This is a genomic window from Paenibacillus sp. JT22N12, assembly GCF_056269365.1.
Genome location: NZ_JBWDNU010000023.1, coordinates 1 through 50958, shown reverse-complemented (window position 1 = coordinate 50958; position 50958 = coordinate 1). Strand labels below are relative to the sequence as shown.

The following is a 50958-nucleotide window of genomic DNA, read 5'->3' as shown; positions in this document are numbered from 1 at the left end:
TCCCAAAATCTAAGGGACGGTTATTTGCCATTCCCTTTTACCAGTATAACATCCCTCGTTTGGCTCATTAATAATTAAATATTGACAACCTATTAGCTGGTATAGCGTAATCATCTAATTTCTATAACAAAAACGGATGATGTATCACCTTTTGAAAAATCTGCTGATATGCCGTATTTATAAATTCCTTTTTCTTTTGGAGCATCGAAAGAGCCATCTTGCAAAGGAATTTGTGTTGATATTCCATCAACATATTGCTGAATGATTAAGCTATTAGGTGCTGTTTTATATTCGAATGAAATTTTAATGTCTTCTTTAGGACTTACAGTAGTAGGAGTAACCCCTTGTAACATTGTTTCTACATCTGCATAATCTGCACATCCTAAATTGCCCCAACAATATGTACTTTGGATAACTGGAATTTGTGTTTGTCCCGAAGTAACATTGGGAAGAGGTGGAGATTTTTTTATAGTTTTAATGCCAATGCTTCTAGCGTATCCTCCAAATCTTGTATTCTCTACAATGTATCCTGCAAAAGGAGTGAAATAAAGGAACACTGCCAGTAAACCTAAAAATCCAGTAAAAGCAATTATTAATGTTCTTTTGCGACGCATCCCAAGCCTCCTTTGACCTACAAATCTCATATATAGACGGATAATTTCGAAATTAGTTACAACATCTCAATTGAAAACGTAATTAATCTATCCTGCCAGTTAGTTGAGCGAAAGCAACCGTGTGACCGGCTGCCTTCGCATATCGGTATTGAGTTAACGTACCCGTTTAGCTGAACAAATTGTAGTCGGTCGTCCCTGACTGCCTTCAATATGCGATGCGATTCCCTTCCTTACGTCGGGAATGAGATCAAGTTCTTGTCATTTGGTTTTGACAAGAACTTTATTTCATAAATGAAAAAAGACGCGATTTTCGCGCCTTTAATGGGATAAAGTTCTTGTCACGCGACAGGTAATAATAATATCATGAACGTCTATTTAGATTGTCCAGTTTTAGATTTTCTGGGTATTTGTATTGTATTGGGCACTAGTTCTTGTCACCCGACAACAGTGAATGACGAAGTTAATATACAACAAAATGCAGATTGCCGGAGTTTAGGCAGTCTGCATTTTGTCTTACACTACATCGCTATTACACTAGTTATTCAATCAGCATGACTTTTGCCTGGTTCTCTTTTTAGCTTTGTGTGTTTACTTGGGAAACGCGGTTGCTTTCCTTCGCCTAAGCCTTTCGCAGGCGTTGAATCGTCTGTCTCGCCGGAAGGATATTGGCTAGCAGGCCGAGCAGCACAGTTCCAGCCAGCAAGCTACTGTAGGTCCTAACGTCGATCGTCCAGTGCCATTCTCCGTCTTGTGCCAGACCTAGAATACCCAAGATTGCATGCATGATGATGCACCCAATCAGCACTCCAAGAATCGTTACGACGAGCGATTCCCACCTCAGCATGCGACGGATTTGTCCAAACGTCGCGCCGGCTAAGCGCAGATCGGCAAACTCGCTTGCCCGAGAGCTCGTCGCAATCGCAAATGTGTTGAATATTGAGATCGCCATGAAGAGAATTGAAATGCTTACCAAAAGATCGAACGCGGCTTGTTGGTTGCTGACTGCGTGCGCGGCGTCCTCCTGGCTAAGGACACCTACCATCGGCCACTGTTGACGCAGTCCAACGAGATCGTCTGAGGTAAGAGCGCCGACCGATCCGAGGGCACTCTGCACGTACATGGCACCTGCCATGCCGTTCCGGCCATGTGCTTCGGCCAACTTCCCCGGTAGCAGCAAATCGCCGAGACCGCGGGATAGCCCGTACACAGCGGCGATACGAAGTTCCACCTGTGTGCCGTCCGACAACCACATCTCGATTTTATCGCCTATTCCCCATTGCTGCGACTGTGCCAATTCTGCGCTTACGGCGACTGCATCGTCGGCTATTACGTTCAACTCGCCCGACTGTACACCGAGTTCTAACGTAGGGCTCGACCCGCCTTCGGAAGTTATGCCTTGCGCTTGATATTTCTTAAGTTTTCCTCCTGCTTCCTGGATCATGACGGACACAGGAATTGTTGCCGTGACGGCAACTACACCGGGCAAGGCACGAATATCAGACATCATGGAGATCGGTAATCCAGGCGTTCCCTGGGCGACGATTTCATAATCAGCCCCCAAGCGGGCCTGCCGTTGGTCAGTTGAAATGTCATCGAATAGTTTGCTTGACAGAAGCATCGTCCCATTCATCGCGACCAAAAGCGCCAGCGGTAGCGCGATGCCAGCTATGCGGTCCGCGCGTATGCTTGTGTTGGAAGCGGCGAGATCGCCAGTCACACCTCCGGCCTTTCGAATCAGCAAGCCGATCAAGCCGCCTATCGTTTTCACCAGCAGAGGTCCCAGCAGTGTCGCAGCGATCAAGAACAGCATGCAGGCGATGAATGCCATGCCAATCCCAGTCCCGTCTCCTCCGCCAAGCGGTCCAAAGAGGAGAACCGCCAGCCCGCCCGCAACAAAGATGAGACCCAACGCCAGCTTGATCGGGCTGAACGCATGCTTGTAGTCAACCGTCTCCCGCAGTGCTTGTGTGGGCATGATCTGGGCGCTTCTTCGCGCCGCGAGCCAGGCCGCTGTCTGCGTGAGGAGCAGACCCGCCACCACGGCGGCAATGAAGGGCAGCAGACTGAAGCGAACCTCAAACTGCGCGGGAATAACTCCAAGTCCAAGGAGGCGCTCCTTCAAGAATAGGCTAAGCCACCATCCGACTGGGCTCCCGACGACAGAGGCCATTACCGCCACAATCAATGTCTCCAAACCTAACATCTTACGCAGCTGACTCGGTGTGGCGCCAATCGTCCGTAGAAGTGCCAACTCACGGAGTCGTTGTCTTACGGAGAAAGCGACAGTCCCTGCGATGACGAATATGGCGGCGAACACCGTAACGGCTCCCGTTATACCAAGCAACGAGACCGCACCTACATAGCTGGGCTGCCCCATCGGAGATTCAGCCTTGCTGCGGGCTCCCCCCATGTAGACCAACGCTCCGCCCGCATTATTTTGCAATGTTTCTGCAAGAGCAGAACGGTCTGCACCAGGTTCCGCCAACACACCAATCGCTGATGGCGTTGCGCTGGCAAGTCTCGCGACATCTTCAGTGGAGAAGAAGAGATTTCCTAGAGCCGGTTGTTCGGCTGGTTTCTGCGGCGCCGCGATTCCGGATAGATGGAAAAACTCCACTCCTTGGCTCGTCGCGATTCGAATTTCCTCGTTCAATGCCGCTCCGGCCTTGTCGGCCAAGTCCTCATCCAGTACAACTTCGCCATGGGAAGGCGCGTGGCCCTCTAGCAAGACATATGGCGTCAAGATTGCCGAACTCCACCCGTGCCCCAAGGTTGTCGGGCCATTCCTCCCATGCACCGGTTTGCCTGTTAGGTCGATCGGTTGTGCGTAGAAGGACCAATCCGGAATGACTTCCTTCACACCCGAAATCTTGCCGATATGCTCTGCCAGATTGGCGGGCAGCGCTGGCGCGCCTTCCTTCAACCTCTTGCTTTTCGTCTTCAGTTTGTGCTTGTCACCTTTTTCTAATTGAATCGTCACATTCCGGTCTGCCGTGATCACCGCATCCGCGCCCGCGAAACGGTTCGCGTCTGAATGACCCCGAAGCGCCGACTCCATCAGCAGCCCGCTCGACGCGATGATCGCGATTGCGAGCGTGGCCGCAACGAAAGTACCGACGAAGATTCCTTTGCGCGCGCGGAGCGCCGCCCATGCCAAACTCACCGTCATCTCGCATTCAACTCCATCATTTGATCGGCGATCTGTCGGGCAGAAGGTGAGACGAGCATGTCTGCCAGTTTTCCATCAGCTAAGAAAACGACCCGGTCCGCCCAAGCTGCAGCCGCGGCGTCGTGCGTGACCATGATTACCGTCCTCCCATACTGATCGACAACATCGCGCATCAATTGCAGGATCTCGATCCCGGTTTTCAGATCCAGCGCCCCGGTCGGTTCATCCCCAAACAAGACGTCCGGTCGTCCTGCCAATGCCCTGGCTATAGCGACCCGTTGTTGCTGGCCACCGGATAGCTGTCCTGGCAAGGCCTGTTCCTTGCCCTTCAATCCGACTTGTTCCAAAACTTCGCTTGCCCATTTCTTGTCTGGTCGAACGCCGGCCAGCCGTTGCGGCAGCAGTATGTTCTGCCACACTGAGAGCGATTGAATCAAATTGAAGGATTGAAAGACGAAGCCCACTTGCCGACGCCGCATTTCAGTTAACTGGGGTTCTCGCAACCCGCTCACTTCCGTTTCGCCGATCGTCACGCTCCCCGAGGTCGGCTTATCCAGCCCGGCGGCGCAGTGCAGAAGTGTCGATTTCCCCGAACCGGACGGCCCCATCACAGCCGTGAACGTTCCTTTCGCGAAACTTAAGGTCACCCCTTGAAGGGCTTGAACACCTGCCCTGCCCGGATATGTCTTCGATACAGCATCCAAATGAACGGCTGGCCGATCTCCACGCACCGCCGTAGGTCTTGCCATTTCCGCTTGATTCTTCATTTCCATTCCTCTCTTCCTCATTTTAAAACCGCTCGCGGTCATTTAATAAGTGCGTTTATATGTGAGTCCCCATCCGCCTGCAATCAGTACGATAGAAATCGCTGCGTTCAAGCCGAATCCCTGCCAGACAGAATCGTTCATTAGCAGAATTGATAGTCCGTTCGCGACATAGCCGCGCATCGATTCGGTGGACAGACTAACCGGGATTGCGGTGATCAGGACGCCCCAGGCAATCCAACCCGAGTAATGACGCATGCCGGAGAACAGAAAATGGAGCAGCGAAGCTAGCATCATATATGCGCCGAATTGATAGAGGAAACTCCCCCAGTAGCTGAAGCGATTCCAATGAAAGACTTCCAGAATGTTATACATAGCATAATAATTCCGAAGCACGTGAATCTCCAATTGTAGCCATGCCACATTGAGTATTGATAATACCAAGGCGAGCGCCACGTAGAAAGCCAATAGTCCTCTATAGTATTCGACTCTAGTTGATCCGAGATTTAAAATTTTGCGAAAAATGGTCGTAGGAAGAACTGAAGCGGCGAACAATAGAAAAGCGATGACGATGTTGCCTGCCGATGCAGTCGTGCTCGTGCCCGTTCCGGCCGTAATTCCAACGATCACGTTCACTAGTATTGATAGGATGCACACGCCAATGATTGCATACCCATAGATTCGCAAACTAATCAAACTGGCTCTTGTCTGAGCCCAATATTTATTCATCCTGATCGCCCCCCATCACCAAATAGGCGAATAATTTTTGAAGCGAAAGTTCGTCGAAAACAACGCCCTGCCGGATGCCTTCCTTTTTCTCTTTCTCGTCGATCGTATCGAAGACAGCTACTAATGCTCCGTTTCCGTACTTCTCTTTGTAGATCACCCTCTTGCCGTTCGTCAATTGTTCGAGCGCTTCTAAGTTCCCCCGAAGCAAGTACGACCGGCTGCGAATCGAATCGATTTCTTCGTTCAGCAGGATGATTCCGGCATCCAAAATGTAGATTCTCTCGACGACACTGGCGATTTCGTCAATGAGATGCGTAGATAGGAAGATTGTCCGTGGTTGTTCGGTGAAATCTTCCAGTAGGATGCGATAGAACTTCTCTCGCATCAGCACGTCCAGTCCGAGCACGGGTTCATCGTACACGGTGAGGGACGCGCGGCTGGCCAAGCCAATGATGTTACCGACTAGCGATTCCATGCCTTTCGATAGTTGACGCATCTTCTTATCCGCGTCTAGACGGAACACCTTGATTAGCTCTCTGGTGAAATCCCAGTCCCAATTTTCGTAATAAGCGGAAGCGATCTCGAGCGTCTCCATCACACGCGCGCCTCCGAAGTAAGCCTTCTTTTCCTTTACGTAACAAATCTGCTTAGGCTTCTCCCCTGGTTTTATACTTCGGCCCTCCACTTCAACCGTGCCGGCATCAGGACGAATGCCTCCGCCGATCATATTGAGCAGTGTCGTTTTGCCGGCACCGTTGCGGCCGAGTAGACCGTAAATGACGTTCTCATCCAGCCGAAGATCTATGCCGCGTACGGCCTTCGTTCTGCCATAGCCCTTCGCTAATCCAACACATTCCAGTATGGTAGTCAAAGCAAGTTCATCCCTTTCGCTCTTGCCGAATCATGGCAATAAGTTCGTCCGTGGTCATACCGAGTTTCTCTGACTCGTCCAGCAGTCTAAGCAGAAAGTCTTCGCGGAAACGTGAGATTCGCTTGCGAATGATCTTCTCTTTCGCTCCTTTAGCCACGAACATGCCGAGCCCTCTCTTCTTGTACAGAATCAATTCGTTGACGAGTAAATTAATTCCCTTAACGACCGTTGCAGGATTCACTTCGAACGTCCGCACGATCTGACTGACCGAGATCACCTGATCTTCTTCTTGGTACAAGCCCGTAATAATATCGTTCTCGATCATCTCGGCAACTTGTTGAAAGATGGGTTGCCCGCTGTCGAAATTCATATCCACCTCATCACCTTCCGATGCTATCTCTTTCTCGGAGTATTATAGTATGTCATTCATGTAACATACTATAATACCAACATAGCAAAATTGTCAATTGTTTCTTCTTGGTGTTCTGATTTTCTTTTTATACCTCGATCCTGTATGGCTCCGTTAACTGTTGGAATTGGGTTCTTGTCGCTTGACATGATTTGTCGAATTTAAGAATATGTACCCGTTAACAACACAGCGAGGCTGCCGATCAATTTGTCCGATACACTCGTCATGATTAAGCTTTAACAGCATTAGGTAAGCAACAGCTTTTCCCTGCTCTACACGAAGCGTACCAGTTTCCAAAGCACTCCGCGCACCATCTAACCAACCAAGTTCATGTCATTGCAAGTTGACAAGAACTTGCTTACATTACAAAAAAGTTTGCAATTTATACGGACTTCAATATTATTATGTTCTTGACACCTAGCAGTTATTTACATTATAAGTTGGTCCTTCTAATGAAAAAAGGCTGCCTTATTCTCGGCAGCCTAACGTTTCTTTTGTGAGTTCTTACTGAACCTCCACAAATGTCTGCTGAAATTCCAGCAGACATTTGTGCTATAAAATGAATTCTTGGAACACTGGCGACCGCAACATGCCGTTGCGAGCGACAATCTCACCGATGTCAAACCATACCCTGAGAAAAAAAGAATAAGCAAAAAGAAAATTGTAGAACAACTAGGCAAGCACGAAGAAACCATCAACCTAGTCCTCGAACTTGGTCCCAAGGCGATTGCCCCGTTCAAAAAGTACCATCCATTAAAAATTACAATTTCATACACGAATCCTTATCAAGCCACGGCCATATTAAAAACTTTCATCAATGTTCATCATCCGGATGAATTGGCCGAAATAACAAATTGGCTACTTTTCTTAGGTTGAGATATCAAGGTCAGGGAAATACCAAAAGAGGTTGTAGAAGGATTACAGAAGAGAGTGGATGTTTTAGGGAACGAGTAATTGACCGTAACTACCGCCTGTAACGGATTTGACCCGTGTCACCGGTATGCAAAAGGGCGGAATTAATAATCATTTTGAGAATAAGGATCACCTTGCCCTAGAAGCGTTTGAACATGCTGCATCGGTATTGAGGGCTTGTTACGTGAATGCGATGGCTAACAAAAAGACGGCTTTTGAAAAGCTGGCTGCCTTCATTTCGGTTTATCAAAATGCTTATGACAACCCCCCGATTGCAGGCGGCTGTCCCGTTCTAAACACAGCCATCGAAAGTGATGACGCCCATCCGGCATTAAAGGAAAAGGCGCAAATGGCGATGGGCGATTTTTTGGAATTAATCCGTTCTCTTCTTCGGTTGGGTATCGAGCAAGGCTAGATTAAAGAAGAGTTAGAGGTGCAAGAATTAGCCATCTATATTACCTCAGTTATTGAGGGCTGAGTCATGCTGAGTAGACTTTACGAAGACAATGCACATGTCCGTTCAAACATAAATCGGTTGCTTTGAGAGATTGAAAGGTACCGAACGGGAAATTGAATCACCGCAGGACCTTATTCAAGTTGTATTATTTTTGTATTAAGATTACGAACACCTTAGTAGAGAAAGACAAATCACTCCCGCCTGCCTTCTAATTGCTAATGTCCGGATTATAACATTTCCGCATAACTGCCCGTTAACGTAGTGAAGCTGCCGTTCTTGCCGGCAGCTTCATCAACTATTTATTGAGCTATCGTACCCGTTAGTTGAACAAGTTCTCGCTATGTCCCCACCTTGACCCAAAAGCCGGTCAGTAACAGTTTCTTGATTCAGCAGCTGATTCACTCTTTGATCCAGCCTACCAGCCCATCCTTGTTCTCAGATTGGAGATGTGGGCTGTATGATGACGTCCGTGCCAGGCATAGATCCCAAGGTTTACATCTAATCGGATGATACCAGAGTCAGGATGAGTAAAGGTACGCTCCCACTGTGTGTCCAGCAATGACAACAGTAATAATCCCCAGCGCGCATGGAGCTGATCCAGCAGCCCTAAAGATAAAGAAATATCCGCTAAGCGGCTATCGTCAAGCTCTGCCCAACGTGCTTCATCATAAGGTTTAATAGTCGGCCCAACTTCAGTCAACGCAAGCTTGAAACGAATCAGACTATTCAAATGACTGTCAGCCAAATGATGCACTACTTGTCGAACGGTCCAGCCCTGCGGCCGATATGGTGTATCCAGTTGCTTCTCATCAAGCCCCTCGATCGCTTGACGGATCTGCAAGGGCAACACTTCGATTTCTTCGATCCAGCGAAGACGCTGCTCCTTGGAAACCACACCGCTCCATTCAAATTTACCAATCGGAAATTTCAAGGCTTTCATTTTCAGTTCTGTCAATTCTAATCTCCCCTTATCATTAATACGAGTGTTAATTTACAAACCACTCTACGGTTCATTTAGATAAAGACAAAAAAGGCAGGCCTACGTTAATCACACTACCTCTGTACTATCTGTTACAATACGCGGCTGCTGGCAACCGCGTATTGGTTTTTTATTATGCTATCGTACCCGTTAGTTGAGCGGTTGGACGGGAACCACGATTCATTTAGAACTTTATCTTCATCGTTTCTCAATCCATATAAAGCAATAATAAGACCAAGTAAAAATAAAATGACACCAAGCCATAAAGAAGTTGCACCGACCATTTGATAGCCAAACTCACTATTTTTAATTGCCCCGTATCCTGAGTAAATACTAGCGGTTATCATACGTATCCCATAGAGTATAGTTGCGCAAAGACAAAGTGCTGAACCTAAAATTACTTTCTTCATAAGCTGCCCCCTAATAAAATTTTTCAATACATTGTCCTTCAACTCTCCTGCCAGTTAGTTGAGAAAGGCATCCGACCACTTAGGGCGGATGCTTTGAGCAATTACTTATTAAACTATCGTACCCGATAGCTTAATGCGAAACCTTATTTTTTTCCCAGTCTTCTAGTAAAGCCCAAGTAATTTCAGGCTCACTCCCGACTGACTTCATAGTTCCCACAAAAATCTCTGATGAATTTTTGTTCTCGGAAAAATGTTTAAAAATGTATTTCGTGGTTGCTGTCACATTCAATTCGTCAGCCAATTTTACATCAATCCACGACAGTTTACCTTCTTCACTTTCGCTCACAGTCATGTGCTTTACATTTGAAAAGTATACATATTGGATTCTTATCTCCGTTTCCTTAATACGTAAAATTATGTATTTAAGCATCAATCCTGTCAGGTCAGCACTTGTCAGTCCCGTCTCTTCTTCAACTTCCCTCAAACACGCTTCTTTTGGGGTATTCATTTCATGTTGCTCTAAGTGCCCCCCAATTGGTACAACCATCCCCGAAACAAAACTATTATTTTTTGGCTTTTCCATTAATAACACTTTTTCTTCATGAAAGAGAAAAGCGACCGACATTTGCCTTAGGGTAATCATGAATTCTCCTCCAAATCCGACTAAACGTTTTCCCTGATCCAAGAACGTAACTTTTCAGCGTATAAAGGACGTTCATCTGGATCAGTCTGATAACCCTTCGTTAGATAAAGTTGATCGTTTTCATACCTTGGATAAACATGAAGATGGTAATGCCAAACGTCTTGATTGCCAGCAGGCTCATTATGTTGCCGCGTGGAAATCCCATCACAACCATATGTACTTTTCATGGAAAATGCTGTTAGTTGAGCTGCGCGGTGTATTTCAGCGGCATACTCCACAGGGAGTTCGTATATGTTCTCAAAGTGTTTATTGGGAACAACAAGAACATGTCCCTTATTATTTTCCCACCATTTGCTCGCGATAAATGTTGTTACATATTCATTCTGGTAGATGATATCTCTTTGTTTTGTTCCCTTGTTTGGTCGCTCGATTCCCGAAACAACACGACAAAATGGACATTCGTACCCTTCAGGCTTATGTGAATAAGCTTTCAATTTCCATTCAATCCCTTCATATTTTTTCGCCAGATTATTAGACGTGAATAACCTTAGGTTCGTTGCGTTAAACTGCCAGTTAGCGTAAAGAAAAAGGAGCAGCTGCGGCTGGAAAACTGCTCCAATATGCGCTGAACTAACGTACCCGTTAGCGTAATCATGGAGGGGCTGTAGGTCTCTGACATCCCATTGTTATTCGGTCAACACGCGCATCAAAGCTTTCGCCGGGGGTAGTCCAAACTCTTCATCCCCTCGAGCCAGAAGAACCAAACTATTGATGATCATTAGATACCAGGAAAGCAGTTCCCGGGGATTCCCTGCCGAAAACTCACCAGCTTCCTGCCCTTTCACGAAAATCGGCAGAAGCTGCTCGATTAAAGCATTTCCGGAATGTAGCTTCAAAATCTGCGAAGCCTTCTCCGGAATATTCTCTGTCTGACGCGCCTGCTGAATGAACATAAAGGCGTATTTGTTGTTCTCGTCCAGCATGTCTCGGGTCAATGCGCTAACCTGTTCGTAAGGTGTGCCTGGCAACAGATGAATGGATTGAATCGCTTCGCTCGCTTCATCCATCAATTCCATCACGAGTTCGGTGAACAATTCGTCCTTGGAAGAGAAATAGCGATAGATCAATCCTTCGCTAATCCCGGCTTCTGCAGCGATCAAGCTCGTTTTGGTGCCACTGAAGCTGTGACGGGCGAATAGCTTAAGCGCCGATTGCTTGATCTGCTCCCGGCGGTCATCGCGAATTTTTTCCAGCTGTCGCTTGTTTAAAGGTGACAAAGGTCTCATACTCCGTTCTTTTAGAGAATTTTGCTTTTTAATTATAGCTCAAAGTTCAAGATTGCACCTGACGGCAGATCCTATGATGTGACTGCCATCGGACGCACCCGCTTGTTCAATTCATTGAGAAATTGTTCCGGACGAGAGAAGCATGCGAGGTGGCCAGCATTTCGAATGAGCGCAAATTCTTTATGAGGAGCTTCGATTTCTTCGAAAAACGCTTTTGCCGCAGCAACCGGGGTGATGATATCGGAGTCCCCTTGAAAAATAAAGAAAGGCAATTCAAACCTTTTCCCGAGCTTGCCGTGATCGAAGGTAACCATCTCCCGGAACAAGTGCTCAAGCGAGAAACTCATCCCTTTGAAAACATCAATAATATCCCGGAAATTGTGATCCGGAGAGGCGAGTAGAGCTGGCAGGACAAGGTCCATAACAAAGTTTGGAACATTCTGCGGGACCTTTACAATAAAACGATTTCGTTTATCAAAATCTGGAAGTGCCCAACGGGAAGGATCTGACCCCATCCGTTCCAACAAGTGGACGCCTTTTTCCATTCCCGCGGCACGCATGGCCTCCAAGGCAAGGTTTTGTGCAAGGTGTTTAGGGTCTGGTGCATTCTGATCCGTTCCAACATAAGCATGAAACAAGTCGGGGCAGCGTGCCGCCATTAGGATAGCCGGCAGGCTCCCGGCGGAACTTCCGATGAGAACCACTTTGTCCTGACCGAGCTCTCGACACACATGCTCTGCAACTTCGATCCCGTCTTCAGCGATCCGTTCGAAAGAAATCGTTCCGCAGCCGTTTTTTCCGTTGCGGCGGAGCGTCTTGCCTGCGCCTCGCTGATCCCAATGAACAATTGTATAGTATTTCTCCCAAGGGCGCAGAATGGGGTGAAAAATTGAGTACGTCGATCCGGGCCCTCCGTGAACGAACAGTAGAACGGGATTGTCACGCGTTTCACCGCGAATCGTCACCCATTGATCGATGCCCCCGATTTTCATATAATAACCTTCGGCGATGCCGTTCGGCGATTGCATACGGAGGATGCGGGCATTCTTGCGTTGGTTTCTTTTTCTCATCAGCAAATCAGGCAGAATATTAGTCTTGGCCATGATGGACACCCCTTATTTTATGAGTGAGTTATTTACTCATCCAAAAATAACATCTTTTTTAGAACCTGTCAAACGATATTACTATTACGGTAATCTGCCCGTTAGTTGAGTGAAGGACTGTCACGTGGTAACCCCTTCAGTGTTCAACTATCGTACCCGTTAGTTTAATCCCATGAGTATTTGTTTTGCATAAGAATCCCAGTCTGCTTCGTCTGTGTTTATCTCTAAGGTGGGAATTAACGATTGTTTCGCACACTTGCGAAGTATTTCCTGATCCTCGAAGAACTTCTGACATGCCTCCATTACCGTGAGGTGGTTTTCCATCACATATGATTTCCAAGCTTCGCCACGACTTTCAATAAATCTGGGCTCAACAGCGCTCAACAGCATCTTGGGACAAGGTTAAGAGTACACAATGTGCATTCAACCTTGATAGACGTTTTTCCAGCTTCTCAATTTCTGCAGAATTTATAAATGCCGCTCGATGATTTACATGGAACCTCTCTAAAAGATAAAATACACCATTTGATGGTTTTGTATGACCAAGTGAATCAATCCAATTATATTGTTGCTCAAGGTAATCAACATGACGAGTTAAAAGCTGAATATGCTCATCCTTGTCCATCAATCTTAAGACGCCTTGGTATGAATGCAAAACTTGTGAATAGTGTTCACTTATTGCAATTATCGTTTTTTCACAATTGTGTGTTTGACTATGTAATTTCTTTATTGCAGAAAATACTGATGACTTTCCTGCGGTAGACAATCCTTCAATAATTACTCCCTGAATCATATTTCACCTCTTCAGCTTGTTTCCGTATACTGCCCGTTACTTCAATGGACAACGGCAGCAGATCGTGTTGCCGGCTACCGTTGCGTTGCCATTTAACTATATTCCCAGTTAGTTGAAAGGGTTATATGAATGCATTCTTAATCATTTCTGGCGAAAGATTTAAGCATCGGAGTCTGGCTTCGAAGTCCGAAAGATATGCCGAAGGGAATGTTCAAATAATTGCTTCGGCATATCATCCTGAATAATGTGATGATAAATGGCCATGCCGCTTTCGAGTGACACGAGCATCCAAACAATCTTCTCTGCGCTTAAGTTTCCTTTGGTCCCATCTTCAAGCACGGGCTTCAAATCCTCCGTTAATTTCCGCACCGTTCGCATCACGATATTGGCGAAAGCTTGTCTTGTCGATTCATCCCTCATCGCATACAGAACAAACTCCATTTTCAAAAGATCCCAAGTACGGTGTTCATTCCAGTCGGACTCGAAATTTTTTGTCATGAAGGCAATGAACTGATCAAGCGTAAATTGCTCCCCTAATACCGTTACAACACTCTCAACCTCTATTTGCAGCTGCTCTTCGAAAAGAGACATGAACAAGGCTTCCTTAGACTCGAAATGCGTATAGAATGCACCCTTTGTATATCCTGCCTCTTCGACAATCTTATCAATAGATGCCCCATGAAAGCCCATACGCGCAAATACGCCAGTCCCTGCTTCGATGAGATGACGCTTTGTTTCCTGTTTCCGTTCTTCTCGCGTTAAACGTACTCTACTCATGGTTACCTCCAAAGGAAATAAAATCGTATATTCCCATCGCAAAGTTATATTTGACAATAATACCACACGGAATTAAAATACCAAATAGTATATGGATACTAATTGAGATATTAAAGCATGTCCATTAAGGAGCCATTTGATGACCTACATAATCAGAACACACGATCTATCCAAGAGCGTACAGGGGCAACAACTGATTTCAGAAGTAAGTATGAATATTAATAGAGGGCAGGTTTATGGTTTTCTAGGACCCAACGGATCCGGGAAAACGACTGTCATGAAGATGATCCTGAACCTTGTGCAGCCGTCTCGAGGATCTATTGAATTATTTGGCGAAACAGTAGCTCCCGGTTCTTATCATCAGTTAAGACGAATTGGAAGCATGATTGAATACCCCATCTTCTACGAAAAGCTAACCGCTTTTGAAAATTTGCATATTCATTGCGCGTACATGAGCATTCCGCATCTTGATTCAATTGAGAAAGTATTAAAGCTTGTCGGTTTATATAGAAATCGCGAACAAGCGGTTGAAAAATATTCGCTTGGCATGAAGCAGCGATTGGGGATCGCTCGAGCAATGATCGCTCAACCCGAATTGTTGATCTTGGACGAGCCTCTAAATAGCTTGGACCAGGAAGGCGTAGAAGAAGTCCGCGATATCCTTCAACAATTAAATAGAGAACATGGCGTTACTATTCTTATGTCCAGTCATCGGTTGGACGAAATGGACAAACTCGTTGATGCAATTGGTGTCATCAAGAAAGGAAAACTGCTCGTGGAGGTGACAATTGAGGATGTTCGTAGAAGGCATGCGGGGTATATTGAAGTCATTACGAGGAATGCGAAGGAAGCTGCTTTCGTATTACAACAGGGGCTCGGGCTGGTACAAGTCATCACGCGAAACGATAGCATACGTATTTCAGACAATGTTGAGCAAAGGGACGTTTACCATACATTAATCAACCATGATATACAAATAGATTCCATTAGGAACAGCAGCGGGTCCCTGGAAGATTATTATGTAGAGCTGACTCAAGGAGATCATGATCATGATTAGACTCATCCAGATCGAATTAATGAAACTCAAGCTGTGGACTTTTGTTCGCATAACGATTATTTTATCGCTGGCCCTCGCAATGATTGGCATAATTCTTCCTATCGTAGAAAGAACCGACACAGGCGCTACTGGAGAATTGTTTACCGATTACCCGACTGCCTTTACCTTGATTAATGTGATGAACGGAACTGTATTTATCATCTTTGCCGCTGTCCTTATAGCTAAATTGGTTGTCGAGGAGTATACCAACAAGACAATTCTTCAGTTATTCAGCTACCCAATCAAACGAGAGAAACTACTATTGGCGAAAATGTGCATCGTTGCAAGCTGGACCTTCATTGCTGTGATCGTTTCAGGAGCATTGACAACCGTAGTATTCATTCTTGGGAATATGGTTTTGCACTTCTTTCCAGGGTCGCTTCCTTCAGAAGTAGTCCTTCGTCAAGGCATAGATCTGGTCTATCTGGGATTGACGGCAACCGGTATTGGTCTCATCCCGTTTTATGTTGCAATGAAGACTCATTCAATTCCGGCGACTATTGTTTCTTCTCTCCTGATCTGCGGAGTTCTCAATTTTTCCCCCTCTGGAGTCTCGCTCTCCATGACTGTTATTATTCCTCTCTCGCTGGCATTCGTAGGCTTACTCTTGGGATTGGTATCCCTTAGACGCCTAGATTATGTGGATATGCCTAAATAATTGATTGAATATAAAAGATCGTTAAGGTGGTGATTAATATGTGGATTGAAACCCATTGGCCAATCGTCAATTTAATCGGATGTGTGGTTGTAGCCATAGTCGTTTATGTTTATTGGAAGAAACGTAAGCAGCGTGATTAATGTTACGTTGAGCGCTTCCTTGCTAAGCGCGCAAAATTAAGGAACAATGCGATAAGAGCGAATTGAGTCCCCTCTTTCCTGTGCAACGCGATCTTGTTTGCCGGCATTCGTGCGAGATGTGTCCGAACTTGCTCCAATTCGTCTTTCTTCCTTTCGATTTCTTTTACTCTGAAGACAGCTTATTGCTGTCTGTCAGTTGGGTAATAGTTATTGTGTCACAATCCATAAATTACTGCATGAATACTAGTGATTTCTGTAGAAGTAGTAAATCTAGATTACATAGTATTTTATACATATGTCTCTAAATCATTCTAATCCCTTGAGGGGCTTCCGCCTCCGCTCTCTCTCCGGACAAGCTTGCTTGAAGTGTCTGAAGGGCGTTGGAGAAAATAAGTTGCTGAATATCCATCCCCTCGTAGCCGGGAAACACCTTATCACATTTTCTTTGTCTGAAGGATAATTTCACCCTTGTGATAAATCGAAAAAACGAAAAAGCCCGCAGATACCGCGGACTTCTTTCGGACAAGAATGGGGCTTCTTCTTATTTTTTAACCACAGGCACCCAAAATTCGCCGTAGAATGTGCCGTCTCCGTTATCTTTTCGATAAGTCGCATTTGGACCGCCGATGTAAGCATAGTCAGTGATTTGGGACAAGATTTCACCAAAAGCACGGTAAGTCAGCTGATCGAACAAAGTTTCCTTGTCGCCATTTCCTGCGACCACGATGTACTCGCTCTCTGGAAACTCGATGATGCGTGTTGCGTCTGCCACTGATTTGCCAGCTACTACCGCAAAATAATTCCAAGGTTTGCCTTGATAAACCTCGTTAACTGACCATTCGCGATCGTCCTTTGCGGCTCTTTTGAGCTTATCAAAACGCCCGTCAGCTTTGAGCTCGCCCCAAAACTCAGCTTTTTCCTTTTGCAAAGCCGGCATGTCTTGAAAATTCGATTGGATTGAAAAACCATAAGCGGTCAACGTGAATGATTTTTTGTGTTCCAGCGTGTAATTTGTCATGTGAGATCTCCTTATATTCAGCAATTAGCCTTCGACTTTTTGTACACGAAGCCACATTTCGCCGTAGAATTCACCGTTTTCAGCTGCTTTCACAAATGTTGAGTTACCAGGACCAACGTACTTGTAGTCTGTGATTCCTTGCAACATGCCGCCGAAAACTTTGCCAGTGATTTCGTCAGCAAGGCGGTCTTTGTCAGCGCTTGTTCCAGGCACGACGAGGTAGTCGCCAGCGAGGAAATCGAGGACGTCCGCTCCTTCCACGTTGAACTCGCCCATCACGCCGAAGCCGCGCCAAGCCTTGCCGGCGATCACGTAATTGATTTGATACTCTTGCCCGTCCGCGAGCGCGAGAAGTTCAGCAAGCTTGTTGTTTTCAGTGATTTGAGCTTTTTTCGTTGCAGTTTTTGCTGCATTACCCGCCCAGTCGTTGTAGTCCTCAAGTGAAACACCGAAAGCAGTCATTTTGTAGTTTTCCGAGATTGTTTTGATGGCGTAGTTAGACATTTTGTTCTCTCCTTTGTGGATTTGTATTTGTTTCTTACAAGATTGATTCTATTTTCAGAATGTATCAAAAAATGATACTTTTTATTTCATCTTCGTGCTTTCTGCTGCTTTTTTGATACAATAAAATCATGAAAAAAACAGAACGAGTGAACCTGATCATGCGCTACATCAATAACCGCGCGCATTTTACGATTGCCGAGATTCAGCGGGAGTTCAAGATTTCCCGCGCAACGGCGATTCGCGACATTAACGAGATTCAGGCGATGGGTTTTCCGCTGACGACCGAGCTTGGGCGCGGCGGCGGATACAATGTCCTTCAAAATCAGTATCTGCCCTCCGTCCGCTTCACGCCAGAAGAGCTAAAAGCGATTTTTATAAGCTTTATCGCCTCGAAAAATTCGCAGCTGCCTTATCTGCAAAATCGCCGCTCAATCACTGAAAAACTCATAGGCATCGCGTCGCAAACCCAGCAAGACGAGCTAATCGAGCTGAATAATATCTTGCTTTTTGAAAATACGAATCCTTCCAATCCGAATTTATTGGAGCTCGATGATGCGGCGCCTGAGGAGCTGAATCAGCTGATTTCGCTTGCCCTGCGGGATAAACACTTACGCTTGACTTATGAGCTGAGTCCTGACTGGCCGCAATTGATGGACGTTTTTTTGCTGCATATATTTAACACGAACGCTCAATGGCTGGTCGAGGTTTATGATCTTGATACGAATGAGTTTCGTTATTTGCCTGTTGTGATGTTGCGGGATTCGGCAATTTCTGAACGGGAGTTGACGTGGTCAGAGCAAGAGATTTTAAGCAAAAAACTGCTTTTTGCACGTGAGTCCAATCTTGTCGTGAGGCTTGATACGACTGGGATTCAGCGTTTTAAGCGCATGCACCCCCCGGGAATTATTTTGTCATTCACCGGGATGTTTCAATCGAGCGGGATTTTCAATATTCAACTGGATGTGACTGATGTTGATTCGCTGGCGTATTATGCAGATTGGCTTTTGTTTTTGGGGAAAGGTGTCGAGTTCGAACGGATTCCCGATGAGCTGCGCGTGATTTTGGAAGAGCGTTTAAGGGTGCCACCAACATTTTAACGAGAATACACGCTGAGCCCGCCTTTAATAAACAAAAGAAGCAGCTGCCGCGGCGAACTACTCCTTGACTCGTTGAACTAACTAACGTGCCCAGTTAGCTGAAGAGAACAGTGTCCTAACGAGCAGCAAGACCCGTTGTCAAATACACGTTAATGTTTTCCAATTCGCGGTGGTATATTGAGCGAAAGATAGGTGGAGAAAGAAGCCGTTCTACCACTCCTGCGAGTCCGGGCTTGCTGGGGAACTCTGTCGTCAAATCGACATAGCAATGCCTGCCGTCATCGGAGGGCTTTAACCTCCAAGTGGTTGTGACGCCCGCTGTGTCGTCCTTCTCCCGAATCACACGCCCCGGCTCTGGTTCCGTAACAGTCATTTGTAAGGACGACCTTACTCCCATTACGTTCATATTTAGGCGAAACACGGTACCGGAGCCGCTTCCGCCTTGTAGCACCTCAAGCGTTTCGAATTGTTTGGGCAGGATACCGAGGTGCACATTCATGTCAGTAACGACTCTATAGACTGCCTCGAGCGGCGCGTCGATCATGCGGGCAACCGCAACTTGATAAGTTTTCATCCCTGTTTCCTCCCGTCTTCTACTGTCGCATCCATTATGCTATCGTACCCGTTAGCGTAATGAAGGGCCAAAGACAAGTCAAAATTTTACTGGTATCATTATATTTAGAAATCAGGCGAATTACACAGAAAAGGCTATCTATGATAAGGCTGCTATAGCCCATCATATGTAACTTGTGCTATAAACGTCTGAAATACCCGATCGCTATCGCAGAGCATTTTTTACATAGTGAAGGGGCGTCACGAACCTAATTTAACCAATAAACGAAAACAGACCAATTTGAAATAGATATCGGTCTGTTTTTACACAGGAATGGAAGAAATCATACGGTTATATTTTAGCTTTGTATCTAATTTAAAAACAACATATCAAGCAATGGAACATACCACTCCATTTATTGTTATAAATGAACTCATCTGGATCAATCGCCAATTTTAAATCTGGGGTCTAAGCAAAGTACCAAAGGCAACTTTTGCTTCCAATCGGCCGCCAGGGGGACTGACCGTTGGGTATCGTGGGTTGAGGGCGGGCGTACCAGGTGCGGGCTCGGTGTTAGTCTTCGATTGCCTGATAGACCGTGGTCCAGAAGTCGTGGATAACCCGCGCTGAATCTGGAGTGGTCATCCCGACCTGGGTGATCAGGATTCCGATGAGCTGATTTTCCGGGTCGGCGTAGGTCGAGGTGCCGCTTCCGCCGTCCCAGCCGAACTGGCCGATGGGCGCGTAGTCGCCGCGGTAGGTGCGCACTGCCATCCCCATGCCCCAGCCACCGTGCTGCCCTTGGCCGAATGATATATGGACGTTGTTGGTGGCCATTTCGTTTCGGACGGCTTGTTGCTCGGGCGTTAGGCGGTTGGTGGTCATTAGCTCGACGGCGGCCCGGGACAAGATCCGTTTGCTCCCGTGCATCCCTTTGTTCAGCAGCATCCGGAAGTAGGCGTGATAGTCGTCGACGGTGGAGGAAAGTCCGCCACCGCCGCTCTCGAACGCCGGAGGCTGGCTATGGAGTCCTCCCTTGGCTTCGTCCCACACGATGAACTCTCTGGTTTGCGGATCGGGGGCGTAGAGGGGCGGCAGCCGGTCGATCTTGTTTTCGGGCACATAGAATCCAGTGTCTTTCATGCCCAGCGGATCGAGGATACGTTCGCGTAGGAACGTTCCATACGACTGGCCCGTGACTCTAGAAACGAGCACGCCGAGTAGATCGTTGCTGACGTTGTATTGCCAGCGTTCTCCGGGCTGGTACTGCAGCGGAAGCGAGCCAATGCGGCGAATCCACTCATCCGGATCGGGCATCGGCGGTACATTGAGCGCGAGATTCTTCTCGAGGATCGCGTTCATGATCGGAGTGCCCAGCGCCGTAAAATCCAAACCGAGCCCGAACGTGGAGGTTAGCAGATCCCGTACGGTAATTGGCCGCCGTGCTGGCACAGTATCGTCTAGCGGACTGTCAGGTTGTTTCAGCACCTGCCGATTGGCAAGTTCAGGCAGCCATTGCTCTACCAGGTCATCCAGCCGCAGCCGGCACTCGTCGAGCAGGATCATCGCCGCCGCGACCGCGACTGGCTTGGACGTTGACGCCATACGGAAGATTGTGTCCCGGCGCATCGGCGTGCCACCATCATGGCGCATCGTGCCGATCGCTTCGACATGCGTCTGGCCGCCCCGGCTGACCAGAGCGACAAGCCCAGGAATCTTCCCGGACTCGACATGCCGTGCCAGCACGTCTCTCATTCTGCGCAGTCCTGTTTCGGAGAAGCCAACAACATCCCTCATATTTTCTAACGAACTAAAATCTTCTGTTGTAATCTTTTGCATTTGGTTTCCCTCTCTTCCTTTTCTATCAGCCCTATGGTTTTCAACTACTAATTCGTTATTCATGCTGGAAAACCCTTTGTCAAAAAAGGTGTGTTCGATGCAGCAAAGAGAATAACTATTGGCAATCACATGATGACTCACCTCCTGTATGGGGTGATTAGAATCGAGATATGTCCTGCAGCTTCCTTCTTGAATTATTCACACCCGCTTTTTAAACGCCCTCATCGCAAAGTAGTAGGCCACAAGCAAAATCCCGACGCACCACGCAAGAGCGACCCATATCTCATTGCCCACCGGCTGACCTGACAGCAGTGCACGAATGGCTTCCACGATTGAGGTCACCGGCTGGTTTTCGGCAAAGGCGCGAACGACCTTCGGCATCGACTCGGTCGGTACAAACGCCGAGCTGATAAACGGCAGGAAGATAATCGGGTAGGAAAAGGCGCTTGCGCCTTCCACCGTTTTTGCGGTCAGCCCGGCAATCGCCGCGACCCAAGTTAAGGCCAGCGTAAACAGCGCGAGTATGCCAGCTACTGCAAGCCATGACAGGATCCCGGCGGATGAATGAAAGCCCATAACGAGCGCTACGAGAATGATGACGACAACCGAGATGGCATTGGATACCAGCGAGGTCAGCACATGCCCCCACAGCACAGAGGAACGCGCAATCGGCATGGTGTGAAACCGCTCAATGATGCCCCGCTGCTTATCCAAAAACAGGCGGTAAGCCGTATAGGATATCCCGCTTGCAATTGCAATCAGCAGGATACCGGGCAGCAGGTAGTTCACATAGTTATCCGTACCGGTTTGAATGGCGCCGCCAAGCACATAGACGAACAGCAGCATCATTGCAATCGGTGTGATGCAGACCGTGATGATGGTGTCCATACTGCGGAAAATATGGCGCATGGAACGCCCGAGCATCACGCTAATATCGCTGAAGAAATGATTTTTTGCCGTCTCCATTACTTCGCCTCCTTTTTGCCGACGATGGAGAGGAATATCTCTTCCAATGTCGGCTGTTTTTCAACATACTCCACCTTTGCGGGCGGGAACAGCTTTTTCAGTTCCTCAAGCGTGCCATTGGCAATAATCCTGCCTTCATGCAAAATGGAAATTCGATCGGCCAGTTGTTCAGCCTCATCCAAATACTGAGTGGTCAGGAATACCGTTGTGCCACCGTCGGCAAGCTCCTTGACAATCCTCCAAGCCTCAATGCGTGCCTCGGGGTCAAGGCCTGTGGTCGGCTCGTCGAGGAAAATGAGCTGTGGTTTTCCGATCAGGCTCATGGCAATGTCGAGCCTACGGCGCATACCGCCCGAATACGTAGACGCCTTGCGGTCGGCGGCATCGTTCAAGCCGAAGCGATTCAGTAAATCATCCGCGACATGACGCGGATTTTTAAGGTGTCGCAGCTTGGCGATCATGATCAGATTTTCCCGTCCGGTCAATATCTCGTCCACGGCGGCAAATTGCCCGGTCAGACTGATCGCATGCCGCACATGGTCGGGTTTTGACGCGACGTCAAATCCGTTTACGGTGGCGGTGCCTCCGTCCTGTTTGAGCAGCGTGGTGAGGATTCTGACAATCGTCGTCTTGCCCGCGCCGTTGGAGCCAAGCAGGGCGAAAATCTCACCTCGCTTCACTTCAAAATCCACGCCCTTTAAGACTTCTGTGTCCTTGAAAGACTTTCGCAGACCTTTTACTTTAATTGCTTTTTCCATCCCGATATCCCCCTTTTACTTTTTTTTATCCATCACCTTTTTCATAGTCTTATTACCTTCTTGGTCAACAGATTCTTGATAGATGTCAGCGTAAGTTTTTGAATCTTTGATTAGATCGTCGCAGAAAGCCACTACGTCACTGCTCGTCACTTCGAGCACGCCTTTCCCCAAGGCCGCGCCCTCTTCAAAAAGATCGATAATCCCCGAGAGCAAACCCGTCCCGTTTGTTAGCTCAACAGGGCCGACCTTAAAGAGATATTTTTGAATTTCTTTATAAACAATTTGATAATCTTGCGGGAGCGCCTTGACACGCGCCATGTGCGCTCGCCACTCTTTTTTGCCTTCGATGATATCTCGTATACTCATCATTTTACCCTCCTATTTTCCTAATTTTTTAGCGATATTATTGTTGAGTTGCTCGCGCCACTTGTCGCGAAAAGACTTTGCCCCTTCTTCGCCGGCCAGCGCTGAACAGAAGCCTTTGATATCGTCACCCAAAACCTCTTGGACACTCTGACCGTCCGCCGCCGTTTCTTCGAGCAGACCAAGCACACCGTCAAGAATTGGCATGAGGTTGCGACCGGAGAAATCTGAGTAGTGCCAAATGTTGGCCCAAACTTCTCCCCATGCCGCTTGATAATCAGCCGGCAGCTTTTTGACTCGCGATTCAAAAGATTTCAATTCTTTAGTCATGTCGCTGCCAGTGATCTTTTCCCAAAAATTCATGATTTTTTCTCCTTTAACTCGTCAATTTTTGATGATACGAACTCCCATTTTTCCCAGAACCTACGCAACTCCTCACGTCCCGCGTCGTTGATCGCGAAGAACTTTCGCGGCGGTCCCATATCGGAGGGCTTCTTGGTGATCTCCACCAGCTTGTTTTTTTCAAGCCGGATCAGGATGGTGTACACCGTTCCCTCCACAACATCTGTAAAGCCGAGGGCGTTCAGCCGCCGCGTTATTTCGTAGCCGTAGGTTTCTTTGCGGCTTATAATTTCAAGGACACAGCCCTCAAGCGCCCCTTTGAGCATTTCCGTTAGATTTTCCAGCACAATCACCCCTTGCTATTCTGTATCACTGGTATGGAGTGTTACTTACTACTGCTATAAAGTAACACGTAGTAGTTTATTTGTCAATAGCGTTTGCTCTGATACGGACTTTACATTTTCAACTATAATGCCAGTTAGCTCAATGCCCAGCAGTATATATGCACAAAATGTCTAAATTTTATGTACATGTCTATGCCCTTCGAACACGGATCAAGTATCTCAAGAATTAAATTTAGGGAACGGGTGCAGTCACCTTATCCTTTACAAAAAAGGGTTCGTGAGATTTCGCGACCCCTTTTTGCATAGCTAGAAAAGTAAATTTGTTCGTAATAGCTGTATCAAAGAAAAAGCAAAAAGGAGCTTTCCCGGCAGCTCCTTCATCAAATGTCTTTATTAAGCTATCGTACCCAGTTAGCGTAATCTTCTCTTCAGAAACTTACCGTCAAAATCAAAAACTACAGTCCACCCTTGATCGAGCGCCTGACAAATAAAATATTCAACGTCACTAGGTCTAACAATTTTCATATTCAGATGTTCTGTATTAGGGAAGTTTACCCAAGCGCTGTCAATATCTGATTCAACATAAACCTCAAGGCGCATCCCTCTAGTGATTTCATGTTCGGCTATCATGATGATATATCCGCTTCCTGGGGAAACAATCCATATATAATTGTCATCTCTGACCGATATTCTTCTAGAACTCTTTTTGTTTATTGTCATTCGTTTCTCCCTTAATTTAAAGTATCATTTCAGCAAGATGTGACTCTGTAACTACTATGGAATGAAAGGTGTTGTCAATAAAAGTGATTCCATCTACCTTCGCTCCCGAAAAGTCTGTGCCATCTAGTAAGTTACCAACTAATACCGCATTGTTAAAAATACAATTAGAAAAAATACATCCTTTTAGATTTGATTTGATAAACCTCGTGTTTTCAAAACTCGAACCAGTAAAATTTACCGAGAATAGGCACTCCTCAAAGTTAAGGTTTGAAAAATCAACTTCAGTTAGCTCCCCGTCTTCAACACAAAGCTTTGAGAATGACCGTTGTCCCTGTTGAAGCATTTCCAAAAATCCAACCGCTGTAACTTCGCTATCCATTTTCACACCTCAAATAGTTATTTGATATTTATGTTCTACACTGCGACCACACAAACCTGCCCGTTACTACAACGAAAAAGGAACAGTTTCCTGCCGCGGCGATCTGTTCCTGGTCTCTGCACTATCGTACCCATTAGCTCAATGACTATCTCCTCCATCTTTCCGCGGCTTTTTAGAAGCATACGATTTCCGTTCATGGTAGTATCTATTATGGGGTCTCGTAGTTTTTTAACGGCATACCTACATATTCGCGGAATGAGCGTATCCGCTCTGCCTCGAACTCGAAGACGACTGCAAGCTCATTGCGATAAGGCCGCCCATTCAACGAACCTTCCGCTCGAAATACCACCATCCCGTTGTCCTCATTCTCAAGCACGAAGAGTGGAGTCAGCTGTACCTGCAATACTGAGCGCTCGAACCTGATCAATTCCTCGAACCGTTCTTTGCCTTGCTGCTCGTGATTCCACCCCTCTAGCGGGAGCGGAACGAAAAAATGAAAACCATCTGTAACCTTCTTTAGAAAATCGACTGTATGCCCTGTTTCAAAAGCCCGCCTAAAAGCATCAAACACTTCGCAAGTCCGGGATGGGAATGAGCCTACGGATTTCTCCATGAAAGAATCCTCCTCATTATGGTTTATTGGTCGCTGCAGATATTGAGTTTGTTTGTCTATATTTTCTAACTTAGGTGTTTTGAAAAAGAGGATAACTCGGTTTCAGACTTAAAGAATAATTGTCTGATTGATGAGACGCCATGAAAAAGGACTCTTGCTTTTCATAGCGCGACAGGACCTTTAGCTGGCTCGATATCGTTCTAAGGTGAATGGCTTCTTAAATCAAAGCGAAGTTAGACAACTCGCCAAGCATTTCAGGTGTCAGCTCAAATAGGCGGGAAAGCTGTGTCATTAACATCTGGCCCAACTCTTCCATCGATCGATGAAGGAGCAAACGTCCATTCCAAGGGCTTTGTTCCAGAGTTAAACAGCTATCATACGAGTCCGGTATGGCCGACGGGGAGCCGAAGCTTAGGGTAGAATACTTATCCATCCAATAAATGACCGACATTCCAGCGAATTGCATTATTGAAGCCATCTGGCTGAATCTCGAATTGAGCCTCTGGAACGCCTTGAAGCTGATCGATAACGATCTGACGAAGAACTTTTCCCATGTTAATGATCGATTGTGCCAAAATCGAAACACCTCCCGATAAAATTGTTATATGTTTCGCTCTCACATCCAAAGTGTATACTTCCCTCCGCAAAGCAGCAATCACGAGATTCCGATGCAATTGATCAGTTTTAGTAATAATTGAAAAAGCCATTATAATGCCATTATAATTAATGAAGGGATATCGCTTAACTTATAGGAAGGAGCCTGAGAAATGGAACTTAGACAGCTTGAATATTTTTCTGCCGTATGTAAGGAGATGCATTTTTCAAGGGCAGCCGAAAACCTCTGCACCACACAATCGAATCTGAGTCAGCAGATCAAGTTTTTGGAGAACGAGCTCGGGCTTCCTGTATTCGATCGCATTGGCAAACGGATCGCGTTAACGGATGCGGGTAAGATCTTATTGAAGGAATGTCATATCATCTTCGAACGCATCGACTATATTAAAGGAGCGATAACGGATCTTAAGCGAATGGAAGGCGGCAACCTGGACATAGGCATACTCCCAGGCGATGGGGACTTGCTATTTGATGCGCTGTTGGTCAACTTCCACCTTACATATCCCAAGCTCTCAATCCGTGTTACGGAGACCATGGAGGTGTATGAACAGGTTATCGACGGCACAAGAGATCTTGGAGTTACCACACTTCCTACGAATCCGGATGCCCGAATTTCGATCATCCCTTTGTTCCATGAGGAGTTTGCTTTAGCCATCCAATCGGATCACCCCATTGCGAAGTCAAAGGCAATCCCCTTCGAACAATTGCAGCCGCTGAAGATGGTGATGTTCGGGCCGGAGCATCAGATTACGAAGGTCATCCTTTCTTGTTGCCAAGAAAAAGGAATTTCAATAGACACTCCAATTCTAACCTCTACGTTATCGACGCTTCTATCCTTAGTCGAACAAGGGTTAGGAGCCTCAATACTACCACGAATGCTGCTTGATTATTTGAATCGCGATAACATCTCAGCGGTAACACTGCTCAATCCTACACCTAGTCAAGATATCTGCATTATTTATCGGACGGATAAATTTATGGGACAGGCAGCAAAGTTATTCATAGACGAATTGAAGTCTTTCATTCAAAGTGTAATGGAGCGTAGCCTTCGGTCGTTGGGGTAATAAAGGGACAATTGGAGTCACCACTAAGAACATCACGAACATGATTCTAATAATCTGCCCCATTACTTCAATAAAAAAGAGGAGTAACTGCCGTGGCACTCCTCACTATCGTACCCGTTAGTTGAACGGCTAATCGCAATTTCACTTGACAGTCAGTTGACCTTTAGAGTTTTTCAATTGCTGATTTAATCGGTTCATTAAAAAGTGGCTTTTCTTTTGATTTAGCCCAATAAATATTGAGTATATTTCCTTTCTCATATAAAAAAGGATACGTTGTGAATTTGGCATCTTGCATCTGCTTATTAAATTCTTTGACTCCGGATTTACGAGCTGCTTCAGTACTAAAAATATAGAAATAAATAAACTCAGGATCAGTATGATCTACTGTTGCTTCGCCTTCAATCGAGTTCACTTCTGGAATAATTCTATCCAACGTTGGTAATGTACCTGTCATCCCAAATGATGCCAATTTTAAATTCTGTGATTCAATAGCTACTATAACATCTTGCAAACTATATTCATTTTTTTTGACATTATTATCTTTAGAGCAACCAACTAGTGCAATCATATATACGATGAAAAGAATCCCAAACCTAGATTTCAACATAATTTGGCCCTCCATTCACAATTAACCTCATATTACCATATTTGGAACCATCCTGCCCTTCAGCATTGTGCTATCTTGCCCGTTTGCTTAATGACTGGTCGTCGGTCTAGATCAAAGATCGATTTTTTTCATGTAGTAAGTTAGGACAATCCAATTGTGCCCCTCCCCTGTGGGGGGGGGTGTACATATGTGTAAAATCATATATTTTGTGCAGAAGTAAAAGGATCCACCGCGGCGGATCCTTTTACTTCTCTAGTGAGGGCTATTTTAGATCTTCGGATTAAGCTCAAAATTTGGTGAACATTTTATTTTGCATAAACATCGGCGGAAGTCTTGACAGGGGTAAGCGTTACTCCGTCTGTATTGAAGATGGATCCGTCATCCGAAACGTATTGGTATTCGTCCGTATCGGTGCTAAAGAGCTTGAATGTACCGGTAGAATCCTCATAAAGCTCTTCCTTGACCGGAAAGCCGGATTTCTGGTCGAGGTACACGATGTACTGCATATTGGCCTGCGTGTTGTCATCAATATAGGACTTATAGCTTTCCATGATCTTATTCAGGGTCTTCCCATCGGGCGTTTGCTCGGTTCCGACAGAAGTCCAATAGCTTGCTTTGTAATTTTCCTTTACGGCGCTAAAATCGAGATTTTTTTTATCCAATGGTGCGAATGGCTGCGAATCATCCGCTCTCTTGAGAATCTTTCCGCTTACGGGATCGCCGTTTTGGTCCCGTTGAATCACAACCATGTCGTTGCGGCCGTTGAGAAAGTAGGTGCTTTTATAGCCCAGAAGCTGATGATCGGCTGAATAATCCCCTACATCCGTTCTGAATTCCTTCGTTTGCGGATTATACCAATGTTCCAATGTAAAGTTCTGGCTGCCGTCGGTTCTCGAATAAGTGGCCTTACCGTATTCGATCGTTCCCTGGGCTTTGTCCGATGATGCAACCGACGCGTCAGTTGGTGCAGACACCGTCATGACCGTATTTTTCGGAATCGCGTCGCTTCCGTTTGCCGCGAATGCAGTAATGGTGCCGAGGCTTCCGATGACGAGCGCCGACGCCAGGACCGTTCCAGTTATTTTTTTGCTTTTGACCGCTTCGAGAAGTTTCATGTTTTTACCTCCGGATTTGTGATTTGCATTTGGAATGCGCAGTTCCAACCTGCAATTTCATTATAAAAACGCCATATTTCATAACTATCGGCAAGTTGTAAATTAGTTGTATAATCCGGGAAGGAAGATCCGGATAACCGTTCCTTCGTTCGAGCGGCTTTGAATGTTCAGCTCTCCATGAAGCCGGACGATTTCGGAGCAAATGGTAAGCCCCAATCCGGCGCCGTGATTACGAGGTTCATCAATGATACCATTCCTATTTTTATTTTCTTCAATGTAACTTTCGTATAGTTGCCCATTCTCCTGCCAGTCAGCTGAAAAGAGACAGTGGTCGGCTGCCTCATAATTGTAGTGTGCTATCGTACCCGTTACTTTAACAAACGAAAAAGGAGCTACCGCGCGGCAAGCTCCTCATTGACGTACCCGTTAGCGCAATGAGTTACGATATGCGTATGATCATTGAAGCGGCATAAATATGTTGTTCATTTCTTTCCTTGCAAACAGGAACTCTTCTCTTTGAACTCGACAATGACTCCTCCGCTCACCCCTTCGGATGAATAGCCGGCGTCTTCACGCAGTTTCTTAGCTTCGGCTTCCGACACTTCGATTGCAATAGTTTGCTAGCGAAAAGGCCAAGACCATTCTAAAAGCAGCGGTGAATAACCCTTTCCAGGAGACAGCCTACAGCAGCCATCTAGTTAACATTGGGTTATACATCAACCTCCTCCTTCAATGCCAAGAGCATCTATCCCACCTTGAAAATAAGATCGATGCTCTCGCTAAAGAAGTTGAGGAATTTAGAATGATCCAGTCAATACCCGGGATCGGCGGCAAAATCGCGGCAACGGTTTTGTCCGAAATCGGGGAGATTAACCGGTGTAATCACGCCAAGAAAGTAGTTGCCTTTGCAGGCGTAGACCCTAGTGTCTTTTCGTCAGGGAAGTTTACCGCCACCACCAATCGCATCACGAAACGTGGTTCCAAGCAGCTGAGGCATAGCCTGTATCTTGCGGTCATATGTGGGTTAAAGAATTCCCGGAATAAAAAGCTTCGTGAATACTACGATATGAAGCGTGTAGAAGGAAAACCATACCGAGTCGCCGTTGTTGCCTGTATAAACAAGCTCCTTCACTGGATCTATGCTATTTTAACCCAACACTCATAAGGAGGGCTCTTAAGCATGCCCATTTTTCAGTATAGTGCTTTTGCTTCTAAAACTTAAGAGAAAAATCTTGACAAGCTATTAGCTGGTTTTAGCTTAACGGAATCCGTCAAGTGCTTTGTTAATCGTAATTCCAAATTAGCTGCCCTTTTCTTATTTTGGCAGCATAAATGATTTGAAAATGGACCTCTCTAAACATTGCCATCATAAGATTTAGAGCAGTCGTCTCGTTATTTACCTGGCTATATGTAAGAAGGGGCCGATTAAGGAAGGGATGTGACATTAATAACTCAGGAGAGGATTTGAGATGTTCAAGATATTGTTTAAGAATATCAAAAGAATCTTTGGCCTTTGAAATCGCTTGTTCTTTAGAGATTTTTAGCCCTTTTTCAAATTCCTTACTCTTAAGAGCCCCTCCATCGGCTCTGCTTCTAGTTTACAACGTTAAGTAGACTACGCTCAAATCCAATTTAGGGGCTTAAGAGCCACTATTTAGGAAAAGTAAGGTATCCCAAGGAGGTATTCATATATGAAGAAGACCCTTTTGACAATCTTATTTGTAACCGACCGCATTTGTTCTAAACTTTCAGGATCGACCTCTCCATTTTACTCTTTTCGAGGCTCTATCACTTTCAATCCTACTACCTAACTGACTACTCTTAACGTCCGCTGTTGGTCGCCTGGCTTGGTTTTTCATAGCAGGATTTTTCACCTGCTAAGTTTCACATCCTAAGCTTGGTCGCGCCGGAAGTTCAGTTATTAAATTAAATTATTAAAAGAATATTCTTTCGGTTAACCACAAGCCACCTAATACAAAAGCTATTGTGGAACATATATTGACTACTCTCACAGAGTATTTCCATTTCTGAATAAAGAAGAGAAGAGGTAACAATATTGCAAGAATCCCAAGCTGAGCAACTTCTATACCTAAATTGAAACTAAATATATTAAAAGCTAAGTTGATTTTTGGCAAATTCATACCTTTTAATAAGTCGGCAAACCCCATTCCGTGAATCAAACCAAATACAAATGTAATCATCCAGCGCTTCTTTACTTCTTTTTTGAAAATATTTTCAATAGCAACATAGCAAATGCTAAGGGCAATTGCTGGTTCGACGATACTAGATGGTACGTCAATAATGTTGAGAACAGTTAATGATAAAGTTAAGCAGTGAGCTATGGTAAATGCAGTAATAACCGCTGCATATTGTTTAATCGTTTGCCTTGCAATTAACAGAGAAAATAAAAACAATAAGTGGTCATAACCTGTTAAAATATGTTCCATTCCTAGTCTGAAAAACGAGATAAATGCAGAAATCATCGTGTGAATCCTCCCAAATATTATGTCTTATCAGACCTGTTAGATAGCCAGATAACGTAATCTGTTAAAGCGCGATCCAGTCGGACCAACCACTCAATCGGCAACTTGCATAGAACGAATAGACGTCAAACTTGCCAAGGTATTCCTGGGGAGCGCATCTGAGATCTTCACTGTTGAAGTGATACATCCTGAGCGCGACGAAACAAAATTCCAGTTTCTACACGAACCAGAACGCGTAGCACAAGCGAATTCGTATCTGTGGCTCTATATCACGGGACAGTTGGACGACTAAATGAATATATATAATAATGTTCCATTCCGTTCAAGGCAGCTATAATCATACATCAGCGGTCTGCTCCTTTTTTGAAAAAATAAAACCATAAATGATATTTATCAAAAAGGCTGCAGCGACCGAACTCCAAATTAATATCATGAATAAGGAAGCCATGGGATCTATGTCAGCCTCTATTACAGTGTTCATTATTATCTTTCTCCCACTGTAAACAGTCATATAATAAGCCATGAAAGAAGCGGAACCCATATGCAAACAACTCATCAAAATATAAACCAATCTGCCTGTTTTCAATGACAGCGGGGCAAGAAGCTTTATTATCATAAAAGAGAGGATGGATAAGCCCAACAGGCCAAAGAAAAACCGCAGGTCGACTTCCGGCTCTTCAATTATGTTTAAGATCAAGACAGGACCTAGTGAAATTAGGGCAAGAAGTATTAAAGGTGTGGCAAGTCGCCCGGCATACTTTTGTAAATTGAAATGCCGCGAGAATTTTATGGGAATTAGCAATATTACAACCGATATATAATACAAAAGACAAAACATGAATCCATACAACATGTTCCTGTGGTTTATAATATTGCTTTTTTTTACTGCTGAATTAAAGCTTTCTCCCGGATTTCCCAGCGCTATTGACTGGTCCAGGGCCCGGATAGCCTTGCCCAAATGATGTTGCTTAACGAGAATGTCGGAATACAACTGCAGGGCCAGGGCTTTGTCTGTACTTGACATGCTGGCCTTGCTGTTTATGTATTTTTCCACATGCCCTCTCGCCTTTTGATATTCGTTTGTTTCAAAATATTTATTGGCCAAATAGATATGCATTTCGGGCGCAATTAATTCGTTCTCATTCTTTGAAAGAATGGTTTCTACTTGATCCAGGCTTTCTTTAAGGGGAACATTGCCTTCTTCTAACTGGATTTTTCTAAAATTTTGCAAGGCTTGCCATTCAGAACGTCGTTCATTTAGATAAGCAACCCTGTCCCGGAAGGCACTCGCAAATTTCCCCTCAGGGAATTGGTCAAGATACTTTTTATAAAAGAACAACGCTTTTTCAAAATTAAAAAGGTAATCTTCATAGAAATGGGTCAATTGCCTGTAGACCGTTTCATTATTCAGATTCGGATTCTTTGCCAGAAGTTCTTCCAAAACTAAAGCCGCCTGCTCATAATTTTTGTCGTCAAAGAATTGGTTCGCTTTCATGTTGTATTCCTGTTCAAGGTCTGCAGAACTGCCTTGAGCCATGCTGGTGCCAGAACTCGTAACGAAGACAATAAAAGCAATCATGATGGAAACAAAAAAATAGGGTGATTTATTTTTCTTCATGTATTTCTCTCTTCCTGTTTTTCTTAGAACGGTACCAGGTGTAAGCTGAACACCCGATCGACGAACCAGATGAAACCAGCAATAAAAATGGCTACGGATGCTACAGCAGTTACTCTTCTCATAGGGAACTTTTTCCTTATCAGATACAGAAGGGGCAACATAATTAAAAAGATAATCAACTGCCCCAATTCCACGCCGACATTAAACGAGACCACCGAGTGAACAAGATTCGATTTACCTGCGTTGAACTCCTGAAGATCGCTGGCAAAGCCGAATCCATGAGCCAATCCGAATATAAATGTGAGCAGCCATCGGTAATTGACCTGTTTTGCCAACAGGTTTTCCAGCGCGATATAACAGATGGAGAAAGCGATCACGCTTTCGACATACCTGGAGTTCAGAGTGACAACCTGCATTGCCGCCAGCAGCAAAGTGATGCTGTACGACACAGTAAAGGAAGCGAAAATCTTCAAGGCTTCCCTGGTGGATAAACCGATCACAATTAAAGCAACCAAGAATGCTATATGCTCATATCCGGCATATCCGGTTAGGATATGTTTAATTCCAAGTAATAAGAAAGTAGATATTTCCGACAATAAAGCTGCGGTTTTATCAGAGAATTTCCATACGGTATTGCGGGAGTCGAATGTATACTGTAAATCTGGTTGGGTATAATTAAAGACCTCCTGCACCGAATCATCATCGGCATCGGTAAAATAGATATAGCCAAGATTCACATGCTGATTCTTAGTCTCTTCAAATAAAAGACGGTAATCAATCTTCACCTTGTTTTCTTGCCAGTTTAAGCTTACATCACTCATCCTAAGCCATATTTTCCAAAATGTTCCTTCTCTCTCTATTTTCTCTACCTTTATCGGGTAAGAGCGGTCATTGACGGAAACTGACAACTTTTCGTTGATGTAAGGTTGGATGATATCGGTTGCCATTTCATAGAGCTGCTCATCAGTGAGATTGTCAAGGTCATAACCAAGTCCCTCGATCCCTCTTATTTGCTGAAATAAGGCAGGGTCAAGCTCAATCGTGGACAGAATGCGATCATTGCCAATGGCCCATTTCGACCCTCCCAGATACATGTCATGAGCGAAGACGTGGCTACCTCCGAAAAATATTAAAACGATCAGGATCAAAGAAGCTAGTTTTCTAAGCCATTGCAAAGGCATGACGATGCCCTCGTTTCTTCTTTAAATTATGGAGCGGCCGCGGGGAACACCCTGCGGCCGCCTGTTTAACCCTGTTTTGAACAAACGCATCCCAGCGCAGTCTGAGCTGCTATTTACATGATGCCACCGATCAGACGCTCCTCGGCACCATCAGTACTGATACCGGTTGTCTCTCTTGAGTCCACTATTTTGATGCTATAAGCAGATAAAACTGTATTAATTGGGGCCGAAAGTAATTCACCTAATATGGCAAGAGTAATTGGGCCCCGCGCTTTATGCGAAATGCGTTGGCTTAGAGGTTGCCGTTCTTCTGCAGCATCAGGTAGAGATGGTAAATCATTTGTGCGGTTTCCGCCCTTGTCGCCTGACCCTTCGGGTTCAGCGTCGAATCGCTGCCTTGAACAATGCCCGCTTTCACCATTTCAGCCGTGGCGTCGATCGCGTAAGGCGCGATCGACACCTTGTCCTTGAAGCCATTCAAATTCGCCGGTGCACCGCTCAGGTCCAGCTTACCGGTTACGTCCATCGCCCGGCTTATGAGCACCATCATGTCCTGACGCGAAATGAAATCGCGCGGATTGAACTTGTTGTTGCCCGTGCCGTTCGCGATGCCGAGCGCTTTGACGATGCCAAGCGCTTTATAATAGTAGTCGTTCGTGCTCACGTCGTTGAAGTTGGACGTGACGTCCGCCTTCAGATCCAGCATGCGGACGAGCATTTCCATGAAGTCCGCGCGCGTAATGCGTTTGCCCGGCTCAAAGGTCGTGGCTGACATCCCGTTGATGATGCCTTGATCGGCCAGCACCGCGATCGCGTCCTTCGCCCAATCGTAATGCGAGTCAACGTCCTTGAACGGATTAGCCGGAATTACAGGTGAGCCGCCGTTACCTGGATTCGTCGGCGTCTCGCCGCCGTTACCTGGATTCGTCGGCGTCTCGCCGCCGTTACCTGGATTCGTCGGCGTCTCGCCTCCGTTACCTGGGTTCGTCGGCGTCTCGCCGCCGTTACCTGGGTTCGTCGGCGTCTCGCCGCCGTTACCTGGATTCGTCGGCGTCTCGCCGCCGTTATCTGGGTTCGTCGGCGTCTCGCCGCCGTTACCTGGATTCGTCGGCGTCTCGCCGCCGTTACCTGGATTCGTCGGCGTCTCGCCGCCGTTACCTGGATTCGTCGGCGTCTCGCCGCCGTTACCCGGATTCGTCGGCGTCTCGCCGCCGTTACCCGGATCCGTCGGAACTGATTCAGAATTTGCGTAGATGACATGGAGTTGTGGAATTTGGTCTGCATTGTCGCCTGCGCCTTCAAAGGACTCGGCAGTTCTAGTACCTTGACCTGTTAGAATGAAGCCCAATGTATTCCCTTCATTCCATCCATCCTTATTTACGATTTCCTGAACCAAGGATGCAACGTTAGGCGTTTGCTGGGCTGGACCGGCTTCATGTTCTACTGTCCACGCCGGCGCATCCTTCCAGTTTACAAAATCATTCGTCTTAATACGTGATGAAACATTAGGCGGATTTTGCAGTTCTGAGTTTGGAACGTCCTCCGCAAAAATATTCACATCAAACGGATCAACGTTCTTATCGGGCTCGTCAACGGAAAACTGAATATATGCGTCAAGAATCTTAGCCCCTTGAGGAATAGCCAGATCTGCAAATCTGAGTAATATCTGTTGGTTGGATTCTTCCGTTACAATTTCCAGGTCGGAACTCTCCAAATCCAACGATCCATCTGCAAGTTCTTCCGTATCGTCGTATTGGCCTTTGATTGGCGCTACGAGCATATGGGAATCTTCGTCCGATGAAGGGCCAACAATGATGGATACCTTATTACTATCGACTGTTATTCCTTGGGCGGTAACTGCTGCCTGAATGGTTACGGCCGTAGTGCGAAGCGGCGTATTTTTCACAGTTACAATGCCGTCATCAGAAATGGACAAGATATCATCCAGGCTTGGCTTGTATGTGACGGTAGCCGAAGAAAGATCCATGTCCGCTCCCAAATTGTCTTTCGCCGATAAGCTTAGCTTAGCCGTAGCGTCGCCGGACAACGAAACGCGATCCGATGTTAATGTTGCTTCTGCCAGCCCATCCGGATTTTGGATATTTATTGTCACTTTATTACTGGTAACCAACTTGCTACCGTCATAGATCTCAGCCCAAACCTGAGCAGCTTCATTAAATACAGGTTTGTTCTTCAGTGACACTGTTCCGTCCGCCGCAATGGAAAGTTTGTCTGGCTTATCCGTGTAATATTTTACTATGGCACCAGCAAGATCCACATTGGCATTATGGCTGTCAACAGCCGACAGACTGAGCTTAATTTTGCTTTCAGGAGAAGCCGTTTGCAAAGTATCTTTGTCTGCAGTCATGGTCAACTTGGAAATATCCAGTTGAATCTGAGTGTTGTTAACCGTTATGGTCTCAATTACCGTACCGTCTATCCGACGGGAGGTAACGTTCATTTTATCCCCTTCAATATCGAACTCGGTTAAGAAGTACGACTTATCCGCGGTTACGATGTTCGGCCAGGTAGGGTCCACATCATACGACGGAGCGCCACCACCGCCGGAGGTGAGGTACTCGATCCCGTCCACTTCCGCACGGGCATAGTTATGGTTGTGTCCGTTAAGATACAACGGTACCCCAAACTGCTTTAGGAGAGGATGGATGTAATTCTGGACATCGGTATTGTTCTCATGAGTACCGGCACCCCATGCCGGCTGATGGCCCATCACAATCTTCCACGGTTTGGTAGAGGAAGCAAGGTCGTTGACCAGCCAGTTGTATTGAGCCGAGCCGGGTTTAAAGTCGGCATACTCGTCCACTACTGAGACGTGGACCGGACCGTAATCGAAGGACCAGTAAAAGTCAGCCACGTACGGATAGGGATAGTATTTTTCGAAGATCGAGCCTACTCCTTCATGGTTGCCTCTTGCTCCCATCATAGGAACCTCTGTCTGGAGAGTGTGCAGGTCCGGGTAGGTGGACCCGGGAACAAAGTATTGAGCGGTCCAGTTGCTCTCGGAATCGCTTGAAGCAATATCCCCGCTGTTCAGGAGAAGCGTCTGGTAGGCTGGGTCAGCGGCATAAGCCTGACGTGCCAGGGCAGCTACCTGATCCTGATAAGCTGGTTGGGTACGGCTGTCGCCGTAGGAGAGGAACTTCACGGATGTCGCATTATCCGCAGGCGCGGTGATGAAAGAACCAACCTGACCGTCCACCTCATAGTAGTACTTAGTTCCCGGCTTCAGCCCGGTGATGGTGAACTTGTGCTGGTGGTCGGAACCGTACGTTCCGACGGTCTCTTGCCCCATCGAATTATACGTTGCGGAGGTGACGGTCTCTTGCCCCATCGAATTATACGTTTCGGAGGCGACGGTCTCTTGCCCCATCGAAAAAGAGGGGTCGGTACCCCATTTGATAACATTCGATTGCTCATCGCTCGTCTGCCAAAGGACGCTCATTGAGGTGTTGGAGCCCTCATACAGTAGATACGGCCCTTTAATGATGTTGCTTTCAGCCGACACGTTGAAAATACCAATGGTGAAAAGAATTGTACACACACCAAGAACCAATGTTAAACCTTTCCACTTCGCTTTTAACTTAGCTTTCATCTTTTTCTCCCCTTCTCATTCATTGAGTCTGAATTACGGGAAACCGCACCACGCTGTCTCTTTCATTTAAAGCCGATAAAGCCGAAACGAAAAAGTCTTTTTTCCTCCTTTCACCGCCCCGGCAAACCACTACCATCTCGACTGATCTGCTATGTACAACGAAATAGTATGCGATTTAACAGGTATTCCCGGAACCAAACTACCAAAGCAAATTATACTGAATAAACATCTAAAAAAATTTTAAGATATTATTAAGCTCGTTAATTTATACACAATTTCTTAATCTCGCCATAACATTCTTATAACAATTCTTCTCTATAGTTTATCGTTATGATGTCATATCAATCGAACAAAATTAAGTAGATCCCGAAAGAAAGAGATGGACAGCCGATGAAATCATTGTTCACTGCAAGAGATTTTGCGATTACGCAAGCGAGTGTAGCCGCTCTCCTTTTTTTATCAATCCCTTTGTTCAATGTCATTGGATTCAGCAACCATAAGCTGACGGCCGTCCTGCACGGTTTAGGCGCGACCATAACCGTCATCATGAGCTGCCAAACGATTCATCTGACCTATCCCATGCTGCGAGGCAAGAAAGGGGCCGCGGCCACCCTGGAATGGGTGCTCTGGCTCACAAATCTTATGGTTCTGCTTACGATCGTGTTTGGCAACTGGCTCTACATCGCATACCGGGGGCCGGATGGTCCCCAGCAGTGGCTGATGTACCATAGCCCCGAGGTGCATTTGGTTGTGATGGAATATAAAGAATTCGTTTCACTGTACCCGCTCCCTCTGGGAATTGCGGCGGCCGTTTTATTGCGCCGGTTTCGCCATGCTCTCGTACCGGGCTCGGTAGCTGGCGGGATCATCGCTTTATTGATCACGCTATTCTGGATCTGCTTGCTGATCGGATTTGTGTGTGGAATTGGCTTGACGAAACTGAGAATGGTGTGATTTTCAACATGGTTGATATGGGGGAGAAAAAAGTCGTGAAAGAAGTCAAGCAACGAAAAACAGGCGAAATCGCTGCCGTTCTGCTTTCGGTATGGCTCGGTATCGCAGCGACAACGGTCAGTCACTTATGGAGCTATTACGATCCGATCAGAGCTAATCAGATTTTACTGAAGTTGGGCTCCTGGATCCCCCATTGGTGGGGCATCGGTCCCTATACCGGCAAAGAAACGGCAGGACTGCTCGTCTGGTTGGCCACATGGACTATATTACACTGGACGATCGGACGGAAAGAGGTCAATCTGAAACCGTGGACGATCGGATTTGCCGTTGCCTTTATTGCCAATCTGATCATCCTCTGGCCGACAGTTTACCACACCATCCTGTGGTGGCCTAACCTTCCGAACACTTTACCGGGAGGAGAGGGTTAATCATGTCGTCGATCCTATACAAATATAAACTTTCTTTGTTGCTGCTTGTGTTCTTTGGTTTTCTGTTTTGTTCCTTCTATTGGACAAAGGTGCCAATGGAAGGATTCAAGTCATCCGCCCAGTCGTCCATGTCGTTTCGATTCGGTTATTTCAGTGAGCAGGAAGGGGAAATCGGGGAGTGGATCAAACAATTCCGGGACATATCGTATTTTGCCGCGTCCCATCAGTTGCTGCAGAGCCAACCGGAAGCGCAAACGTTTCAGCTTTATCCCATATATGACGGTTCTACGACGGAACAGCTTTTCAACGAGGCTTATCCTCATTTGCCTGCCGGGACTCTTCAAGGTTTCGGGAAATCTGTCTATGAGGTCAGTCAGGGAAACGCCAGATTATTCTTTCTCAACGCCGATCGGTTATCCGATGAGGGAGACGGCCAGTTGGAATGGCTCCGAAAGACGGTTGACACAAATAAGCAAACGTTCGCCTTTGCCTGGCTGAGCAAAGATCCGAAGCTTCCCGAGGTGTGGAACGCGTTCAGAGACGCGGGAATCAGCGCGGTGTTCATCCGCGATTCCGTCTACGTCCTTGATTTAGCCGTTACACAAAAGCCTTCCGATTATCTGCCCGCTGAATATGAGGGCTGGGGAGTATGGGATTTGTCCAGGCTGAAGGAAACGCCTTTCATTACGGTAATGGAAGCGAATGATAACGTGTTGTCCATTAAGGCCGAGAATAAACAGGGACAAGTGCTGGATCAACTGGAACAGGATGCGGAGAATCTGGCTATGTTGAAAGAAAAGCAGGAAATTCCGCTCGTGGGCATTCAATCCTTATGGAGCTACCATCCGGGCGGCGAGGATATCAAATTCGCCCTGCCACCGGAAGGGGTGGATTTGGTGGGTGAGGGTCCGATCATTGAAACCTACCATACGGAAATCGTTCCACTGCCTGCTTACGATTGGCGCAGTCCGGAATACGACGATTCCGACTGGAGGAACGGCAGGGCTCCTTTGGGAAATACGAATAACAAGGAGCGGCAGGCTTATGTGCAAACAAACCTGGAGGCCGTGAAGTCCCCGACTTATTATTTTCGCAAGACGTTTGAATTGGACAGCGATCCGAGGGAGTTGTCCGACTTATATTTGAATATCGCCTATGAGGATGGTTACGCCGTTTATCTGAACGGCCAGGAAGTATCGCGGGACGCAATTCTAACCGGGATCTTAACCGAATCCTCGCTCGCGTTTCCGAATGAATTTACCTTCTATCGAAGAATTGATCTAAGCACCCATTTGGACAAGCTTGTGAAGGGGACCAATGTTATTGCCGTTGAAGTGCACCGGAGCCACCCCTCCTCGCCTAATCTGTTCTTTGACCTTGCCTTGTCTGTTGAATCAAATTGAAAGGAACGAGGATGATGCGGACAAATCTGATGAATTGCATAAGAAAACCAACGAGGAGAAACATTTCATCATGCTTGCTAATCGTTTTTCTTGCTTTTTTAATGACGGGATGTGTCCCCGCTCCAAAAAGCTCGATTCCGATTGCCGACTTTTCCGTTACGAATGGGCATCTGATTGTCCAAAACGAAACCGGGTTTGTATGGTTCGATGCGAAAATCACTATTGACGACAAGTACACCTATGAAGCACATGTGATGCCTGCCGGCAAATCCAGCATGCCGTTAGCCGATTTCGTTGACGATCAAGGCCAGGGTTACAAGCCCGGACGGTTGAGCATCCGCAATATGACGATCGACATAACCGACACGTTGGGTGGTAAAAGGCACTTTCGTTGGTAAATCACGTCACGCCCTACCAAAAGAAAAACCGTCACATGGTATTATCCCCTTCAAGTAGACGCTCAAAAAAACCTTCATGTTATCATGGAGGTTCGAGTGGAACTTGGAGGGGATATTTTCATGGCTAGGATAAACATTCAGACGTATAAATTAAAGACGGTCCGAGCATATGCAGAAGGCTCATCGAGTTACAAGGTGGTAGCTAAACGAAAAGGCATTCGTAACTGTTCCCAGCTGAAGGTCTGGGTGAAGAAATGGAAAAACGGAGGGCCATTCGATGAGCGGAAAGGCAGCAAGCCGAATCGCCGAATCCACTGAAGGGAACGAGATTTGAAGGCACAGGTAGATTACTTAAAAAAGCAGTATCCAAATCTAGTAAGGGAGAAATGCCAAGTCAGCGAGAGAACTGCGAAATAATGGAGGAACTGCGCCCCGTGCACGTCATTTGAGGCCTGTTAACCATGAGATCAAGGCATGCATCCTTAAGTGCGGAAACCGGGAGTCTTTCCTCATTTACTGCTTGAACAATGTCAAACATTCCACATCCACAATCCGGCGATCTTTTTCTTGGAGTTCCTGTTCTTTCTCTCGCAAGAGCTGCTCCAGTTGACGGACTTTCTCGCTACTGGCTAACGGTTCGCTTTCAAACTGCCGATACTTCGCCATCCATTTGTGTAAGGTATTCGCGGGGATGTTCAGTTCCTGAGCAATGTCCGCCACCAACTTGGTCTGTTCTTGTATAAATTGGACGGTTTTTTGTTTAAATTCTTCATTGTAATGCTGCCGTTGTTCACCCATGAGAACACCTCCTCGATATGTTCATTATTAGGGTCTTCATTGACGGTTGTCTACTATATATGCTACATGCATTTCACAGTATGTAGAATTTTATAATACAGACCGCCCTCATTAATCGCTGGACAATGTAAATCCTGATGACATTTACTCTCAACATGTATTAGCAGCAGCATCGTAATCGGATGACCGAATTACCCACTTCAAACAAAGGAGGACATTAACTTAATTTATTGAAATTCGTGTCTTGACAATGGGAGCATTACAAATTACCCTAAATTACAATTTTGAATATTATCAAAAATACAGTTCCATTAGTCCATAGCATTGTAAATTTTGAAAAAATAAACTAGGTGTTTGTGCTCAATTATTGATGAAAAGGGATAATTTACTTTTTATTTACTTCCTGTTATCATTCATCAAACAAAACTGAACTATTCTATAAAAATGAAAATTAGGAGGTTAAAAGAATGAAAAATCAAGGTAAATGGCTTGTATCCACTATTATTGCTCTAATAATGTTGTTTAGTTTGACTTACAGTGCATGGGCAGAGTCTAATAGTTTAACTTTAGGGAAGTCTAAGAGAATAACTCCTTTGGGATTTTCGTCTAACGTAAGAGTGTCAGACACATTTTCGTTTAAGACATCTTCAGCAAAAGATAAATTAAATATTACAACCGGTAGTGTTCCAGATTATATTTCTATAAATGATGGAACTAAAAATATAAATTTGTCTAATGCTAAAATCAGTTTACTAAAAGGCACAGATGGAACAGCATATTCTATAACTAATTTACCTACAGTTGATAAGGCTAAATCGTACACGTTGAAAATTAGTAAGTCTAAAAGTTCTTTAGATAAAATTGCTTTTAAACCAGCAAATTCTTCTAACACGGATCTTAAAGTGCTACATAACGCCATTCACATATCAAGCATCGACAACGCTAATAGCTCTATTTATATGATACCTCAGTACAATGTTGAACAATTGCTTGCTGAAATTGACTCAACAGACAATTCTATTCAAAATTATTCTGTTACAGATAATTCGGGATCAGAAAAAAGGTTATCTGATGAAATAGTTAATAATGATATATTAACTGTTGTTGCTGAAGATGGAACGTCCAAAAAGTTTACAATACATATATCCACTTTAAAAGCAAACTTGCAACAATATACAGTAGGTCAAACTCAAGATATAATATTAGAATATTCTATTAATAGAACCACACCAGAAAGAAAATATTTATACGGAACGTTAACATTTAATTTACCAGATGGAATAAAAGCTTCATCTACAGATTCTTTCGATTTAATTGGTCGTGGCTTCGTACAATTAAATGATGCTGCTATAGCTTCTGCAAAAGACTATAACCATTCAGGAAGAAACTGGGTTAGAGATATAGATTCTAATGAAGATATACGAACAAAAGTGGAAATAACTAATGGTGGAAAAACTGTCTCTATAAAGAATACAGATTTTAGCGCTTACAATGGTGTTGATGTTATTCTTGTTTTGAAAAACAAAAAAATTCCAAGACAAGGCGGAACTTTCAGTGCAACTTTTAGCGGCAAAGCTTATTCAGGAACACCTCGCGAAGTGGATTATACTGAAACAGGAACTACAAACTTCAATGTAACTTCTAACGTAACAAATTTTGTTAGAAAAGCTGATGATGTTTCATATAACACACCAACAACTGTTGTTCTAGAAGCGGATTCAATTAATAAAAAAGCCAGTGTTTATGCAAGCTTAGACAAAGGATTAACTTGGGTTAATACAGGAGCAGTTTTAAATTCACAACAAGCAATACTTACTAACCTTTTACCAGATACAAACTATTACTTTAAACTTGTAACATCAGATGGAAGTTCAAACATGGTAAGCTATTATTCAGGTATATATGACGTTACGAATTTTGGAGCTGTTGCTGACGCAACAGTAACAGATAGCGCTGGTGACATTATTAGATATACCGGAACAGATAATTCTGCTGCTATAAATGCAGCAATTGTTGCAGCAAGCAAAAATGGCGGCGGAACGGTTTACTTCAAAGGAAACTCAAATTTTGCCTCTAATAGTATACATTTAAGAAGCAACGTATATTTATATTTTGACAAAAACTCTCAACTTATAGCTTTAGACAATATCGACTCAAGAGAAGATAGTTTAAATTATCCTTTCGCATTGGGGCAAGATGACGGTCATGGCTATTGGGAAGACGCTCTTATGTGGGGCGTTCGTGTAGAAAATATTAAGATTCTTGGAAATTCAGCTAAATTTTATGGAAATATGAATTTATATACTGGCTATAGTAGTCCTTATGTTCCTGGTGAAGGAACTAAAACTATTTCGTTAAAATTATCTAAAAATATAGTTATTGGAGGAACAGATGAGGATAACGTTTTAACCTTTGAACAAGGTGGCTGGTTCTCTATCAACTCAACTGGCTGTGATAACATTAGAGTTCAAAATATGTTATTGCCTAACTCTACTTCTGGTCGTCAAAGAGATACATTCAACTTTATGCAAAATAACGACGCATCTGCTTATAACGTTACAACTTTGAAGTCTAGTAATGACGTAGCAAAATTAGGAAGCGATTTTTCTTTAGGATTTGTTAGACACGTTTCTAATATAGATATTGAAAAAATTGTTGCTGGTGACATAGCCGGTGGAAATGTATTCCAATTAGGCTCAGAAACAGTTGGGGATATTGAAAATATAACAGCAAAAAATTTATCTCTTACAACAAATGCTAACAAAACTGGTGTTGCCATATGGGTTAACGACGGTTCAAACGTAAGTAACGTAATCTTTTCAGATTTAAATTTAGAAAACACATCTGGTGGAATTGCTTTTGGCGTGTCTCCGCGTTTTGAAGGCGCTGGGTTTGATGAAGATGGAAGTCTTCAAACATCAAGACTACCTCTTGGAATAAGAAGACCTGGTTCTATTTCAAATGTAACGGTCGATGGGGCTGTTTTATCAAAGAACGCAGGAGGAGATGGAGCGTTCCCAATTGTTATTCAAGGATACAAACGATTTCCAAGCACTGGATCTGCAGGCCAAGTTGACGTTGGTTCAGTTGGAACTATTGTAGATGGAGAAACTTATCCAGTCAGCAATATAACATTTAAAAACCTTGATCTTACTGCTTCCTTTAATCCTGCCAAAACTGCTTCTATGCCAGTTTTATCAAACACTACAAAAGTTATAGCTGAAGCTAAAAATGGAGGTAACTATAGAACATCATCATATGCAAATGCTAGTTTGTTCCCTGCATATGGTATTCTTATGAAATATGTAGATAATGTAACGATTCAAGACAGTTCCATAAAATATGAAGACGCATTAAGAAATGATAGATTTGCTATTGTTATTGATAATGGAACTGACGTTAATTTAAGCAACTTAGATATTTTACAAGGCGGGTTAATTGGCAGTGCTATACAGGTTAGAGGTACCTCAAGTTATAATTTTAGCAACATAGGTGTTAAAACTTTCAATAAAAATTATAAAACACAAACTGCAACTATGTATCCTAATGCAAAGGGCAATTCCAATTTTGATAGTTCCGTAGAGGCAAATTTATCACAGTCATATGTTTACCCAAGCATTGTCTCTGACACAGCCGTAGATATTGCATATACAAGCACACATATTAACTCTGTTTCAGGCAGTGCAATTGACATTAAAGTTGGAACTACGGTTGGAGATGTTTTAGGCGAGTTAATATCCCTAAATGGTGTTCAAACTATTTCAGTTATAGATGGTAGTGGAAATGCTGTTGCTTCAACTGAAGTTATTACAACAGATAATAGTCTTAAAGTTATTTCAGCTGATGGAACAAAAACTACGTCATTACCATTTACAATCGACGGTGCCGTACAGGCAAATTTATCAAGCATTACCTCTGGCACAGATGTAGATCGTGGTTCACTACCTGATGCAGCATAAGCGCAATGGACATCTCTGATGATTCAGCGCAAGCGGAGGACATGGAATTAACAGAAAAGTGGTGGTGCAAGTATAATAACTTGCACCACCACTTTTCTGTTTTGGTCTATTGTTGGTTTCTTCTGTAGAGGAAAGCACTATAATGTATTCCGCTCGTCCTAGATTTTCAACTTACCGAATTCATCTCCGAACAATATATCTTTTGCGAGTTCATTCGCCTTGCTTAACGAAGCATGCGTCCCTGCGTCCGTCCACCAGCCTTGAAGCACGTCAAATGATAACTCGTTCGTGCGAATATAAGCGTTATTGACGTCCGTAATTTCCAACTCTCCCCGACCTGAAGGTTCCAAAGTACGAATAACGTCGAACACCTTGCTGTCGTACATATAGATGCCCGTTACAGCATAACGACTCTTCGGAGCACGTGGTTTTTCCTCAATGGATAGGATTTTATCTCCTGCGAGTTCCAGCACCCCGTACCGCTGTGGATCACTGACTTCTTGGATCAGGACCTTGGCTCCCCTCCCTTTTGAACGAAAGCTATTGACATAAGGCGCGATACTGTCCTCGAACACGTTGTCCCCTAGAATGACCACCATCTGGTCGCCGTTGACGAACGTTTGCGCCAGACCGAGTGCTTGCGCGATTCCGCCGGCTTCATCTTGTACTTTATAGGTAAGCGATACGCCGAAATCCCCACCGCTGCCCAGCAGGTACGACATCCCCCATATGGTCTTTCCCTGTGACGACAAGAATATCTTGAATGTCCGCTTCCTTCAATTTGACGATGGAATGGAAGATCATCGGATATTTGCCCACCGGCAGTAAGTGCTTGTTCGTTACTTTCGTAAGCGGAAATAAGCGAGATCCCGTACCCCCCGCTAGAATTATGCCTTTCATGATGTCCTCCTCAATTTCAAATGATGGCAGAGACAAGTAAATCTAAGTGAAAATCAATCAATTCAATCAAGTGGATATTAGAAAATTAATAATTAACTTAAGAATTTAGTTATATTTAAGTCAGAATATCGCTGCTAATGTCTTGGCCCGTTTCGATTCCAGACTCCAATTGATAAATAAGACCAAATTCTGGCCATTATGATCTGCGAACGGCCAGAACTTGATCCCAAAACGTTGAACGTTGTTACTCTCCTAAGCTTCCTCAAAGAACGAGTATTAGTATTCCCGATTCCCGAATAGCCAACTTCTACTCGGTAAGTGTGAAGCCCATTCGAATAGCTGGTATAGCCGAACCCGGATGGTCTGCACCGTAGGTCAATTGCGGCGCAACGTACACGTCCGGATTGGCCTGCTTGCCCCGGTAAATGCCCGGATACAGATCGAGGATATGATAACCGGGCTCGCCAGTAGCCGTGACCGTGAACGTTACGGTGCCCTGGCTGTTGAACCCGCACATGTACCCCAGATAGGCATTATCGTAATCCAGGTAATACGCGTTGTCGTATTCCGTCCAGCCAACGCCTTTGATCTGGATTGTGATCTCGGTCCCTGCCGGCCCGGAAGATGGCGTAATTTGAGCGATCGATGGCGTAATCGACAAGTATGCCTCCGCATACGTTACGCCTCCAATCTTCAGTTCAATCCGGTGCGGCACGCCTCCAAGATCGTCCGGGATCGGAAAGTCATAGCTCAAACTGCCGCTAGCGTCCGTGCGAACCGTACCGAGCGTCCTAAACTTCTCTGCGAAGCCCTCGCCCGTAATCCGGCTGCCTTCCATTGTATGCCAGACCACATCTGCTTGCTTGCCTGCAGGCAGTCCGCTTGCCTTAAGCGTCACCGAATCCCCAACTTGACCACTGGTTCGGCTCAGCGTCGCGTTGACGCCTTGCTTGTTCACTGGAGGCGGCATTTGCACGCCCCCACCAGCGGCTATCGGCTGCGCTTCTACTTCGTTACGGACGATCGGCGCTTCATCCGTAACGGTAAACGTAAAGTTTGGCACTGGCAGATAGGAATTCGGCGCTTCCGTATAATTCAAATACGGCATACCTAAGTAACCATGCCAGATCGTGATCGAATGCTTACCTGGGGGACCTGCAGCTCTTATTTTCGCGGTCGCGCTCCCGTCTGTGGACACGGCGGAGATCAGCCCTGTCATCTTGTTGTCGTAGGACAACTGCCAGTTGCTCTCCATGGTCGCATAGCTGATACCCTCAGCCTGCACCGTGATTTCCGAGCCGACAGGTCCGGACTCCGGGAACAAACGGAAGGTCGGAGCAATGAACACATTCGATTGGGTGACTTTTTTGTTGTTCTGTCTTACGTAAATCGTATGGTCGCCTCCAAAGCCTTTCGGCACGACAAAGCTTCCATCCCAGTTACCCGTACTGTCGGTCGTGCCCATCGTCATCGTATACTCATCTGGCTTGTAGGATGGGCCGATTAAGCTATAAATACCTTGAATGTCATAACTGCCATGCTCTGTTTCCCACTGCAGCTTGACCGGCATGTTTGGTTCCAGACCCTTGGACGAGAAATGAACGATAGCCCCTACTGTGCTGTTGTTTTCCTCGATCATAACGGTCGGCGTAACGGACGCCACTTTCTTTTCTGCCGAAGCAGGCGACACGAAAAAGACGGAAGAAAGCAAAAGTAGCGAACTTAGGATCGTGTATGGTTTGACCATTCGTATCATTGGATGCAATGAATTTAACCTCTTTCATCTGTTGTTCATAGCTGTGCTTTATTTGGTCGAGGCTCCCGTTGCGGCAGGCACGGTGTCGACGATTGTAATGAGTGAAGGCATAACTTGGAACGGCTTGTATTCGCCTTTCATGGAAGCCGATTGCGCGGTAATGTAGTAGCCGAGAGTTCCCTTCGGCGTTTTATCCGTTACTTTGTAATTCACGGTCCAAAATTTCTCGCCGTCCGGCACGCCCGGCGGGTGCAGCCCCAACTGCATGTCAAGCACTTCGCCCGTAGCGAGATGAACTTGCAGTTTCGCATCTTCGGCCAGCTTGCCCGTAACCGGGTTAAATGCTTTCATGCGGAAGACGATGCCGTCACCAACGGTGAAGCGGTTCTGCAGCACGCAACCTGCCAATTCGGAAACAGTATCCCCATATATGACCAGTTTGGATGCGAAGGAAAGCTGCGCCGTTTTGGTTTTTCCGCTCCAGGAGAGACTGTTCGCGCCTACCGCATTCGCTAGGTCTTTAATAGCCACCGTCGGTGTGCCCTTCGTTTCCACCGCCTTGACTTCATTTCCATTTATGATTGCGGAATGCTTTTGGTTGTCATAGGAGAAAGTAAATCCAGTGAAAGCAGAGAAGTTCTTTAGATCGACGTAGACCCTGCCGTCTGCAACATGATTGGCGGACGATACCAATTTCGTTCCATTAATAGAGATCGTGAGTTCCCCTCCGCTTGCAGATACGACTGCCGGCAGACAGGCTGTGACGACAGCGGCCACCATCAACGATGCCGCCTTCTTTTTAAAACTAGTTTTCATCTTCTTATCCTCCAAGTGTCTTCGCATCGATGCCTGTTTCATAAATAGCATTTTGCTGCATTATAGTATAGTCTTCAAAAAGGATTTTCTCGAGTTCGAATTGCTACCGTAAAATCACTGCCACAATACGCAGCATACTGGCTATACGCCAGCTTTGTTGGTTTTGAATATTAAATGTTACCCGTTTCAATCAGCTGTTCCAATAAGCTAGCCGCGTTGACCGGTCCGTCATAATTCGCGAACTCCGCCTGAAGTTCTTGCGCGCGCGCTCGGTATTTACCGTTCGAAAGCATTTCCTGAACCGCTTGATGGACCTGTTCGGCTGACGGGTTACCGGTCTGCAGGTTAATTCCTACGCCAGATCAGGATACACGTTGGCCAATCTCAGGCTTATCTTCCGTATCGCCAGCCACGACCAACGGTATGCCGTGAGATAGTGCATATTGTACGCCGCCATATCCGCCGTTAGTGACCATAATATCAACCTTCGGAAGGAATTGATCGTATGGCAAAAACTCGGCAACCCGCGCATTGGCTGGAAGATCTATAGAAAGGGCGGACTGAGGTCGTCCGCCTAACGAAGCTACGACAAGCACATCCTCTTCGGCAAAAGCTCGAATCGTAGGTACGACAAGCCGATTAAAATCACTGATGTCCAGAGTTCCTTGCGTCACATGGATGACTGGGCGATCGCCGTCCAACTCCTCCCACCAGTCAGGAAGCTTCTGAGTGCTTGAACTCGCGTTTTTGGACAACATTGGTCCAACAAAACGAACGCTTTTCGGCATATCGGAACGCGGGTATTCAAAGGATGGAACCGTAAATTGAAGGTAAAGATCGCTTAACTTGGTCGGCGCATCCGTAATGTAGCCATCAATTTGAGCCAGGCCGTGATCGGCTAGCAGTTTATTAAAATACTCCCGCAAATCAGCAAACATGACGTTTTGGATTTGATTGTTCAAATCGATATTCCGAGCGCGTTCATCCACGCCGGGGGTGACGGGAATCCCAGGGCCGAACGGCGGAGTATCCACGCTCGACACTGTCAATCCGGTAAAACCGGTAACAGCATATTTCAAGCCTTTATGTTCACCGGATTCGATCATCGGTAAAATGAAAAAACATGAAGGATCACAAACTATAACCTCCGCGGGAAACGACTCCAGAATACGCGACACTTCCTCGTAATAAACGGGAGTCGGCGCCATGAAAATATTTCTTAAGTCGAATTTGAGTTTGTCCAAGCCTTCATGATTACGACGCTCGGGAAATTCCTCTTCTAGCTTTCGATCATCATAATCGAATCCCATAACTACGTGTCTTGCCCCGACGGCTTCGACGGTTTCCTTAAACCGTTTGCCTGTATACCACACAACTTCGTGGCCTCGTTCCACTAACTTTTTGGCAAGCAGCAAATTCGCGCTCACATGGCCGTGAATCGGCGTGTTGCTAAATAAAATTCGAGCCATTTTTCAACTATCCTCCAAGTCGATTCTAAGATGTCTATCGTAACGCCTTACTATGCTATAAAAAGATTTTTACCATGTCAAATAACGATCTTCTTAGTATTACAAATATTGCGTTTTATATTTAACCCAGTGTTGTCCCTCCCCGACTCGATTCTCTTGTTTTCTCTGACTTGCACGTACTTCTGAATTTAAATATTAAGATTTAGTTAAGGTGAGTTTTTCAGGAAAAAAGGAGCATAAATATAAGGTATTATAGCTTGCTAGATACAGCCGATCTTGTCTTTGGATCCTGTCCCGCCTGCGAGAATAATTCCCTTCATTATTCTCCCTTATCTCCCCGGTCATCAATATAGGTTGACAAGGATAATATTATTTGGCTTCTAACTCGGCGACGACATTCGCGATGGCTGTGTACGGATCAAGGGCAGCATATTCCGCCTTCAATCTTTGTGCATTCGCTAAGAATTCCGTCTTA

The 50958-nt window shown here is 45.5% G+C and carries 48 protein-coding genes and 4 pseudogenes; 13 read left to right on the top strand and 39 right to left on the bottom strand.

All coding sequences use genetic code 11. From position 1 onward, the window contains the following. Window positions 1–110 precede the first annotated feature (110 nt). The 6 genes from AC0YOA_RS36720 to AC0YOA_RS36695 form a co-directional block, all read right to left on the bottom strand. Window positions 111–614 (bottom strand): hypothetical protein, encoded by a 504-nt coding sequence (locus AC0YOA_RS36720; RefSeq protein WP_475790715.1) that lies wholly within the window; start codon window positions 612–614, stop codon window positions 111–113. A gap of 619 nt (window positions 615–1233) precedes the next feature. Further along, on the bottom strand, window positions 1234–3783 hold the full coding sequence (locus AC0YOA_RS36715; protein ID WP_475790714.1) for an FtsX-like permease family protein: 2550 nt from the start codon (window positions 3781–3783) through the stop codon (window positions 1234–1236). Then, the gene (locus AC0YOA_RS36710; protein WP_475790713.1) at window positions 3780–4556 is read right to left on the bottom strand and encodes an ABC transporter ATP-binding protein; all 777 of its coding nucleotides are present in this window, start codon (window positions 4554–4556) and stop codon (window positions 3780–3782) included. The genes AC0YOA_RS36715 and AC0YOA_RS36710 overlap by 4 nt, the downstream gene beginning before the upstream one ends. A 36-nt stretch (window positions 4557–4592) precedes the next feature. Continuing rightward, the gene (locus AC0YOA_RS36705; protein ID WP_475790712.1) at window positions 4593–5276 is read right to left on the bottom strand and encodes a hypothetical protein; all 684 of its coding nucleotides are present in this window, start codon (window positions 5274–5276) and stop codon (window positions 4593–4595) included. Beyond that, the gene (locus AC0YOA_RS36700; protein ID WP_475790720.1) at window positions 5269–6081 is read right to left on the bottom strand and encodes an ATP-binding cassette domain-containing protein; all 813 of its coding nucleotides are present in this window, start codon (window positions 6079–6081) and stop codon (window positions 5269–5271) included. Before AC0YOA_RS36700 ends, AC0YOA_RS36705 begins: the two co-directional genes overlap by 8 nt. Window positions 6082–6154: 73 nt before the next feature. Next, entirely contained in the window at window positions 6155–6517 is a 363-nt protein-coding gene (locus tag AC0YOA_RS36695; RefSeq protein WP_475790711.1) for a GntR family transcriptional regulator, read from the bottom strand. 642 nt (window positions 6518–7159) lie between these two features. Between AC0YOA_RS36695 and AC0YOA_RS36690 the strand changes: the two are divergent. Continuing rightward, window positions 7160–7429: pseudogene (locus AC0YOA_RS36690) on the top strand (helix-turn-helix transcriptional regulator); the annotation flags it as partial. 127 nt (window positions 7430–7556) lie between these two features. Continuing rightward, entirely contained in the window at window positions 7557–7883 is a 327-nt protein-coding gene (locus AC0YOA_RS36685) for a TetR/AcrR family transcriptional regulator (RefSeq protein ID WP_475790710.1), read from the top strand. Window positions 7884–8340: 457 nt separating this feature from the next. On the opposite strand, the gene AC0YOA_RS36680 is transcribed toward AC0YOA_RS36685, so the two are convergent. The 8 genes from AC0YOA_RS36680 to AC0YOA_RS36645 all read right to left on the bottom strand — a co-directional run bounded on the left by AC0YOA_RS36680 (window position 8341) and on the right by AC0YOA_RS36645 (window position 13916). Next, window positions 8341–8865 carry a YfiT family bacillithiol transferase gene (locus tag AC0YOA_RS36680; RefSeq protein WP_475790719.1) on the bottom strand — a complete coding sequence of 175 codons (525 nt, stop codon included), beginning with the start codon at window positions 8863–8865 and terminating at the stop codon, window positions 8341–8343. Between the two features lie 131 nt (window positions 8866–8996). Next, the gene (locus AC0YOA_RS36675; RefSeq protein ID WP_475790709.1) at window positions 8997–9314 is read right to left on the bottom strand and encodes a hypothetical protein; all 318 of its coding nucleotides are present in this window, start codon (window positions 9312–9314) and stop codon (window positions 8997–8999) included. Between the two features lie 130 nt (window positions 9315–9444). Then, entirely contained in the window at window positions 9445–9957 is a 513-nt protein-coding gene (locus tag AC0YOA_RS36670; protein WP_475790708.1) for an NUDIX domain-containing protein, read from the bottom strand. A 20-nt stretch (window positions 9958–9977) separates the two neighbouring features. Then, window positions 9978–10451, bottom strand: a complete 474-nt coding sequence (locus tag AC0YOA_RS36665; RefSeq protein ID WP_475790707.1) for an HIT family protein — start codon at window positions 10449–10451, stop codon at window positions 9978–9980. 192 nt (window positions 10452–10643) lie between these two features. Next, a complete protein-coding gene (locus tag AC0YOA_RS36660) occupies window positions 10644–11243 on the bottom strand; it encodes a TetR/AcrR family transcriptional regulator (protein WP_475790706.1) in 600 nt (199 codons plus the stop codon). A 71-nt stretch (window positions 11244–11314) separates the two neighbouring features. After that, window positions 11315–12346 (bottom strand): alpha/beta fold hydrolase, encoded by a 1032-nt coding sequence (locus AC0YOA_RS36655; protein ID WP_475772920.1) that lies wholly within the window; start codon window positions 12344–12346, stop codon window positions 11315–11317. Between the two features lie 370 nt (window positions 12347–12716). After that, window positions 12717–13139, bottom strand: coding sequence for a hypothetical protein (locus AC0YOA_RS36650; protein WP_475790705.1), 423 nt, complete (start codon window positions 13137–13139; stop codon window positions 12717–12719). 159 nt (window positions 13140–13298) lie between these two features. Next, a complete protein-coding gene (locus AC0YOA_RS36645; protein ID WP_475773006.1) occupies window positions 13299–13916 on the bottom strand; it encodes a TetR family transcriptional regulator in 618 nt (205 codons plus the stop codon). 139 nt (window positions 13917–14055) lie between these two features. On the opposite strand from AC0YOA_RS36645, the gene AC0YOA_RS36640 reads away from it, so the two are divergent. Beyond that, complete coding sequence (locus AC0YOA_RS36640; RefSeq protein ID WP_475773007.1) at window positions 14056–14973, top strand: ABC transporter ATP-binding protein; 918 nt, start codon at window positions 14056–14058, stop codon at window positions 14971–14973. Continuing rightward, window positions 14966–15670, top strand: a complete 705-nt coding sequence (locus tag AC0YOA_RS36635) for an ABC transporter permease (RefSeq protein WP_475773008.1) — start codon at window positions 14966–14968, stop codon at window positions 15668–15670. Before AC0YOA_RS36640 ends, AC0YOA_RS36635 begins: the two co-directional genes overlap by 8 nt. 681 nt (window positions 15671–16351) lie before the next feature. Here the strand turns inward: AC0YOA_RS36635 and AC0YOA_RS36630 are convergent. Together AC0YOA_RS36630 and AC0YOA_RS36625 are read right to left on the bottom strand one after the other, a co-directional pair. Continuing rightward, the gene (locus AC0YOA_RS36630; RefSeq protein ID WP_475790704.1) at window positions 16352–16828 is read right to left on the bottom strand and encodes a GyrI-like domain-containing protein; all 477 of its coding nucleotides are present in this window, start codon (window positions 16826–16828) and stop codon (window positions 16352–16354) included. A gap of 24 nt (window positions 16829–16852) precedes the next feature. Continuing rightward, a complete protein-coding gene (locus AC0YOA_RS36625) occupies window positions 16853–17332 on the bottom strand; it encodes a hypothetical protein (protein ID WP_475790703.1) in 480 nt (159 codons plus the stop codon). 128 nt (window positions 17333–17460) lie between these two features. Here AC0YOA_RS36625 and AC0YOA_RS36620 point away from each other — a divergent pair, with 128 nt between their 5' ends. Next, window positions 17461–18429: a helix-turn-helix transcriptional regulator gene (locus AC0YOA_RS36620; RefSeq protein WP_475790702.1), complete on the top strand. Its 969-nt coding sequence runs from the start codon at window positions 17461–17463 to the stop codon at window positions 18427–18429. Window positions 18430–18544: 115 nt separating this feature from the next. Here AC0YOA_RS36620 and AC0YOA_RS36615 read toward each other — a convergent pair whose 3' ends face one another. The 11 genes and pseudogenes from AC0YOA_RS36615 to AC0YOA_RS36565 all read right to left on the bottom strand — a co-directional run bounded on the left by AC0YOA_RS36615 (window position 18545) and on the right by AC0YOA_RS36565 (window position 25881). Then, window positions 18545–19003, bottom strand: coding sequence for an SRPBCC family protein (locus AC0YOA_RS36615; protein WP_475773012.1), 459 nt, complete (start codon window positions 19001–19003; stop codon window positions 18545–18547). Window positions 19004–19555: 552 nt separating this feature from the next. Continuing rightward, complete coding sequence (locus tag AC0YOA_RS36610) at window positions 19556–20779, bottom strand: serine hydrolase domain-containing protein (RefSeq protein WP_475790718.1); 1224 nt, start codon at window positions 20777–20779, stop codon at window positions 19556–19558. A 240-nt stretch (window positions 20780–21019) separates the two neighbouring features. Further along, complete coding sequence (locus AC0YOA_RS36605) at window positions 21020–21787, bottom strand: ABC transporter permease (protein WP_475790701.1); 768 nt, start codon at window positions 21785–21787, stop codon at window positions 21020–21022. Further along, entirely contained in the window at window positions 21787–22545 is a 759-nt protein-coding gene (locus AC0YOA_RS36600; protein ID WP_475790700.1) for an ABC transporter ATP-binding protein, read from the bottom strand. The genes AC0YOA_RS36605 and AC0YOA_RS36600 overlap by 1 nt, the downstream gene beginning before the upstream one ends. Before the next feature lie 15 nt (window positions 22546–22560). Continuing rightward, on the bottom strand, window positions 22561–22911 hold the full coding sequence (locus AC0YOA_RS36595) for a DUF1048 domain-containing protein (protein WP_475790717.1): 351 nt from the start codon (window positions 22909–22911) through the stop codon (window positions 22561–22563). Between the two features lie 12 nt (window positions 22912–22923). Further along, complete coding sequence (locus AC0YOA_RS36590) at window positions 22924–23271, bottom strand: DUF1048 domain-containing protein (RefSeq protein WP_475772849.1); 348 nt, start codon at window positions 23269–23271, stop codon at window positions 22924–22926. Continuing rightward, the gene (locus AC0YOA_RS36585) at window positions 23268–23576 is read right to left on the bottom strand and encodes a PadR family transcriptional regulator (protein WP_475772930.1); all 309 of its coding nucleotides are present in this window, start codon (window positions 23574–23576) and stop codon (window positions 23268–23270) included. Before AC0YOA_RS36585 ends, AC0YOA_RS36590 begins: the two co-directional genes overlap by 4 nt. Window positions 23577–24005: 429 nt before the next feature. Then, a complete protein-coding gene (locus AC0YOA_RS36580) occupies window positions 24006–24314 on the bottom strand; it encodes a hypothetical protein (protein WP_475790699.1) in 309 nt (102 codons plus the stop codon). Window positions 24315–24330: 16 nt separating this feature from the next. Next, window positions 24331–24693 (bottom strand): pentapeptide repeat-containing protein, encoded by a 363-nt coding sequence (locus AC0YOA_RS36575; RefSeq protein ID WP_475790698.1) that lies wholly within the window; start codon window positions 24691–24693, stop codon window positions 24331–24333. 208 nt (window positions 24694–24901) lie between these two features. After that, complete coding sequence (locus AC0YOA_RS36570; RefSeq protein WP_475790697.1) at window positions 24902–25306, bottom strand: nuclear transport factor 2 family protein; 405 nt, start codon at window positions 25304–25306, stop codon at window positions 24902–24904. A 217-nt stretch (window positions 25307–25523) separates the two neighbouring features. After that, window positions 25524–25881, bottom strand: a pseudogene (locus AC0YOA_RS36565) (DinB family protein). Between the two features lie 192 nt (window positions 25882–26073). Between AC0YOA_RS36565 and AC0YOA_RS36560 the strand changes: the two are divergent. Next, window positions 26074–26985: a LysR family transcriptional regulator gene (locus AC0YOA_RS36560; protein ID WP_475790696.1), complete on the top strand. Its 912-nt coding sequence runs from the start codon at window positions 26074–26076 to the stop codon at window positions 26983–26985. A gap of 163 nt (window positions 26986–27148) precedes the next feature. On the opposite strand, the gene AC0YOA_RS36555 is transcribed toward AC0YOA_RS36560, so the two are convergent. The 3 genes from AC0YOA_RS36555 to AC0YOA_RS36545 all read right to left on the bottom strand — a co-directional run bounded on the left by AC0YOA_RS36555 (window position 27149) and on the right by AC0YOA_RS36545 (window position 28953). Then, on the bottom strand, window positions 27149–27592 hold the full coding sequence (locus AC0YOA_RS36555) for a hypothetical protein (RefSeq protein WP_475790695.1): 444 nt from the start codon (window positions 27590–27592) through the stop codon (window positions 27149–27151). Window positions 27593–27897: 305 nt separating this feature from the next. Next, window positions 27898–28707, bottom strand: a complete 810-nt coding sequence (locus tag AC0YOA_RS36550) for a hypothetical protein (protein ID WP_475790694.1) — start codon at window positions 28705–28707, stop codon at window positions 27898–27900. Between the two features lie 102 nt (window positions 28708–28809). Next, on the bottom strand, window positions 28810–28953 hold the full coding sequence (locus tag AC0YOA_RS36545; protein WP_475790716.1) for an ATP-binding protein: 144 nt from the start codon (window positions 28951–28953) through the stop codon (window positions 28810–28812). A gap of 370 nt (window positions 28954–29323) precedes the next feature. On the opposite strand from AC0YOA_RS36545, the pseudogene AC0YOA_RS36540 reads away from it, so the two are divergent. Then, window positions 29324–29872 (top strand): annotated as a pseudogene (locus tag AC0YOA_RS36540) (transposase); the annotation flags it as partial. Between the two features lie 769 nt (window positions 29873–30641). Here the strand turns inward: AC0YOA_RS36540 and AC0YOA_RS36535 are convergent. The 4 genes from AC0YOA_RS36535 to AC0YOA_RS36520 form a co-directional block, all read right to left on the bottom strand. Continuing rightward, entirely contained in the window at window positions 30642–31190 is a 549-nt protein-coding gene (locus tag AC0YOA_RS36535) for a HupE/UreJ family protein (protein ID WP_475790693.1), read from the bottom strand. Between the two features lie 337 nt (window positions 31191–31527). Next, on the bottom strand, window positions 31528–32808 hold the full coding sequence (locus AC0YOA_RS36530; protein WP_475790692.1) for a tetratricopeptide repeat protein: 1281 nt from the start codon (window positions 32806–32808) through the stop codon (window positions 31528–31530). 23 nt (window positions 32809–32831) lie between these two features. Continuing rightward, window positions 32832–33989: a HupE/UreJ family protein gene (locus tag AC0YOA_RS36525; protein WP_475790691.1), complete on the bottom strand. Its 1158-nt coding sequence runs from the start codon at window positions 33987–33989 to the stop codon at window positions 32832–32834. A 292-nt stretch (window positions 33990–34281) separates the two neighbouring features. Further along, window positions 34282–37602 (bottom strand): S-layer homology domain-containing protein, encoded by a 3321-nt coding sequence (locus AC0YOA_RS36520; protein ID WP_475790690.1) that lies wholly within the window; start codon window positions 37600–37602, stop codon window positions 34282–34284. Window positions 37603–37992: 390 nt separating this feature from the next. Here AC0YOA_RS36520 and AC0YOA_RS36515 point away from each other — a divergent pair, with 390 nt between their 5' ends. The 5 genes from AC0YOA_RS36515 to AC0YOA_RS36495 all read left to right on the top strand — a co-directional run bounded on the left by AC0YOA_RS36515 (window position 37993) and on the right by AC0YOA_RS36495 (window position 41103). Continuing rightward, window positions 37993–38556, top strand: a complete 564-nt coding sequence (locus tag AC0YOA_RS36515; protein ID WP_475790689.1) for a hypothetical protein — start codon at window positions 37993–37995, stop codon at window positions 38554–38556. A gap of 35 nt (window positions 38557–38591) precedes the next feature. Further along, complete coding sequence (locus AC0YOA_RS36510; RefSeq protein WP_475790688.1) at window positions 38592–38984, top strand: hypothetical protein; 393 nt, start codon at window positions 38592–38594, stop codon at window positions 38982–38984. 2 nt (window positions 38985–38986) lie between these two features. Beyond that, the gene (locus AC0YOA_RS36505) at window positions 38987–40387 is read left to right on the top strand and encodes a hypothetical protein (protein WP_475790687.1); all 1401 of its coding nucleotides are present in this window, start codon (window positions 38987–38989) and stop codon (window positions 40385–40387) included. Between the two features lie 74 nt (window positions 40388–40461). Further along, a complete protein-coding gene (locus tag AC0YOA_RS36500) occupies window positions 40462–40785 on the top strand; it encodes a hypothetical protein (RefSeq protein ID WP_475790686.1) in 324 nt (107 codons plus the stop codon). 84 nt (window positions 40786–40869) lie between these two features. Further along, window positions 40870–41103 carry a helix-turn-helix domain-containing protein gene (locus AC0YOA_RS36495; RefSeq protein WP_475790685.1) on the top strand — a complete coding sequence of 78 codons (234 nt, stop codon included), beginning with the start codon at window positions 40870–40872 and terminating at the stop codon, window positions 41101–41103. Between the two features lie 195 nt (window positions 41104–41298). On the opposite strand, the gene AC0YOA_RS36490 is transcribed toward AC0YOA_RS36495, so the two are convergent. Further along, the gene (locus tag AC0YOA_RS36490) at window positions 41299–41583 is read right to left on the bottom strand and encodes a transposase (RefSeq protein WP_475790684.1); all 285 of its coding nucleotides are present in this window, start codon (window positions 41581–41583) and stop codon (window positions 41299–41301) included. Window positions 41584–42050: 467 nt separating this feature from the next. Here AC0YOA_RS36490 and AC0YOA_RS36485 point away from each other — a divergent pair, with 467 nt between their 5' ends. Continuing rightward, entirely contained in the window at window positions 42051–45542 is a 3492-nt protein-coding gene (locus AC0YOA_RS36485; protein ID WP_475790683.1) for a glycoside hydrolase family protein, read from the top strand. A 158-nt stretch (window positions 45543–45700) separates the two neighbouring features. Here the strand turns inward: AC0YOA_RS36485 and AC0YOA_RS36480 are convergent. From AC0YOA_RS36480 to AC0YOA_RS36465, 4 genes and pseudogenes are all read right to left on the bottom strand, one after another. Then, window positions 45701–46442, bottom strand: a pseudogene (locus tag AC0YOA_RS36480) (sugar phosphate nucleotidyltransferase). A 307-nt stretch (window positions 46443–46749) separates the two neighbouring features. Next, a complete protein-coding gene (locus tag AC0YOA_RS36475; RefSeq protein ID WP_475790682.1) occupies window positions 46750–48105 on the bottom strand; it encodes a hypothetical protein in 1356 nt (451 codons plus the stop codon). 141 nt (window positions 48106–48246) lie between these two features. Then, window positions 48247–49014, bottom strand: coding sequence for a hypothetical protein (locus AC0YOA_RS36470; protein ID WP_475790681.1), 768 nt, complete (start codon window positions 49012–49014; stop codon window positions 48247–48249). Window positions 49015–49376: 362 nt separating this feature from the next. Then, window positions 49377–50483 carry a glycosyltransferase gene (locus AC0YOA_RS36465; protein WP_475790680.1) on the bottom strand — a complete coding sequence of 369 codons (1107 nt, stop codon included), beginning with the start codon at window positions 50481–50483 and terminating at the stop codon, window positions 49377–49379. Window positions 50484–50958 lie beyond the last annotated feature (475 nt).

Excerpts from the sequence above, each read along its gene's own strand:
- AC0YOA_RS36720 (WP_475790715.1), bottom strand. The coding sequence starts at position 614 with ATGCGTCGCAAAAGAACATTAATAATTGCTTTTACTGGATTTTTAGGT.
- AC0YOA_RS36715 (WP_475790714.1), bottom strand. The coding sequence starts at position 3,783 with ATGACGGTGAGTTTGGCATGGGCGGCGCTCCGCGCGCGCAAAGGAATC.
- AC0YOA_RS36710 (WP_475790713.1), bottom strand. The coding sequence starts at position 4,556 with ATGGAAATGAAGAATCAAGCGGAAATGGCAAGACCTACGGCGGTGCGT.
- AC0YOA_RS36705 (WP_475790712.1), bottom strand. The coding sequence starts at position 5,276 with ATGAATAAATATTGGGCTCAGACAAGAGCCAGTTTGATTAGTTTGCGA.
- AC0YOA_RS36695 (WP_475790711.1), bottom strand. The coding sequence starts at position 6,517 with ATGAATTTCGACAGCGGGCAACCCATCTTTCAACAAGTTGCCGAGATG.
- AC0YOA_RS36685 (WP_475790710.1), top strand. The coding sequence starts at position 7,557 with ATGCAAAAGGGCGGAATTAATAATCATTTTGAGAATAAGGATCACCTT.
- AC0YOA_RS36680 (WP_475790719.1), bottom strand. The coding sequence starts at position 8,865 with ATGAAAGCCTTGAAATTTCCGATTGGTAAATTTGAATGGAGCGGTGTG.
- AC0YOA_RS36675 (WP_475790709.1), bottom strand. The coding sequence starts at position 9,314 with ATGAAGAAAGTAATTTTAGGTTCAGCACTTTGTCTTTGCGCAACTATA.
- AC0YOA_RS36670 (WP_475790708.1), bottom strand. The coding sequence starts at position 9,957 with ATGATTACCCTAAGGCAAATGTCGGTCGCTTTTCTCTTTCATGAAGAA.
- AC0YOA_RS36660 (WP_475790706.1), bottom strand. The coding sequence starts at position 11,243 with ATGAGACCTTTGTCACCTTTAAACAAGCGACAGCTGGAAAAAATTCGC.
- AC0YOA_RS36655 (WP_475772920.1), bottom strand. The coding sequence starts at position 12,346 with ATGGCCAAGACTAATATTCTGCCTGATTTGCTGATGAGAAAAAGAAAC.
- AC0YOA_RS36650 (WP_475790705.1), bottom strand. The coding sequence starts at position 13,139 with ATGATTCAGGGAGTAATTATTGAAGGATTGTCTACCGCAGGAAAGTCA.
- AC0YOA_RS36645 (WP_475773006.1), bottom strand. The coding sequence starts at position 13,916 with ATGAGTAGAGTACGTTTAACGCGAGAAGAACGGAAACAGGAAACAAAG.
- AC0YOA_RS36640 (WP_475773007.1), top strand. The coding sequence starts at position 14,056 with ATGACCTACATAATCAGAACACACGATCTATCCAAGAGCGTACAGGGG.
- AC0YOA_RS36635 (WP_475773008.1), top strand. The coding sequence starts at position 14,966 with ATGATTAGACTCATCCAGATCGAATTAATGAAACTCAAGCTGTGGACT.
- AC0YOA_RS36630 (WP_475790704.1), bottom strand. The coding sequence starts at position 16,828 with ATGACAAATTACACGCTGGAACACAAAAAATCATTCACGTTGACCGCT.
- AC0YOA_RS36625 (WP_475790703.1), bottom strand. The coding sequence starts at position 17,332 with ATGTCTAACTACGCCATCAAAACAATCTCGGAAAACTACAAAATGACT.
- AC0YOA_RS36620 (WP_475790702.1), top strand. The coding sequence starts at position 17,461 with ATGAAAAAAACAGAACGAGTGAACCTGATCATGCGCTACATCAATAAC.
- AC0YOA_RS36615 (WP_475773012.1), bottom strand. The coding sequence starts at position 19,003 with ATGAAAACTTATCAAGTTGCGGTTGCCCGCATGATCGACGCGCCGCTC.
- AC0YOA_RS36610 (WP_475790718.1), bottom strand. The coding sequence starts at position 20,779 with ATGAGGGATGTTGTTGGCTTCTCCGAAACAGGACTGCGCAGAATGAGA.
- AC0YOA_RS36605 (WP_475790701.1), bottom strand. The coding sequence starts at position 21,787 with ATGGAGACGGCAAAAAATCATTTCTTCAGCGATATTAGCGTGATGCTC.
- AC0YOA_RS36600 (WP_475790700.1), bottom strand. The coding sequence starts at position 22,545 with ATGGAAAAAGCAATTAAAGTAAAAGGTCTGCGAAAGTCTTTCAAGGAC.
- AC0YOA_RS36595 (WP_475790717.1), bottom strand. The coding sequence starts at position 22,911 with ATGAGTATACGAGATATCATCGAAGGCAAAAAAGAGTGGCGAGCGCAC.
- AC0YOA_RS36590 (WP_475772849.1), bottom strand. The coding sequence starts at position 23,271 with ATGAATTTTTGGGAAAAGATCACTGGCAGCGACATGACTAAAGAATTG.
- AC0YOA_RS36585 (WP_475772930.1), bottom strand. The coding sequence starts at position 23,576 with ATGCTCAAAGGGGCGCTTGAGGGCTGTGTCCTTGAAATTATAAGCCGC.
- AC0YOA_RS36580 (WP_475790699.1), bottom strand. The coding sequence starts at position 24,314 with ATGACAATAAACAAAAAGAGTTCTAGAAGAATATCGGTCAGAGATGAC.
- AC0YOA_RS36575 (WP_475790698.1), bottom strand. The coding sequence starts at position 24,693 with ATGGATAGCGAAGTTACAGCGGTTGGATTTTTGGAAATGCTTCAACAG.
- AC0YOA_RS36570 (WP_475790697.1), bottom strand. The coding sequence starts at position 25,306 with ATGGAGAAATCCGTAGGCTCATTCCCATCCCGGACTTGCGAAGTGTTT.
- AC0YOA_RS36560 (WP_475790696.1), top strand. The coding sequence starts at position 26,074 with ATGGAACTTAGACAGCTTGAATATTTTTCTGCCGTATGTAAGGAGATG.
- AC0YOA_RS36555 (WP_475790695.1), bottom strand. The coding sequence starts at position 27,592 with ATGTTGAAATCTAGGTTTGGGATTCTTTTCATCGTATATATGATTGCA.
- AC0YOA_RS36550 (WP_475790694.1), bottom strand. The coding sequence starts at position 28,707 with ATGAAACTTCTCGAAGCGGTCAAAAGCAAAAAAATAACTGGAACGGTC.
- AC0YOA_RS36535 (WP_475790693.1), bottom strand. The coding sequence starts at position 31,190 with ATGATTTCTGCATTTATCTCGTTTTTCAGACTAGGAATGGAACATATT.
- AC0YOA_RS36530 (WP_475790692.1), bottom strand. The coding sequence starts at position 32,808 with ATGAAGAAAAATAAATCACCCTATTTTTTTGTTTCCATCATGATTGCT.
- AC0YOA_RS36525 (WP_475790691.1), bottom strand. The coding sequence starts at position 33,989 with ATGCCTTTGCAATGGCTTAGAAAACTAGCTTCTTTGATCCTGATCGTT.
- AC0YOA_RS36520 (WP_475790690.1), bottom strand. The coding sequence starts at position 37,602 with ATGAAAGCTAAGTTAAAAGCGAAGTGGAAAGGTTTAACATTGGTTCTT.
- AC0YOA_RS36515 (WP_475790689.1), top strand. The coding sequence starts at position 37,993 with ATGAAATCATTGTTCACTGCAAGAGATTTTGCGATTACGCAAGCGAGT.
- AC0YOA_RS36505 (WP_475790687.1), top strand. The coding sequence starts at position 38,987 with ATGTCGTCGATCCTATACAAATATAAACTTTCTTTGTTGCTGCTTGTG.
- AC0YOA_RS36495 (WP_475790685.1), top strand. The coding sequence starts at position 40,870 with ATGGAGGTTCGAGTGGAACTTGGAGGGGATATTTTCATGGCTAGGATA.
- AC0YOA_RS36490 (WP_475790684.1), bottom strand. The coding sequence starts at position 41,583 with ATGGGTGAACAACGGCAGCATTACAATGAAGAATTTAAACAAAAAACC.
- AC0YOA_RS36485 (WP_475790683.1), top strand. The coding sequence starts at position 42,051 with ATGAAAAATCAAGGTAAATGGCTTGTATCCACTATTATTGCTCTAATA.
- AC0YOA_RS36470 (WP_475790681.1), bottom strand. The coding sequence starts at position 49,014 with ATGAAAACTAGTTTTAAAAAGAAGGCGGCATCGTTGATGGTGGCCGCT.
- AC0YOA_RS36465 (WP_475790680.1), bottom strand. The coding sequence starts at position 50,483 with ATGGCTCGAATTTTATTTAGCAACACGCCGATTCACGGCCATGTGAGC.